The following is a 57,671-nucleotide window of genomic DNA, read 5'->3' on the forward strand; positions in this document are numbered from 1 at the left end:
TTCGATATCGTCTTGCGAGTGCCCACACAGATTGTCTGATAAATTGTTAAAGAGCGTTCGTTACCTGTTTGCCTTTCGGCGAATCTTACGGTAACGCGGGAGGCAGATAATACGCTTTCCCGCTGAAGAGTCAAGGTGTTATTTGATTTCTTTCGAACTCAAACGCGTTCTTTTCTCTTCCTGACCCGGCGAAGTTTGTTTCGTTGTTCCCGGTCAGTGGAGGCGCATTATAGGGAGTTCCTGACAGGCTGCAACCCCTAATGTGAAAAAACTTTTCAACCGTGTTTTTTTTCAGCAAATATGGGGTAATAGCCGGGTTTTTAAACAATTATTAAGCTAAACATTCAATCCCAGAGTGAATCTGTAGAGTAAAATAGAAAGATAAGAAGATAGATAGGACAAATCACCATGCAACTAAATACCCAACAACAGGCCGCCCAACGCAATCTTTCATATCTATTGGCCGAAAAAATTGGTCAGCGCATTCTCGCAGGTGAATATGTCGCCGGTAGCATACTACCTGGCGAGATAGAGTTGGGTGAGCAATTTGGTGTTAGTCGTACTGCCGTTCGTGAGGCAGTGAAAATGCTCGCAGCAAAAGGGATGTTATTACCGCGCCCACGTATTGGCACTCGAGTTATGCCGCAAGCAAATTGGAACTACCTTGATCAGGAGTTACTGACATGGTGGATGAATCGAGAAAACTTTGATCAAGTGATGCAGCACTTCCTTATATTAAGGACATCACTCGAGCCTCAAGCTTGTGCACTGGCGGCGGTGAATGCCAATGATAAGCAGCGGGCGCTGTTAGTCTCATTAATCGCAGAGATGCGCGCACTGCATGCTCACTTTAATCGTGAACAATGGATTGGGGTGGATGCCCAGTTTCATCAATTAATCTATGAAGCCAGCGGTAATCCATTTTTAACTTCGTTCGCCAACTTATTTAGCTCGGTTTATCACAGTTATTTTCGCGCCATTACCGATGATGAAGTGATTAAGCTGCAACAACATCAGGATATTGTCGATGCGATTTTGGCAAATGATAGCCAAGGCGCTTTATTGGCCTGTCAGGTGTTATTAGACAGGAAAGAGTAGCAGCGAGATGTTATTTATCTATATGTAGAAAGATAGAGGGTACTCACACCCACTCAATTTAATCAGGACGGACAATGATAAAATCTGCGCGCAGCATGGCGGGTCTTCCTTGGATAGCCGCCATGGCTTTCTTTATGCAGGCTTTGGATGCCACCATACTGAATACGGCACTGCCATCAATCGCCGAAAGCCTTCATCGGTCGCCGCTGACCATGCAATCCGCGATTATCAGCTATACCCTGACAGTCGCCATGCTGATCCCGGTAAGTGGTTGGCTAGCAGACCGTTTTGGCACCCGAAGAGTTTTCATTTTGGCGGTATCTCTCTTTACGCTGGGGTCATTACTGTGTGCACTTTCAGGTTCACTGCCATTTCTGGTCGCCTCCCGCGTGATCCAAGGTGTCGGCGGGGCGATGATGATGCCCGTCGCCAGACTGGCGCTTATTCGAGCTTATCCGCGCAGTGAATTGTTGCCAGTATTAAATTTTGTCACCATTCCCGGATTAATTGGCCCTGTCATGGGGCCACTCTTGGGCGGACTGCTGGTGACCTACGCCACCTGGCACTGGATTTTTATCCTTAATATACCTATCGGCATATTGGGCATTATCTACGCACGTAAATATATGCCCGACTTCACCATGCCCAAACGCGCCTTTGATTTTATCGGTTTCCTGCTATTTGGTAGCAGTTTAGTTTTGATATCCGTGAGTTTGGAAATCATGGGGCGGCCAGACATTGCCAATTATCTGCCCGCCGCGACACTGGTTGGTGGCTTATTGATGTTGCTCTTCTATATATTCCACGCCAAAGGCCATCCAAATCCATTAATTGGTTTGCCGCTATTTAAAACCCGCACATTCTCTGTTGGGATCGCCGGTAACGTGGCCTCACGGTTAGGCACCGGCTGTGTACCATTCTTAATGCCATTGATGTTGCAGGTTGGTTTTGGTTATTCCGCCATTATTGCCGGTTGCATGATGGCGCCGACTGCCATTGGTTCGATGATGGCAAAATCCGCAGTGACGCAGGTATTACGTTCATTGGGTTATCGCACAGTGTTAGTGGGCATTACCGCCATTATCGGCGTGCTGATAGCCTTGTTTGCACTGCAATCACCGGGGATGTCACCCTGGCTGATGATCTTGCCACTCTTTGTATTAGGTATGGCGATGTCAACTCAGTTCACCGCGATGAATACCATCACCTTGGCGGACTTGACCGATAACAATGCCAGCTCGGGTAACAGTGTTCTGGCGGTCACCCAACAGCTGGCGATCAGCTTTGGGGTGGCGATTAGCGCGGTGGTATTGCGGTTTTATGATGGGTTGTCATTTGGTGGCGCTGTCGATCACTTCCACTACACCTTTATTACCATGGGCGTAGTGACACTACTTTCATCAATGGTATTCCTATTACTCAAACCCAAAGATGGCGACAATTTAATTCAAGGCCGCAATGTGAAAAAAGTCTCACGCCCGGCAGAGAGTGAAGTTTAACGGATAGCGACCGACCCACGTTCGATTAGCTCGGGAGTGAGGACCAGCACTTGTGGTTCCGCTTCCGGGTGATTCAACCGATGAATCAGCGTATCAATTGCCAGTTCGCCAAGGTCATCTTTTGGCTGATGGATGGTCGTCAGTGGCGGAGTCATATATTGTGCAATTTCAATATCATCGTAACCAATTACCGCCATATCTTGCGGGATCGATAATCCAGCCTGATGTAACGCCTGATAAACCCCCACCGCCATGGCATCATTGCTGGTAAAAACAGCATCGGGTGGTTCCGGCAGGGCAAGTAACTGCTTCATCGCCGTCAACCCGCCACCAAATTCAAAATCACTGGCGACTTCATAACCGGCAAGTACCGGCAAATCCGCGCGGCTCATAGCCTGACGGTATCCTTCCAAACGTTCTTTAGCCGGAGTTTTGTCTTGCGGACCCGCAATGCAGGCGATTCGGGTATATCCCCTGGCAATCAAATATGAAGTTGCCATTTCACCACCAAATAACGAGTTATCCTGAATCACATCGTTCACCCCTTCAAACGGGGCCCAGTCCATCATAATGATCGGCAATGAGGGGTAACAACGCAGAATATCTTGGGAGGGGCGGTGGCTTTCGGTGCACATCAGCAGCAAACCATCGACACGTTTTTGCATCAGGGTTTCAATGCTACGACTCATGCGATCAGTATCGCCTTCGGTATTACACAGAATCAAACTATAACCGCGCTCATAACAACTGCGCTCCACGCCACGGACTACTTCGGCATAGAACGGGTTGCTACTGGCGGTGACCAGCATACCAATGGTGCGGGTTTGTTTGAGTTTCAAGCTGCGGGCCAGCGCAGAAGGGGCGTAGTTGAGCTGCTTGATTGCAGACTGCACCTTTTCGCGGATGGGGTCGCTAACAAAGCGATTTTTATTAATTACATGCGAGACAGTTGAGGTTGATACGCCCGCTAAACGGGCGACATCTTTCATGGTGGCCAAAGTTATACCTGGCCTTGTAAGAAGCTATCGATCTCGGCACGCCATGGAATGGATGGTTGTGCGCCAGGGCGAGTCACGGCAATTGCGGCTGCGGCATGAGCAAAGCGCACGGCTAAGCCCATTGATTGACCTTCCAATAGCGCTGTCAGTAATGCGCCATTGAATGTATCACCAGCAGCAATAGTATCCACCGCATCAACTTTGAACCCAGCGACCAATTTACCGTCTCCCTGTTCGCTGAGCCAGACACCACGGCTGCCCAAGGTAATGATCACGGTAGCGATACCTTTATCATGCAGAATTTGTGCTGCTTTCGCCGCGTCATCATCCTGCTCAATATGAATGCCCGTTAAGCGCTCAGCTTCAGTCTCATTCGGGGTGATCATATCCACCAGCGCTAACAGCTCGTCGGGGAGTCCACGGGCAGGTGCTGGATTGAGAATAACCTGAGTTTGATGCTGTTTTGCCAGTTTAGCGGCGGCAATCACGGTATCGAGCGGAGATTCCAGTTGCATAAGTAGTGCATCAGCATCAATAACCTGCTGCTGATAGCGGCTAAGATATTCAGGTGTCACCGCCGAGTTGGCCCCAGCATTGATACCAATGACGTTTTCGCCCTCACCATTGACGAAAATCAGCGCTACACCGGTGGTCGTTCCCGCAACAGCCTCAATAGGGGCAGTATCAATATTATCGCTGGCTAACTGCCGACGCACCCGTTCACCAATATCATCTTCACCCACACAGGCAATAAACGCGATATTCGCCCCACTACGGCCAGCGGCAACAGCCTGATTTGCGCCTTTGCCACCGAAAGCAACATTATACTGCTTCCCGATCACCGTTTCACCCGGACGCGGAAACTGCTCAATATTCAGAATATGGTCGGCATTGATGCTTCCCAAAACCACCAGCTTACCCATCGTATTTATTCCTTTGTGAATGACGCCACCGCCCAGATTACCGCGACGGTGACGTAATGCCCTGCTTTTCTTCTTTTATTATTTGGTGACTAATTTCAAGTCAACGGGGATAACAGCCGGCACTTTTTCGCCTTTCAATACCTTATCTGCAGTTTGGATGCCAATGACACCAATTTGGTCCGGACGTTGAGCGATGGTTGCGCCCAATTTGCCACTTTCAACCGCTTTGATACCATCGTCAGTGCCATCAAAACCGACCACTAGCACATCTGTTTTGCCCGCAGTTTGCAAGGCGCGCAGCGCACCAAGCGCCATTTCATCGTTCTGAGCAAACACCGCCTGCACCGTTGGATGAGCGGTCAGCAAGTTCTGCATGACGTTCAAGCCCTTGGTGCGGTCAAAGTCAGCAGGCTGGCTGGCCAGCAACTGGAATTTGTTTTTTTCCATCGACTGTTTAAAGCCTTCGCCACGTTCACGAGCCGCAGAAGCTCCCGCAATCCCTTCCAGCTGAATAACTTTGGCATCGCTACCCAATTTTTTGGCAATGAAGTCACCGGCCATTTTGCCGCCGAAACGGTTATCAGATGCCACGTGGCTAACCACGGTGCCGGCGTTAGCCAGACGGTCAAGGGTGATGACCGGGATCTTCGCCTGATTAGCCATTTTCACCGCATTACCCACCGCATCAGAGTCAGTTGGGTTAATCAGCAGCAATTTCGTGCCACGAACCGTTAAGTCCTGCACGTTCGCCAGCTCTTTAGCCGGGTTGTTTTGTGAATCCAATACCACCAGGTTGTAACCCAGCTTATCAGCTTCTTTTTGCGCGCCCTCTTTCATTGAAACAAAGAACGGGTTATTCAGCGTGGAAACGACCAAGGCGATAGTGTCTTTTGCCAGCGCGTTAGCACTCACAGTCGCGCTCAATGCAACAACAGAGATCAAGGTAGCCAGTTTCTTCATTTTCATGGTCACAATTCCTGTAGGGAGAGAGGTTATTTGCTGCTTTTGTTATCTACCAGCACCGCAAGCAGGATAACCACTGCTTTCACGATCATCTGGTAGTAAGAGGAGACACCCAATAAATTCAAACCGTTATTTAAGAAGCCGAGGATTAACGCGCCGATCAGGGTGCCGACGATCCGCCCTTTCCCCCCGGCAAGACTGGTTCCGCCCAGAACCACCGCGGCTATTGCGTCCAGCTCATAGCCAGTACCAGCAGTGGGTTGTGCTGATGACAAGCGGGCCACTTCGATAATCCCCGCCAGTGCCGCTAACAATCCACATAGTGAATAAACAATAATTTTAACTTTATCGACGCTGATACCAGAGAGCCGTGTGGCTGACTCATTACCGCCCAAGGCATAGATATAGCGGCCCAAACGGGTGTGGTGCAACATATACCAGGCGGCAATAAAGACGATAGCCATCAACCAGATAGGAGTGGGTATACCTAAGGGACGACCAATACCGAACCAACCAAAGGTGTCTGCCACATCAGTAAAACCGGTATTAACTGGGCTACCATTGGTGTAAACCATGGTCACACCGCGCAATAACAGCATCATGACCAGAGTGGCGATAAACGCCTGCACTTTACCTTTGGCGACAATCACCCCGGTGATGCCGCCAATAAACGCCCCCAATGCCAATGCCGCAGCCACCGCCACCATGGCATTCACTTCTAACCCCACAATTGAGGCCGCCACCGCGCCAGTCAGCGCCAGTAATGATCCCACCGACAGATCAATGCCGGAAGTCAGGATAACCAGTGTCATCCCTACCGCCATAATGGCATTGACGGAGGTCTGCTGAAGAATGTTGAACAGATTATTAAGGGTAAAAAAGTTTGGGCTTAGTGACGAAACCACAGCAATCAGCACCAGCAGCGCAATCAGTGATTTTTGTTCTAATAGCCACTCTTTACTGAACCAGCGTTTTGTCTGGATCGTCTGGGAACTCATATCTGATTACTCCTGCTCACTAAGCTTTTGCTTATCAAAAGATTGCTTGCCGACGGCAGCTGCCATCAACACTTCTTGGGTCGCCTGTTCAATCGAGAACTCGCCGCTTAGTTGGCCTTCATGCATCACGAGAATTCGGTCACTCATGCCGAGCACTTCCGGCATTTCTGATGAGACCAGAATGATGCTCAGCCCTTCTTGCTTGAATTGGTTGATTAGCTGGTAAATCTCTTTTTTAGCCCCAACATCTACCCCACGAGTGGGTTCATCAAGGATCAGCACTTTCGGACGGGTCATCAAGCCGCGCGCAATCGCCACTTTCTGTTGATTGCCGCCGGATAACAAACCAATCGGCTGCTCCATCGAAGGCGTTTTGATATTAAATAAGCGAATGAAATCCGCGACCGCCAGTTGTTCATCTGCGTGCTTGAGCGAACCGCCCGCACGGCTGAAATAACGTAATGCCGTCAAAGACATATTCTCTTTCACTGACATGCCCAGCACTAAGCCATCTCGTTTACGATCTTCAGAAATATAGACGATGCCATTTGCCAAACCATCCTGCGGTGAATGGGTCACCACTTCGCGACCATCCAGCATAATAAAACCAGACTTACGCGGCAGCGCACCGTAGATGATTTTCATCAGCTCAGTGCGGCCTGCGCCCATCAAACCCGCCACGCCGAGGATCTCGCCGCGAAACAGAGTAAAGCTGACACTCTTCACCCCAGGTCCGCATAGCTGTTTGACCTGTAAGCGTTTTTCGCCACGGGGCAAATTCAGACGCGGATATTGCTCTTCTAGCTTGCGGCCAACCATCATCTCAATCAGTGAGTTTTCCGTCAGCTCGCTCACCGGTTTTTCCGCGATAAACTGCCCATCACGGAAGACGGTGACGTCGTCGCAAATCTCAAAAATCTCTTTTAGCCGATGAGAGATATAAACGATGCCGCGACCTTCCGCTTTCAACTCGTTAATAACGTTAAATAAAGAGGCGGTTTCAGTATCGGTCAGGGCGTCGGTTGGCTCATCCATGATGATGACTTTGGATTCAAAGCTCAGCACTTTGGCGATTTCTACCATCTGCTGATCACCAATGGAAAGCTCACCCACCAACCGGTGGCTGCTGTAATGAATATTCAGGCGCGCCAGCAGCAAATCCGCTTCGGCATACATCTTTTTCCAGTCGATGCCGCCAAAACGATTAACAAACTCACGACCTAAAAAGATATTTTCTGCGATGGTTAACTGCGGGATCAGGTTAAGTTCCTGATGAATAATGCCTATGCCCGCTTCCTGCGACGCTTTGGGGCCATTAAACACCACTTCTTGCCCCATGAAATGCTGACTGCCGGCATCCTTACTGTAGATGCCGGTCAGCACTTTCATCATGGTCGATTTTCCGGCCCCATTTTCGCCAACCAGTGCCATCACCCTACCAGGATAGACACTGAGCGCCGCACCGGAGAGTGCTTTGACGCCGGGAAAGGCTTTATCAATCCCTTTCAGTTGCAGCAAAGGTTGCATAAATGCCTCAGAAGGTTACGCCGGAGCAGAGAATGATGTTAGCAAAGGGGGAACACTCCCCGCTACGAATCACTGCCCGGCTTTGTTTGGTTTGCTCTTTAAAAGCTTCGTGGCTGATATAGCGCAAAACAATTTGGTTTCCCTGGTGTTGCTCAAGTTGTGTTAACTGGGCGAGTAACGCTTCATGGAGTTGCGGATTATTTTTAACTATCTCCTCCGCAAGGTACGCACTCTCAACCTGCATCTCTTGCGTGACCACCTCAAGAACCTGGAGGAAACCAGGGACGCCTCGTGTCAGTGCCAGATCGATACGTGTGGTGGTTGCCGGTATTGGCAGCCCCGCATCACCTATCACAACCTGATCAGTATGACCCAGGCGGGAGATAACAGCGGAAATATCAGAATTCAGTAATGCGCCTTTTTTCATTTTCTACTCCAACAGCGAAACGTTTCGCTGATACTGAGTTTAGAAAAATAAGCGCAGAAGGCAAACCCAATTTGATGAAATTGTGATCACCATCGAAACGTTTCGCTGAACAAAAGAAAAGTGGCAATTATAGCGGTGAAAAAGGGAGGTTATGATTAACGGCCTCAGACTGCTGACAAACCCCGACGACTCAATCGATAACGGAGAGGGTAGGCAGAAGAGTAAAGCGTCCGCGCCAGGGAAGGCGCGGCTCGAGCCATCAGGGATGATTTTACGGCGTCTTTACGATCTGCCTGTTCTCTCCGCTCAGGCTACTTTGTCAATAACCTCAGGCCGTTATGATTAACAGCCTTTCAGGTTAAATCTCTACCTGCGTTCCTAGCTCAATGACCCGATTAGGGGGGATCTCAAACTGATCCGCGGCGCGTAGCGCATTACGGCTGAGGGCAATAAACAGTTTGCCGCGCAGGAACAGATACCATGGCCGCCTTGTTAGGATGAGCGACTCGTGGGACATAAAGAATGAGGTTTCCATCATCTGGCACGGCAAACCTTCCAGACCACAGCGGTGGAAGATCTCCTCCACATTCGGCGTTTCGCGCCAACCATAACTCGCCACCACCCGCCAGAAGGTCGGCGAGAGCTGCTCGATGGTCACCCGCTTCACGTTGTGGACATAAGGGGCGTCCTCAGTTCGCAATGTCAGTAACACCACACGCTCATGTAGCACTTTGTTATGTTTGAGGTTATGCAGTAGCGCGAACGGGATCACATTCATGGCCCGCGACATATACACCGCCGTCCCAGTGACCCGCACTGGCGGTGATTTCTCCAATGACGCAATCATCGCTTCCAGGGAATTACCGTGTTCATGCATACGGCGCAACAGACCGAAACGCTCGCTTTTCCAGGTGGTCATGATGATAAACATCACCAGACCCAGCGAGATAGGCAACCAACCGCCAGAGAACAATTTCAATGCGTTAGCTGAAAACATCGGAATATCGATTATCAGTAACACCACCAGCAGGCACCCCACAAAGAGGCGGTTCCAGTGCCAGTTTTTCAGTGCCACAGTGCAGAACAGAATGCTGGTTATCACCATGGTTCCGGTCACCGCGATGCCATAAGCGGCCGCCAGATTACTGGAGCGCTCAAAGCCGACAATCACCAAAACCACCGCCAGATAGAGTGTCCAGTTAATAACCGGAATATAGATCTGGCCGGACTCCATTTCAGAGGTGTGGATGATGCGCATCGGCGGCAAGTAACCTAACCGCACCGCTTGTCGAGTCAGTGAGAAGACGCCAGAAATAACCGCCTGCGAGGCAATCACTGTCGCCAATGTCGCCAAAATTAGCAGTGGAATCAGCGCCCAGTCAGGGGCTAACAAGAAGAAGGGGTTTTTGATGGCTTCAGGGTTTTTCAGCAGTAGTGCGCCCTGGCCAAAATAGTTCAGCACCAATGAAGGTAACACCACGGTAAACCACGCCAGCCGGATAGGGAATTTACCAAAATGACCCATATCAGCATACAGCGCTTCCACCCCAGTTATCGCCAGCACCACCGCGCCAAGGGCATAAAACGATACCGCTTTATATTCTGCAAAGAAGCCGATAGCCCATTTGGGATTCAGCGCAGACAGAACTTCTGGATTTGCAATAATGCTGCGTAGACCCAGCAGGGCGATGGTTAGAAACCACACCAGCATCACTGGGGCGAATAATTTACCGACACTGCCGGTGCCGTGTTTTTGAATAACAAACAGCAGGGTTAGCACCGCAATAGAGCAGGGGACGATATAGGGATCAAGCGCAGGTGCTGCGATTTCCAGCCCTTCGATGGCTGACATAACTGATATTGCCGGGGTGATGACCACCTCGCCATAAAAGAAGCTGCCGCCAATCAAACCAAGGATGACCAGTATTGAGGTGGCTCGGGAGGAGGTATTGCGCCCGGCCAAAGACATTAAGGTTAAAATGCCCCCTTCACCGGCGTTATCCGCGCGCATGACATAGGTCAGATATTTAACCGAGACTATCAGGATGAGCATCCAGAAAATCAGCGATAAAAAGCCAAACACCACATCCGGGCGGACATCAAAACCATAATGACCAGAAAAGCACTCTCTCAAGGTATAGAGCGGGCTGGTACCAATATCACCGTAAACCACCCCTATTGCTGCCAGGGTTACCGCCGATAAAGACTGTTTATGTTCTGTGCTCATAATTGATTTCTTTTTGCTAGAACATCCATAAGCTGATGCGGGGGTTAAATAACTGCATTAGCCGACTCTGTATTCTTTATATGCCCATCAAAAGGCGCACAGTATGCACGATTTCAATGGATTGCCTACTCTTAAATAAGGCGACTAAAATAACCCAAAAGGGCCGGCCACAAATCACTGATGATATAAAAATTCTACTAATCAACGATCTATCTCATTAAGAAAAACAAGCTATCCCACTAAGAAAAAGAGGATTTATTCCCTCTTATCAGGTAAAAATCAATCAACTAACGGAACATGTAGAGCAATTATGGCGCAATCATCGCAATTAGCAGAAAGAATCTCCCGCTTGAGCAGTGCCCTTGAAAGTGGTCTGTATGAAAGACAGGAAGCTATCCGCTTGTGTTTGCTGGCTGCGCTCAGTGGTGAGAGTGTATTCCTGCTCGGCCCGCCGGGTATTGCTAAAAGCTTGATTGCTCGCCGCTTGAAATTTGCCTTCCGTAATGCCAGAGCATTTGAGTACCTGATGACCCGTTTTTCCACGCCAGAAGAGGTGTTTGGCCCGCTCTCCATTCAAGCATTGAAAGAGGAGGGGCGCTACCAGCGCATGACTGCCGGTTACCTGCCTGAAGCTGAAATCGTCTTTCTTGATGAGATCTGGAAAGCCGGCCCCGCCATCCTGAATACCTTGCTGACCGCCATTAATGAACGGCGTTTTCGCAATGGTGATCGGGAAGACAGCATCCCGATGCGCTTGCTAGTGACCGCCTCCAATGAGCTACCGGATGCGGATAGCAGCCTGGAAGCACTGTATGACCGTATGCTGATCCGCCTCTGGCTGGATCGCGTGCAAGAGAAGCAAAACTTTCGCTCACTGCTGCTCAGCCGTCAGGATGAAAATCATAATCCAGTGGCCGAAAATCTTAGCATCAGTGATGACGAGTTTTATCAGTGGCAGCCATTAATTGATAAAATCGCCTTACCAGATCACTGTTTTGAGCTTATTTTTCAGCTACGGCAACGGCTCAGTGCACAAGAGCAAGCGCCTTATGTCTCTGATCGTCGGTGGAAAAAGGCACTGCGCCTGCTGCAAGCCAGCGCCTTTTTCAGTGGTCGAAATGAAGTGACCCCCATTGACTTAATTTTACTGAAAGATTGCCTGTGGCATGACCTCAGCTCCCTGAAGCTGCTACAACAACAGCTTGAGCAGCTGTTAACTGAGCAGGGATATCAGCAGCAAAACCTATCAATGAAACTACAACATATTCAAGGCCAATGGTTACAGTACCAGCAGCAACAAAGTGATCATCAGGCGCTAACCGTGACGAAACAAAGCGGCATGTTCAGCCGTAAACCACAATATGTGCTGCCCGATTCGCTAACCGATAACACATTGACACTTTTGCTGCAAAAGCCCCTTAATTTGCATGACATTCAGGTCAATCATCTGCAAATAGATAAAGATGCTCTCGCCCAATGGTTAAGCAAAGGGGGCATATTGCGGGCGAAATTAAATGGGGTTGGTTATGCCCAATCTATTGATGCAGAAATTGATGAGCAGCTGCATATCACGGTGCTGGATGTCAGTCGCCAGTCATCGATACTGTCACAGCCCGGTTCGGCGACCGCCAGTGTGCCGCCAGAATTGCTGGTGGCGTTAACAGAACTGGAAAATAGCCTGACCGAGCAACGGCGGTTATTCAGTCAGCATCAGCCCTGCTTGTTCACGCCATCCGCCTGGCTGGCCAAAATAGAAGCCAGCCTGTTGCAGGTTGCGGAGCAACTGAAGCTGCAACAACAAAAACTGCGCGGGCATTGATCGATGCTCAGCCTGGCAACACTGGATCTGCTGCTATCAATAAGTGAAGGCGAGCTTATTGAAGAGATGGTGGTGGGATTACTGGCATCACCGCAACTGGCGCTATTCTTTGAGAAATTCCCGCGCATTAAGCGGGCATTAATGAAGGATATCCCCGGTTGGAAGCAAAACTTGCAGCAGCGTATCCGTGAGGCAAAAGCGCCCCCAAGTCTGGCGAATGAATTTGCTTTATACCAGCAGAACCAGTTGGAGAGTAGCCCGCTATTTTATGTCCACTTGCCGGATATCGTGGCACAGCTACAGCAGATGCATTCGCCCTTTGCGGCACAAGCGGACACATTGCTACAAAGCGCTGATTTAACGCGAAATCCCCAAACTGGCGATAGCCTGCAAACCCTATTTTTACAGCGCTGGCGTGTCAGTCTGACCCTACAAACCATCACCATTCACCACCAATTGCTGGAGCAAGAGCGGGAGCAACTGCTGGCTGAGTTACAGCAGCGATTGGCGCTCAGTGGTGCATTGGAACCCATATTGGCAACCAATGATGGAGCTGCTGGGCGGCTTTGGGATATGAGTCATAGCCATTTACAGCGCGGTGATTATCAATTGTTGCTGCAATACGGCGATTTTCTGCAACAACAGCCAGAATTGCAGCAATTAGCGGATCAGTTGGGCCGCAGCCGCAGCGCCAAAGCACAACCCACACCAGATGCCCGCTACGAGCCTTACACCGTGATGGTGCGCCAGCCCGACACCGTGCCAGAAGAGGTCAGTGGTATTCATCAGAGCAATGATATTTTGCGATTGCTGCCCACTGAGCTGGTGATGTTGGGGATGAGTGAATTGGAATTTGAGTTTTATCGCCGCTTACTGGAACGGCGCTTGCTCACCTACCGCTTGCAGGGGGACAACTGGCAGGAAAAAACCTTACAGCGGCCCGTCAGCCTTAAAAACAACGACGAACAACCCCGTGGCCCATTTATCATTTGCGTTGATACCTCAGGTTCCATGGGGGGATTTAACGAGCAGTGCGCCAAGGCATTTTGTCTGGCACTACTGCGTATTGCGCTGGCGGATAACCGCCGCTGCTACATCATGCTATTTGCCACAGAAATCATTCACTACGAGTTATCGTCAGCCAGTGGTATCGAACAGGCAATTCGTTTTCTTAGCCAACATTTTAGTGGCGGTACTGATCTGGCCGCTTGCTTAGCCAGCACCCTCAGTAAAATGGAGGAGCGAGAGTGGTATGACGCTGATGCGGTGATCATTTCAGATTTCATTGCCCAACGCCTGCCTGACGAATTGATCCGCAAGATAAAAATTCAGCAACAAGCCCACCAGCATCGCTTCCATGCAGTGGCGATGTCAGCCTATGGCAAGCCCGGTATCATGCGTATTTTTGATCATATATGGCGTTTTGATACCGGCTTAAAGAGCCGCTTAATGCGCCGCTGGAAGCGCTAATTCAGCAAACCAGCACCAACGTTAATCGACAATCCCAAGATCGTCATATTAAAAACGAAGGATAATACGGATTGTAATAATACAACGCGGCGGATATCTGACGTACCGGTGGAAACATCAGCTGTTTGCGAAGCCACACCAATGGTGAATGAGAAATAAAGAAAATCCCAATAGGAAGGCGTTGTGATCTCTTTGGGGAAAAGCAGGGGGAGGATAGTCTCCGACTTATCCCGAGGCAGATAAAATAAATGGGCATAATGCATGGTAAAAGCGGTCGGTAATAATAGCCACGACACTAACAGCGTCATCCCCGTCAGTATTAAGTGAAACGCCTTGGCTGAACCTGACAACTGATTTGCAGTGCTCAATTCAAATAAAATCACCAGAATACTGGCCAGACACGCCATACTGACAATACTCAGCACCATACTAGCACTTTCATCCTGCACCTTGGCTATCTTGCTGATTTTCGCTGGATTAGTCCGTAGAAGTTGCAGCCATAAAAAGAGTAAATAGAGCCAGGCTGAGACATTCCAGCTCACCATCAGACGCAGTAATAAGGTGTAATGAGTTGGCAGCAGGAAATAAGTGACAATCCCCGCACTAACGGAGAACAATAGTCTTGGGCGGGCATGCAAATAGTGTCTAATAGGATGAATTAGAGGCATAACGTTAGCGACCTTGCATGTAGTGATATAAAAGAAACCATTATATGAGGCATATCATTATGCCACCTACAGCATAGAGTAAAAGTGGGCTTACGTTAAAAACCCGCTATGGCTTATGCAGCAATAGCGGGCTGAGGATAATATATCTACCCAAAATAATAGGCGTTGCAGAAGTATTAGAGTAAGCCAGCCACTCTCTCGCTAATCTCAGGCCCCCACACACCACATTGAACCTGACCAATATGTTGCTGTTGCAGCAGTAACATCACTAAGCGAGATTGGCCGATACCGCCCCCGATAGTTTGCGGCATTTCGCCATTCAGCAGTGATTGGTGCCACTCCAGTTTCAGACGATCTTCATCAGCAGTCAGAGCCAACTGACGTTTCAGCGCCTCAGCATCGACACGAATTCCCATGGATGAAATCTCAAAAGCGTCTTCCAGTACCGGGTTCCAGACAATAATGTCGCCATTCAGCCCAGTAAAACCTTCCGCGCATGGCGACGTCCAGTCATCATAATCCGGAGCACGTACATCGTGAGATTGACCATCAGCCAATTTACCACCGATACCAATCAGGAATACTGCACCCAACTCTTTGGCGATAGCACTTTCGCGGCCTTTGGCATCCAAATCAGGGAAGCGAGAACGCAGGGCTTCGCTATGCACAAAGTGGATCTGTTCTGGCAAGAAAGGTTTGATGCCAAATTCAGCGCTAACAGCGGCTTCCGTCTCTTTTATGGCGGCGTAAATTTTGTTAACCGTGGACTTCAGGTAAGCCAGATTACGTTCGCCATCGCCCATCACGCGCTCCCAGTCCCACTGATCAACATATACAGAGTGAATAGCACTCAGCCGATCTTCGTCAGGACGTAATGCTTTCATATGGGTGTACAGACCTTGGTCAGCGCCAAAATCAAAGCGACCCAAGGTTTTACGTTTCCATTTAGCCAATGAATGTACAACTTCAAAAGTTGCATCTGACAAGGTTTTCACTTTTACCTGAACCGCTTTTTCTGAACCAGAAAGGTTATCTTGGGTGCCATCACCCACGCGGCTCAGAATCGGTGCCTGAACCTCAATCAGACCCAGTTGTTGTTCCAACTGGCGAGAAAAGAAGGATTTTACGAAGCTAATTTGTTGTTGTTTTTGGATAAACTGTTTTTTCATTGCCGTTATCTCTATTCGTAATTGTTTATTATGCTAATTAGGTTGTGCCGTTTGGCTTGTCATCGATTAAGCAACAGAATGAGCACTAAACTCAATATCCAATAACAAATATTGCCTTTTCACTTTTAATCATTCATTTTTATGGTGCTTTAATTAGATAATTGACAAAAAAAGGGAGCTAATATGGGTGAAATTTATCAAATCGATAATCTCGATCGCGGCATCCTAAACGCATTAATGGAAAATGCGCGCACACCTTACGCTGAATTGGCGAAAAACTTTGGTGTCAGCCCAGGCACCATACATGTGCGGGTGGAGAAAATGCGTCAGGCAGGAATCATCACTGCGGCTTGTGTTCACGTTAATCCAAAACAGCTGGGTTATGACGTGTGCTGCTTTATCGGCATTATCTTGAAAAGTGCAAAGGACTACCCGTCAGCGCTGAAAAAATTGGAAGGTTTAGAAGAAGTTGTCGAAGCCTATTACACGACAGGCCATTACAGCATCTTTATTAAGGTGATGTGTAAATCGATAGATGCGCTCCAACAAGTACTTATCAACAAGATCCAGACTATCGATGAGATCCAATCAACCGAGACACTAATCTCCCTGCAAAACCCCATCATGCGTACCATTGTGCCTTAAACCTTAAATAACTATACCCACATTATCCACAGGTAGATCCCAGCTGATTCACAGCGTACAATACCAGTTCATTACTTCGGTTGGGTTCTTTATGGCTGACATTACCTTGATCAGTGGCAGTACGCTCGGCAGTGCTGAATACGTTGCTGAACATTTAGCTGAAAAATTAGAAGAAGCGGGTTTCACCACAGAAACGCTTCATGGTCCTGAATTAGACGAACTAACGCTTGATGGCATGTGGTTAATCGTCACATCGACCCATGGCGCAGGCGATCTCCCGGATAACCTTCAACCATTATTAGAACAGATCGAAGAACAGAAGCCGGATCTCTCTCAGGTACGCTTTGGCGCAGTTGGTTTGGGTAGTTCTGAATATGACACTTTTTGCGGTGCCGTAAGACGGTTAGATCAACAGTTGATCGTTCAGGGAGCAAAAAGGTTGGGTGACATTTTAGAAATTGACGTCATTCAACATGAAATTCCGGAGGATCCAGCAGAGGTTTGGGTTAAAAATTGGATTAATTTACTCTAACTTGCTTAAAGATCACGCGATCGAATGTGTATAAGTATGCTTAAAAGCAGGGTAAAACCAGTACATATCCACATAGCAACCTTGTGACCTCCAAGTGCCTGTGCATAACATGCCATTTAGATCCCAGCTTATACGCAATAGGATCACCGATCATTCACAGCAATCGATCGTCCTTAATCCTATGATCTATCATGTGAATAATCACTTATCCACAGAGGATCACGATCCTAATAAGAGATCTAATAAAGAGATCTTTAAATAAAAAGATCTTCTTTTAATTAAGGGCGATCCTAAGCTGCTTGGTCGATCGTCTAAACTTGAGTAGAATCCCCCACCCCAGGGCAAACACAGAAATTCGCATAATGGCGAGGTGCAGTACCATGTTTTATCCAGATCAATTTGACGTCATCATCATTGGTGGTGGCCATGCCGGCACGGAAGCTGCAATGGCAGCGGCACGCATGGGACGTCAGACCTTATTGCTGACGCATAACATCGACACACTGGGGCAGATGTCTTGTAACCCAGCGATTGGCGGTATCGGTAAGGGACATTTGGTCAAAGAGATCGATGCTCTGGGCGGCCTGATGGCGAAAGCAACCGACCTCGCCGGGATTCAGTTTAGGATACTAAACGCCAGCAAAGGCCCCGCGGTAAGAGCAACTCGTGCTCAGGCTGACCGCGTTCTGTATCGCCAGGCGGTGCGTACTGCACTTGAAAATCAGCCTAACTTGATGATCTTCCAACAACCGGTAGAAGATCTGATTGTTGAAAATGATCGCGTTGTCGGTGCGGTCACTAAAATGGGCCTGAAATTTCGTGCTAAAGCGGTGGTACTCACCGTCGGTACTTTCCTTGATGGCAAAATTCATATTGGGCTGGAAAATTACAGCGGTGGTCGAGCGGGTGATCCGCCGTCAATCTCATTGTCACAGCGTCTGCGAGAATTACCTTTACGGGTCAATCGCTTGAAGACCGGTACACCACCGCGTATTGATGCACGAACAATCGATTTTAGCCAGTTAGCCCCTCAGTTGGGTGATACGCCAATTCCGGTATTTTCCTTCCTTGGCAATGCTGAGCAGCATCCTGAACAGATGGCGTGTCACATCACCTACACCAATGAAAAAACGCATGAAGTGATCCGCAACAATCTGGATCGTAGCCCAATGTATGCCGGGATCATTGAAGGGATCGGGCCACGTTACTGCCCATCGATCGAAGATAAAGTGATGCGTTTTGCCGATCGTAATTCACATCAAATCTTCCTTGAACCAGAAGGTTTGACCAGTAACGAGATCTACCCGAACGGTATTTCGACCAGTTTGCCTTTCGATGTTCAGATGCAAATAGTCCGCTCGATGAAAGGGCTGGAAAATGCGCGTATTGTTCGACCTGGCTATGCCATTGAGTATGATTTCTTCGATCCACGAGATTTGAAACCGACACTGGAAAGCAAATATATCCATGGTCTATTCTTTGCTGGGCAAATCAATGGGACTACCGGCTATGAAGAAGCAGCGGCTCAAGGGCTGCTTGCGGGGCTTAATGCGGGCCGTTTCGCTAATGATGAAGATGGATGGTCACCTCGTCGCGATGAAGCTTACCTTGGCGTGCTGGTGGACGATTTAAGCACCCTGGGAACAAAAGAACCCTATCGTATGTTTACCTCACGGGCTGAGTATCGCTTGATGCTACGTGAAGATAACGCTGATTTACGCCTGACTGAGATGGGCCGCAAATTAGGGCTGGTTGATGATGAACGTTGGGCACATTTCAGCAAAAAAATTGAGAAAATCGAAAAAGAACGCCAGCGTCTGCGTGATATCTGGGTACATCCTCTCTCCGAGAACGTATCTGAGATCAATACGTTACTGAAAGCACCCTTGTCAAAAGAAGCTAATGGTGAAGAGTTGCTGCGCCGCCCTGAAATTGACTACCGCCTGTTGATGACATTGCCCTCTTTTGGCCCGGCATTAACGGATCCGCAAGCTGCGGATCAAGTTGAAATTCAGGTCAAATATGAAGGTTATATTGCCCGTCAGCAGGAAGAAATTGAAAAACAGCTACGCAATGAGAACACGCTATTGCCAGCGGATCTTGATTATCAACAAGTATCTGGCTTATCAAATGAAGTCATTGCTAAGCTGAATGATCATAAACCTAACTCGATCGGGCAAGCTTCACGCATTTCAGGGATTACCCCAGCGGCTATCTCTATTTTGTTAGTTTGGCTGAAAAAACAGGGGTTGTTACGCCGTAGTGCATAACAATCAATATTTGGCTGTATAGCGAATAGTTAGCGGTACAGCCAAGTTATGCTCTATTTTCAGACCACAACTAACGATTCAAACAGCTGCTAAGCTAGATTATCATCCCTTGTATCGGCCCTTTACATACTGACTAAACATTTTTTGGTCAGGGGAAATTGTTGTGTTAATAAAATTAAATTATCTGCTCAACGCCGCAGACATTGAGTTACCCGATCAGCAAAAATTACAGCTTATAGGCTATGTCGAGCTGCTGCATAAGTGGAACAAAGCCTATAATCTGACTTCTGTTCGTGACCCACAGCAAATGCTGGTCCGCCATATTCTAGACAGCATCGTGGTTAATCCACACTTGCAAGGCAGCCGATTTATAGATGTTGGCACCGGTCCTGGGCTTCCAGGCATACCACTGGCCATTGTGCGTCCTGATGCACACTTTACGCTGCTCGATAGTCTGGGTAAGCGCGTGCGCTTTCTCCGGCAGGTACAACACGAATTAGGGTTAAGTAATATTGAGCCGGTACAAAGCCGGGTTGAGGAGTTCACCGCAAAACCACCATTTGATGGTGTAATAAGCCGTGCATTTGCATCGCTACAAGATATGCTGTCTTGGTGCCACCATCTGCCAGCCAAACCTGAGGGGCGTTTTTATGCGCTTAAAGGGGTAAGGCCCGATGATGAATTAGCGACACTGCCCGCAGGAATAACCCTTGAGTCGGTTGTGCGGTTGCAGGTGCCTGAATTGGAAGGTGAGCGCCATCTGGTCATTCTTAAGTCAAACTAACTTTGCTATTTATCAAAAAAATGTAATAAATCCTTAGTGGGCTACCGTAAAATTATCTGATTTATTGTTTTCAATGTTGATGAGTATTTATTCTCTTACTCTCGTTTGAATCGATTATATTTCACGTTTTGTTTACAAAATAAGCAGTAACATGTGTCATGACTATATTAAAAGCGGTCGAATAATAACGTTAGTCATTACTTTTCTCACAATATGGCTCTTTTTATGTATCCGAACTGTTACAAGAATATAATCTTAAATGTCAATGGGTAGTTTTTACTAAGTAGATAAGTTGTACGATAATGTTTTAATTTTAACATTATGATTTATAAAGTTTTTAATGGCTCTTTTCGTTAAAGACAAAGTAAAGCGTTATGCGATATAACTCAGTTTGTTTTAAGTTATGTGATCCGTTACACGCTTTATTGATAATGATTGGAATCGTCAGACAAATTAATGAGAGATTTATTCCGAGGCTTTTCTTGTCAAAATAGCCGTAAAGAATAAAATTTAAATAATTGTTCACCTTTTCGCTACTTATCGATTGAATTCGTTTGAGTGGCCCGTATAATTTGCTCGTTTTTTGCTGCTTGACTCAGTGGGGTAAAAAGCAGTTTTATACCTCACTCAGCATACCCTTAGTGTGGTTCAGAGAGAACAAACGTCATGCCTGTGTCCCTTTACAGTGGGAAAATTGCACGAAAGTTGCTGTTATTGCAGTTAATGACTTTTGTTGTTCTCAGTGCTGCTTTTGGCTTTAAAAGCCTGGAATGGAGTGCTTCTGCTCTGGCAGGAGGGCTGGCAGCCTGGTTGCCCAGCGCCATGTTTATGTTGTTTGCTTGTCGCCATCAAGCAGACACCGCTGCTCCGGGTCGTGTTGCGTGGTCGTTTGCCATTGGCGAAGGGTTAAAAGTTATCGTGACGATAATTTTGCTGATTGTGGCGTTAGGGCTGTTTAAAGCCGCATTTGCCCCACTTGGCTTAACCTATTTAGCGGTGCTAATTGTGCAGATATTGGCACCGGCCGTGATTAGCGGCTACCGTACTTAACAGTTATCGTATTTAGCGGTTATCGCATTTAACTACAAAAGGGTAAGAGGCATCATGTCTGCATCAGGAGAAATCTCTACTCCAAGGGACTACATAGGACACCACCTGAATAACCTTCAGTTGGACCTACGTACCTTTGAGTTGGTCAATCCCCACTCACCTGGCCCTGCAACGTTCTGGACGTTGAACATTGACTCTTTGTTCTTCTCTGTCGTGCTGGGGTTAGCTTTTCTGTTTGTATTCCGCAAAGTTGCGGCGGGTGCCACCAGTGGCGTGCCTGGCAAATTGCAGACAGCTGTTGAGCTAATTATCGGTTTTGTTGATAACAGCGTTCGGGATATGTACCACGGCAAAAGTAAAGTCATCGCACCATTAGCCCTGACCGTGTTTGTTTGGGTTTTATTGATGAACATGATGGACTTACTGCCAATCGATTTACTGCCTTACATCGGCGAGCATGTTTTTGGATTACCAGCACTTCGTGTGGTTCCTACTGCTGACGTGAGCATTACCTTGTCCATGGCATTAGGTGTATTCATCCTGATCCTGTTCTATAGCATTAAAATGAAAGGTGTAGGCGGCTTCGTAAAAGAATTAACGATGCAGCCGTTCAATCACCCGATATTTATTCCAGTTAACTTAATTCTGGAAGGTGTCAGCCTGCTGTCCAAACCGGTTTCACTGGGTCTGCGACTGTTCGGCAACATGTATGCGGGTGAGTTGATCTTCATCCTGATTGCTGGCCTGTTGCCGTGGTGGTCACAGTGGATGCTCAGTTTACCTTGGGCTATCTTCCACATACTGATTATTACGTTACAAGCCTTTATCTTCATGGTTCTGACGATTGTCTATCTGTCGATGGCGTCCGAAGAGCACTGATTTTCTTATAACATTACTGCGTTTTAACTGAAATAACTGGAGACTGTCATGGAAAACCTGAATATGGATCTGCTGTACATGGCTGCCGCTATAATGATGGGTTTAGCGGCAATCGGTGCTGCGATCGGTATCGGCATCCTGGGTGGTAAATTTTTGGAAGGCGCTGCACGTCAGCCTGACCTGATTCCTCTGCTGCGTACACAGTTCTTTATCGTCATGGGTCTGGTTGACGCCATCCCTATGATCGCTGTTGGTCTGGGTCTGTACGTGATGTTTGCTGTCGCGTAAGTAGAGTTTTCTCTACTGTGAAACTACACCAAACTATTAACTTTGAAAGAGGCATTGTGCTGTGAATCTTAACGCAACAATCCTCGGCCAGGCCATCGCGTTTGTCCTGTTTGTCCTGTTTTGTATGAAGTATATATGGCCGCCAATTATGGCTGCCATCGAGAAGCGTCAAAAAGAAATTGCTGACGGTCTCTCTTCTGCAGAGCGTGCCAAAAAAGATTTGGACTTAGCGCAAGCCAATGCGACCGACCAACTGAAGAAAGCTAAAGCAGAAGCACAGGTGATCATTGAGCAGGCAAGTAAACGCAAAGCTCAGATCCTTGATGAAGCTAAAGCTGAAGCTGAACAGGAACGTAACAAAATCGTGGCGCAAGCGCAGGCAGAGATCGACGCCGAACGTAAGCGCGCTCGTGAAGAGTTGCGTAAGCAAGTCGCGATGTTGGCTATAGCTGGCGCCGAGAAGATCATCGAACGTTCCGTGGATGAAGCTGCTAACAGCGACATCGTTGATAAACTGGTCGCTGAACTGTAAGGAGGGAGGGGCTGATGTCTGAATTTGTAACTGTAGCTCGCCCCTACGCCAAAGCAGCTTTTGACTTTGCTGTTGAGCACCAGGCGGTTGAGCGTTGGCAGAATATGCTAGCGTTTACTGCCCAAGTGACTCGCAATGAACAAATCGCTGAATTGCTTTCCGGTGCAGTCGCACCAGAAACAATGTCTAAGACGTTTATTGCAGTCTGTGGTGATCAGCTCGATGAACCCGCACAGAACTTCATTCGAGTTATGGCGGAGAATGGCCGTTTACTGGTTCTTCCTGAGGTGTTGGAGCAGTTTATTCAACTGCGTGCCTCACTGGAGTCAACCGTCGACGTCGAAGTGAGCTCAGCGAGTCCACTGAATGACGAACAGCTGGCTAAAATTGCCGCTGCGATGGAAAAACGTCTGTCACGCAAAGTTAAGCTGAATTGCAAAATCGATAAGTCTGTAATGGCCGGCGTAGTAATACGTGCGGGCGATATGGTGATAGATGGCAGCGTTCGCGGTCGTCTAGAACGCCTGGCGGACGTCTTGCAGTCTTAAGGGGACTGGAGCATATGCAACTGAATTCCACCGAAATCAGCGAACTGATCAAGCAGCGCATTGCTCAGTTCAATGTAGTGAGCGAAGCTCACAATGAAGGTACTATTGTTTCCGTCAGTGACGGGATCATCCGTGTACACGGTCTGGCCGATGTCATGCAGGGCGAGATGATCGCACTGCCAGGCAACCGTTACGCAATCGCACTGAACTTGGAGCGCGACTCCGTAGGTGCTGTAGTTATGGGTCCGTACGCCGATCTTGCCGAAGGCATGAAGGTTAAATGTACTGGCCGTATCCTGGAAGTTCCAGTCGGTCGTGGTCTGTTGGGTCGCGTCGTCAATACTCTGGGTGAACCTATCGATGGTAAAGGTCCGGTAGAAAACGACGGCTTCTCAGCTGTTGAAGCTATCGCACCTGGCGTTATCGAACGTCAATCCGTTGATGAACCTGTTCAGACTGGCTATAAGTCAGTCGATGCCATGATCCCAATCGGTCGTGGTCAGCGTGAATTGATCATCGGTGACCGTCAGACAGGTAAAACTGCCTTGGCGATTGATGCGATCATCAACCAGCGCGATTCCGGCATCAAGTGTGTGTATGTTGCTATCGGCCAGAAAGCCTCTACTGTTTCTAACGTAGTGCGTAAACTGGAAGAGCATGGCGCATTGGCTAACACCATTGTGGTTGTCGCTACTGCCTCAGAATCTGCAGCATTACAATACCTGGCACCGTACTCCGGTTGTGCCATGGGTGAATATTTCCGCGACCGCGGTGAAGATGCGCTGATTATTTATGATGACCTGTCCAAACAGGCTGTTGCATATCGTCAAATCTCCTTGCTGCTTCGTCGTCCACCAGGTCGTGAAGCTTATCCTGGCGACGTATTCTACCTTCACTCCCGTTTGCTGGAACGTGCTGCGCGTGTTAACGCTGACTACGTTGAAGCCTTTACCAAGGGTGAAGTGAAAGGTAAGACTGGTTCTTTGACCGCTCTGCCAATCATCGAAACTCAAGCAGGGGATGTTTCCGCGTTCGTTCCGACTAACGTAATTTCGATTACCGATGGTCAGATCTTCCTGGAATCCAGCCTGTTTAACGCCGGTATTCGTCCTGCGGTTAACCCAGGTATCTCCGTATCCCGTGTGGGTGGTGCAGCGCAAACCAAGATCATGAAAAAACTGTCCGGTGGTATCCGTACCGCGCTGGCACAGTATCGTGAACTTGCTGCGTTCTCCCAGTTCGCATCCGATTTGGATGATGCAACACGTAAACAGCTGAGCCATGGTCAGAAAGTGACCGAGCTTCTGAAACAGAAACAGTATGCGCCGATGTCGGTTGCGCAACAGTCTCTGGTTCTGTTCGCAGCTGAACGTGGTTATCTGGGCGATATCGAGTTGGCGAAGGTAGGTAGCTTCGAAGCTGCGCTGTTGGCGTTTGCTGACCGTGAGCACGCCGAACTTCTGCAACAAATCAACCAAACTGGCGCGTATAACGATGAGATCGAGGCCAAGCTGAAAGGCATCCTTGATACATTTAAGGCAACCCAGTCCTGGTAACGCTATGCGGCCCTGCTTTTCATTAGGAAAGCAGGCCGTCTGGCAATGAGGAGAAGCAGAAATGGCCGGCGCAAAAGAGATACGTTCCAAGATCGCTAGCGTGCAAAACACGCAAAAGATCACCAAAGCCATGGAGATGGTCGCCGCCTCCAAAATGCGTAAATCGCAAGAACGCATGGCGGCTAGCCGTCCTTATGCAGAAACAATGCGTAGTGTGATTGGTCACCTCGCGTTAGGTAATCTGGAATATAAGCATCCGTACCTGGAAGAGCGCGACGTTAAGCGTGTCGGGTATCTGGTGGTTTCTACAGACCGTGGCTTGTGCGGTGGTTTGAACATTAACCTGTTCAAAAAACTGTTGTCTGAGATGAAAGGTTGGTCTGAAAAAGGCGTTGAATGTGATTTAGCGCTGATCGGGTCAAAAGCGGCTTCTTTCTTTGGTTCCGTGGGCGGCAAGATTGTTGCTCAGGTAACTGGCATGGGGGATAACCCTTCTCTGTCAGAACTTATCGGGCCGGTTAAAGTCATGCTGCAAGCCTATGATGAAGGTCGTCTGGATAAACTGTATATCGTGAATAACAAGTTTATCAATACGATGTCTCAGGAACCACGGATCATGCAGCTACTCCCTCTTCCGCCAGCGGAAGACGGTGAGCTGAAGAAGAAATCCTGGGATTACCTGTATGAACCCGATCCTAAAGCACTGCTGGATACCCTCCTGCGCCGCTATGTGGAATCGCAAGTTTATCAGGGCGTCGTTGAAAACCTGGCCAGCGAACAGGCCGCGCGAATGGTAGCGATGAAAGCCGCCACCGATAACGGCGGTAGTCTGATCAAAGAGCTGCAGTTGGTTTACAACAAGGCTCGTCAGGCCAGCATCACTCAGGAACTCACCGAGATCGTCGGGGGAGCCTCCGCGGTTTAACCAGGTTATTACCCTAAATAGTTCAGATTGCAGGAAGGCAGCCATTGCATCAGCAACTTGAAATATGGCGGGTAAACGTATTACGTAGAGGATTCAAGATGGCTACTGGAAAGATTATCCAGGTAATCGGCGCCGTAGTGGACGTCGAATTCCCCCAAGACGCTGTACCAAAAGTGTACAACGCCCTTGAGGTTGAAGGCGCAGCTCAGAAGCTGGTGCTGGAAGTTCAGCAACAGCTGGGCGGTGGTGTTGTTCGTTGTATCGCAATGGGCTCTTCTGATGGTCTGAGCCGCGGGTTGAAAGTCATCAACCTGGAACACCCAATTGAAGTGCCAGTGGGTAAATCAACTCTGGGCCGTATCATGAACGTATTGGGTGACCCAATCGACATGAAAGGTCCTATCGGTGAAGAAGAGCGTTGGGCAATCCACCGCGAAGCGCCTTCTTACGAAGAGCTTGCCAGCTCGCAAGATCTGTTAGAAACCGGCATTAAGGTAATGGATCTGATTTGTCCGTTCGCTAAGGGCGGTAAAGTCGGTCTGTTCGGTGGTGCGGGTGTGGGTAAAACAGTCAACATGATGGAGCTGATTCGTAACATTGCGATTGAGCACTCAGGTTATTCTGTATTTGCCGGTGTGGGCGAGCGTACTCGTGAGGGTAACGACTTCTACCACGAGATGACTGACTCCAACGTTCTGGACAAAGTATCCTTGGTTTATGGCCAGATGAATGAGCCACCAGGTAACCGTCTGCGCGTTGCACTGACCGGCTTGACCATGGCGGAGAAATTCCGTGATGAAGGTCGTGACGTACTGTTATTCATCGATAACATCTATCGTTATACCCTGGCCGGTACAGAGGTATCTGCACTGCTGGGTCGTATGCCATCAGCGGTAGGCTATCAGCCAACGCTGGCAGAAGAGATGGGTGTGTTGCAGGAACGTATTACTTCCACCAAGACGGGTTCAATCACCTCCGTACAGGCCGTTTACGTACCTGCGGATGACTTGACTGACCCATCACCAGCAACCACCTTTGCTCACTTGGATGCAACCGTCGTTCTGAGTCGTCAAATCGCCTCTTTGGGTATTTACCCAGCGGTTGACCCACTTGACTCCACCAGCCGTCAGCTCGATCCGCTGGTTGTTGGTCAGGAGCACTACGATGTAGCGCGTGGCGTGCAGTCTATTCTGCAACGTTACCAGGAGCTGAAAGATATCATCGCTATCTTGGGTATGGACGAGTTGTCAGAAGATGACAAACTGGTTGTATCCCGTGCGCGTAAAATCCAGCGCTTCCTGTCTCAACCGTTCTTCGTGGCAGAAGTCTTTACCGGTTCTCCGGGCAAGTTCGTGTCGCTGAAAGATACCATTCGTGGTTTCAAAGGCATCATGAACGGCGACTACGACCACCTGCCGGAACAGGCGTTCTACATGGTTGGCACCATTGAAGAAGCAGTGGAAAAAGCCAAGAAACTGTAACGCTGTTGACTGGAGGGTGACATGGCTGCAATGACTTACCATCTGGATGTTGTGAGCGCAGAGAAAAAGATGTTCTCTGGCGTGGTGCAAAAGATTCAGGTGACGGGTAGTGAAGGTGAACTGGGGATTTTCCCTGGCCATGCCCCACTGCTCACTGCCATTAAGCCTGGCATGATACGTATCGTTAAGCAGTTCGGTGAGGAAGAGTTTATCTATCTTTCTGGCGGCATCCTTGAGGTGCAACCGAGTGTTGTGATCGTATTGGCTGACACTGCTATTCGTGGGCAGGATCTGGACGAAGCTAAGGCGCTGGAATCTAAGCGCAAAGCAGAAGCCCATATCAATAACTCCCATGGTGATGTCGACTATGCTCAGGCATCCGCTGAATTGGCGAAAGCGATTGCGAAATTACGCGTAATCGAATTGACCAGGAAAGCGATGTAATTTTATATCATGTGGCTTTTTAGATTTTCCCTTATGGATATCTGATTGGCAACGCACTGATTTATAAATTATTGTCTATAGAATGCCAGTCAGTAAGCTGATTGGCATTTTTTTCATCCCCACTTTGCATCGCCGCGACGAATCCCCCAACCTATAATTTGAAGCTCCCCTCCCAATTGCCTATTCTGTGCTTAATTAATCCTAAGCTAAACTAAAAGAGTTTCTTTCTGAAAACTCTTGTTTCTTGACGTAAAATAAGTGGTTAATAGCCTGAATGAGTGAATGTATTTTGATAAAAAGATGGCAGAAAACGTCGCTGATCGCAGACACTTTTCGCTACATTTTTTCGTTACATGGTCAGTCGCTACAACCCTTTAACCATGCGGGTTGAGTCCATTTTTCGCTGAGAAATATGTAGTAATTATTTCGCCAAACAGGTTTACTTCCGTCTATTAAATTGGAGTTATCAGGTTGCTTATGTCTAACAGCTCAATGAGTGTAGTCATCCTTGCCGCAGGTAAGGGAACTCGCATGTATTCCGACCTTCCTAAGGTGTTACACCCATTGGCAGGTAAGCCGATGGTTCAGCATGTTATTGATGCGGCCATGAAGCTGGGCGCACAAAATGTCCATTTGGTATACGGACACGGTGGCGAGTTGCTGAAAAAGAGGCTGTCTGATCCCTCATTGAACTGGGTATTGCAGGCGGAACAGCTTGGTACAGGGCATGCAATGCAGCAAGCCGCACCACATTTTTCTGATGATGAAGATGTGTTGATGCTATACGGCGATGTGCCGTTGATCTCTGTTGATACCCTGCAACGCCTGTTGGCCGCTAAGCCGCAAGGTGGCATTGGCTTGTTGACGGTGAAGCTGGATGACCCAAGTGGCTATGGCCGCATTGTGCGTGAAAATGGTGATGTGGTGGGGATCGTTGAGCATAAAGATGCCAGCGATGCGCAGCGCGAGATAAGTGAAATCAACACCGGAATACTGGTGGCGAACGGACGTGACTTAAAACGTTGGCTATCGCGGTTAGATAATAACAATGCTCAGGGTGAGTTTTATATCACCGATATTATTGCTATGGCCCATGCTGATGGACAGAAGATTGCTACCGTCCATCCTACTCGCCTGAGTGAGGTTGAAGGTGTCAATAACCGCCTGCAATTGGCGACTCTTGAGCGGGTATTCCAGTGCGAACAAGCAGAAAAACTGTTGTTAGCGGGGGTTATGTTACTGGACCCTGCGCGCTTTGATTTGCGCGGAGAATTAACACATGGGCGCGATATCACTATCGACACCAATGTCATCATTGAAGGTCATGTGACTTTAGGTGATCGGGTTCGTATTGGTACTGGATGTGTGCTGAAAAATTGTGTTATTGGCGATGATTCAGAAATCAGCCCTTACACGGTTTTGGAGGACTCTCGTCTGGATGCCGGCTGTACTGTTGGCCCATTTGCCCGCTTGCGCCCAGGGGCTGAGTTAGCGGAAGGCGCACACGTCGGTAACTTTGTTGAAATCAAGAAAACCCGCCTGGGCAAAGGCTCGAAAGCGGGTCATCTCTCCTATTTAGGTGATGCTGAAATTGGTTCTGGCGTAAATATCGGCGCAGGGACCATAACTTGCAACTATGATGGAGCTAATAAGTTTAAAACGATTATTGGCGATAATGTCTTTGTTGGCTCTGATACTCAGCTGGTGGCTCCCGTTACTGTCGCTAATGGTGTCACCATCGCTGCGGGGACGACCGTGACCCGTGATATCGCTGAAAATGAGCTAGTCCTCAGCCGTGTTAAGCAGGTGCATGTTCAGGGCTGGCAACGTCCGGTGAAGAAAAAATAACTATTTAAAACAGCCCCTTTAAGGTGAAGTCTTCTGCTTTGAAGGGGTGTTTTGCCCTGTATTTTTGGCCAATGTATTCAAGCTGAGAATACAGAACAAAACATAATAATCCCCAACTCTACAGGCTCGGGGAACCCGGAAAATCCGGAAAATCAGGTCACTGACATCGACAAGGTTCTAACAGAACCTTACATAGGAAGAAAACAGATGTGTGGAATAGTTGGCGCAGTAGCGCAACGTGATATCGCTGAGATTCTGATCGAAGGTTTACGTCGTCTTGAATACCGTGGCTATGACTCTGCGGGTTTAGCCGTGGTTGATGCTGAAGGTCACATGACCCGTTTACGTCGGGTGGGTAAAGTTCAGGCACTGTCTGACGCGGCCGAGAATCAGGAGCTGCATGGTGGTACTGGGATTGCACATACCCGCTGGGCTACCCATGGTGAGCCATCAGAGGCGAATGCGCACCCTCATGTTTCTGACTATATCTCCGTGGTTCACAACGGCATTATTGAAAACCACGAACCTTTACGTGAATTATTGATTGGCCGTGGTTATCGTTTCAGTTCTGAAACTGATACTGAAGTTATTGCTCACTTGGTGCATTGGGAGCAAAAACAGGGTGGTTCGTTGCTGGAAGTGGTTAAGCGCGTCATCCCGCAATTGCGTGGCGCTTACGGCGCTGTGGTGATGGATAGTCGTGATCCAAGCCGGCTGGTCGCTGCTCGCTCAGGTAGCCCATTGGTGATCGGTTGTGGCGTTGGCGAAAACTTTATCGCCTCAGACCAGTTGGCCCTGCTGCCAGTAACTCGCCGCTTTATCTTCCTGGAAGAGGGGGATGTCGTTGAGGTCACTCGTCGCAGCATCGAGATTTTTGATAAGCAGGGCAATGCGATTGAGCGCCCTGAAATCGAATCTCAAGTGCAATACGATGCCGGTGATAAAGGTGTGTACCGCCACTACATGCAGAAAGAGATTTATGAGCAGCCAATGGCGATTAAAAATACGCTGGAAGGCCGCTTAAATCATGGTGCGATTGATCTCTCTGAGCTTGGTCCAAAAGCTGATGCTCTGCTGGCTAATGTGCAGCATATTCAAATCATTGCCTGTGGGACGTCTTACAACTCCGGCATGGTTTCGCGTTATTGGTTCGAGTCATTGGCTGGTGTGCCTTGCGACGTGGAAATCGCGTCGGAATTCCGTTACCGCAAATCAGCTGTGCGCCCTAACAGCCTGTTGATCACTCTGTCTCAATCGGGTGAAACCGCCGATACATTGGCTGCTCTGCGCTTATCAAAAGAGTTGGGGTATTTAGGTTCATTGGCAATTTGTAACGTAGCCGGCTCCTCACTGGTGCGTGAATCAGATTTAGCGTTAATGACTAAAGCGGGCACTGAGATTGGCGTAGCTTCAACCAAAGCCTTCACCACTCAATTGACAGTTTTACTGATGCTGGTGGGTCGTATTGGTAAGCTGAAAGGCGCTGATGCCAGCCTGGAACAGAATATTGTTCATGCGCTACAGGCACTGCCTGCCCGTATTGAGCAAATGCTGTCTCTGGATAAAACCATTGAAGCGCTGGCTGAAGGTTTCTCCGATAAGCACAATGCATTGTTCCTTGGCCGTGGTGATCAATACCCGATCGCGATGGAAGGTGCATTGAAACTGAAAGAGATCTCCTATATTCATGCGGAAGCTTATGCGGCCGGTGAATTGAAACATGGGCCATTGGCATTGATTGATGCTGATATGCCGGTCATTGTGGTCGCACCAAACAATGAATTGTTGGAAAAACTGAAATCCAACATTGAGGAAGTGCGCGCACGTGGTGGCCTGCTGTATGTGTTTGCTGATCAAGATGCCGGTTTCACTGATAGCGAAGGGATGAAAATCATTCAGTTGCCTCACGTGGAAGAGATTATTGCCCCTATCTTCTACACTGTGCCGCTACAGCTATTGTCCTATCACGTCGCCTTAATTAAAGGCACTGATGTGGATCAGCCACGTAACCTGGCAAAATCAGTCACGGTTGAATAATTCGCGATAACTATTCCACAGGTTTTGTGGGATAACAAAAGAGTTATCGATCTTAAAACCCGGTCTGTTGGTTAAAAAACAGACCGGGTTTTTATGGTTAATTTAAATTGCCTGTCAACCGCCGATGAAAATCGCTGCTGCGCATATCCAGCCCTTCAATAGTTACCCTGGCCCCATAACGTTGATAGCGATACTCAATGCCATCTAAAGCGGCAACAGTAGAAGCATCCCAAATCTGCGCATGTGTAAGATCAATGATGACTTTTTTAGGATCATGGGCATAATCGAAATGCTCGAACAGGTCATTGCTACTGGCAAAAAATAGTGGGCCGCGCACGGTATAGCGCACACTTTCGCCATCATCACTTATTGTCCGCTCGGCGTGGATCACATGGGCGATACGGCGGGCAAATAGCATTATCGCAACGATAACCCCAGCAAATACCCCCAGCGCGAGGTTACTGGTCCATACTGTCACCACCACAGTGAGCACCATCACCCATGTTTCTGACCAGGGCATCCGTTTTAGAGTCACCGGTTGCAGGCTGTGCCAGTTAACGGTTTTCACCGCGACCACCATCATGATACCGGCGAGCACCACCATCGGGATCTGTGCCAGCAGATTGCTCAGGCCAGTGACGAGCAGCAGTAAGACGATAGCTGCTGCGACAGTTGAAACGCGACTCCGGGCTTTGCCCAATTCAACATTGACAATGGTTTGACCAATCATCGCACAGCCGGCAATACCACCATAAAAACCAGCAAGAATATTACCGATCCCGAGACCCCAAGACTCTCGACGCTTACTTGATGGCGTATCAGTGATGTCATCGACCAGTTTCGCCGTTAACAGTGACTCCATCAGCCCGACAAAAGCGATACTTAAGGCTGTTGGCCATATGATTTGCAGTGTTTGCCAGTTCAGCGGAACCAAAAGTTGGGTGAGTCCGGGTAAACCGGGAGTCATTGGCCCCTCATCACCCACATTAGGTAGTCGGTAACCCATCAGCAAAGCAACAGCAGTGACGACCATAATAGCGATAAGTGGCGAAGGTACAGTTTTGAGAATGCGCGGGAGTAGCAAAACAATGAGTAGAGTAATAATAAGCATCCCCCACACCATCCCTGATTGCCCCCAGACGTGCGGCACCTGAGCAAAAAATATCAGGATACCCAGCGCATTCACAAAACCAATCATCACCGAGCGTGGGATATAGCGCATCATGCGAGACAGTCCCGTGATACCGAACAGGATTTGAATGACACCTCCGATCACGACAGCAGGCAGAATGTATTCGACGCCATGCGCATGGACCATTGGGCCGATGACCAGTGCGACTGAACCGGCGGCGGCGGTGACCATTGCAGGGCGGCCACCCAAAATAGAGAGTGTCAGACATAATACAATCGACGCGATCAGACTCACTTTCGGATCGACACCGGCAATGACAGAGAATGAGATCACTTCAGGAATGAGTGCGAGCGCTGTCACAATCCCGGCCAGGCACTCACGTGTCATTAATTTGGGTGATTTCAACACCTGCACTACGCGCAACGTATCGCCCGACTCTTCAGCGCTAGTGAGGTTGTTATTGTTACTCATGGTTTTTCAGTCTCTTGTCATTATTTATCAGGTAAATCTCACCGAGCATTGGCAGAAGTTATCAGCAGTTAAAACCCAGACAGGTCGCCATAGCTGTCACACCATTTGCGACTGTGATCCATAAAATAGCAAAATACGCATAATACTCGTATTTCGTTTCATTGCTGCTATCCGTGTGACGGCCATACTATCTTTCATTGAATAAGGTAATTATCGTGTTAGATATTTAAGTTGAGCTGGTATAAAAATAGATTTTAATCAAATAGTTAGTTATACCACTGCTGATTGTCATATAACTGTAATATTTCGTACATTTTTCTGTCATTAAACTGTCCTATTTTCCCTCCTGCACCATACTTAATCTGATGAAAACAATTTAGAGTTAATTCTAATATCCCATTAGGAGGGATTATGAAACTGATGCGTACCACCGTAGCCAGCATTGTGGCAGCGACTTTATCTATGACAACCCTGTCCGCGTTCGCTGCTGCAAGCCTGACAGGTGCAGGTGCGACATTCCCCGCGCCGGTGTATGCCAAGTGGGCAGATTCTTATCAGAAAGAAACAGGTAACAAAGTTAACTATCAGGGGATCGGCTCTTCAGGTGGCGTGAAACAGATTATCGCCAACACGGTTGATTTCGGTGCCTCTGATGCGCCATTAACAGACGATAAACTGGCTGCTGAAGGTTTGTTCCAATTCCCAACAGTGATTGGCGGTGTGGTACTGGCCGTGAATATCCCTGGCATTAAATCCGGTGAACTGACATTAGACGGTAAAACACTGGGTGATATTTATCTGGGCAATGTTAAAAAATGGAATGACCCGGCAATCGTTAAATTGAACCCAGGTGTTAAATTACCTGATCAAAATATCGCTGTGGTGCGTCGTGCTGACGGTTCTGGCACCTCATTCGTTTTCACCAGCTATCTGGCGAAAGTGAATGCAGATTGGAAAGAGAAAGTGGGTGCAGGCTCTACAGTTAACTGGCCAACCGGTTTGGGTGGCAAAGGTAACGACGGCATCGCCGCATTTGTTCAGCGCCTTCCAGGTGCCATTGGTTATGTTGAATACGCTTACGCCAAACAGAATAACCTGGCTTACACCAAACTGGTTTCTGCTGATGGAAAACCGGTTAGCCCGACTGAGCAGAGCTTTAGTGCAGCGGCTAAAGGCGTAGACTGGAGCAAAACATTCGCTCAAGATTTAACCAATCAGAAAGGTGATAATGTCTGGCCAATTACCTCAACAACCTTCATTTTGGTGCACAAAGAGCAGAAAAATGCGGCTAACGGCACTGAAGTTCTGAAGTTCTTTGATTGGGGTTACACGCACGGTGCTAAACAAGCTAACGCGCTGGATTACGCTACATTACCAGCCGAAGTTGTTGAGCAAGTCCGTGCTGCCTGGAAGACTCAGATTAAAGATAGCAGCGGTAAGCCAATCTTCTGATTGAAGCCAGTTTTACCTGCAAATTGATTTATAAAATACCTTAAGCCCAAAGTAATTGGAGTTGCAGGTAGGTGGCAAGCCAACACCCCTGCAGCTTCAAGTACGACGGGTAGGATGAGAAGAGAGTCTATGGCTGCGAATAAGCCGACTATCAAAGCACCGAGTCGATACGGTGACATCATTTTCAGTGCACTGGTTAAACTGGCTGCGCTGATTACCCTATTTCTGCTGGGCGGCATCATCATTTCACTGATTGTTGCCTCCTGGCCTAGTATCGAGAAATTTGGTTGGGCCTTCCTGTGGACCAAAGAGTGGGATGCCCCGGCGGAGCAGTTTGGTGCCTTAGTGCCAATTTATGGCACTGTCGTCACCTCGGTGATTGCCCTGATCATTGCAGTTCCGGTCAGTTTTGGTATCGCCTTGTTCTTAACTGAACTGGCTCCGAACTGGTTAAAACGCCCGCTAGGTATCGCAATCGAACTGTTAGCGGCGATCCCCAGTATTGTTTACGGCATGTGGGGCCTGTTTGTCTTCGCACCCCTCTTTGCCCGCTATTTCCAGGAACCAGTCGGCAACGTAATGTCCGGCATCCCGATTGTGGGTGTACTGTTCTCTGGTCCGGCATTCGGCATCGGCATTCTGGCCGCGGGTGTCATCTTAGCTATCATGATTATTCCTTACATTGCCGCAGTCATGCGCGATGTGTTTGAACAAACGCCGGTGATGATGAAAGAGTCCGCTTACGGCATTGGCTGCACCACCTGGGAAGTTATCTGGCGCATTGTGCTGCCTTATACCAAAAACGGGGTTATTGGTGGCGTGATGTTGGGGCTGGGCCGTGCATTAGGGGAAACCATGGCGGTGACCTTTATTATCGGCAACACCTATCAGCTCGACAGCTTCTCGCTGTTTATGCCAGGCAATAGTATTACCTCGGCGTTGGCGAATGAGTTTGCCGAAGCTGAATCTGGTCTGCACACCGCAGCATTGATGGAGTTGGGCCTGATCTTGTTCGTCATTACCTTTATCGTGCTGGCTTTATCTAAGCTAATGATCCTGCGTCTGGCTAAGAAAGAGGGGCGTTAAGATGGCGACGATGGATATGCAAAGTGATGCGACGCTGATGGAAACCCGCCGTAAAAAGCAGGCATGGCGTCGTCAAAAGAACCGAATCGCCTTATTGCTTTCAATGGCGACGATGGCGTTTGGCCTGTTTTGGTTAGTGTGGATTTTGTTCTCGACGGTCACCAAAGGTATTGATGGCATGTCGCTGGCGCTGTTTACCGAAATGACACCGCCACCGAATACTGCTGGCGGCGGTTTGGCGAATGCGATTGCCGGTAGTGGGTTGTTAATTCTATGGGCGACAGTGATTGGTACGCCACTGGGTATCATGGCGGGGATCTATCTGGCCGAATATGGGCGTAAATCCTGGCTGGCGGAGATCACCCGCTTTATCAATGACATTTTGTTATCAGCCCCCTCTATCGTGGTCGGCCTGTTTGTCTACACCATCGTGGTCGCCAAGATGGAGCACTTCTCCGGTTGGGCGGGGGTGATTGCACTGGCGCTATTACAAGTGCCGATTGTTATCCGTACCACCGAGAATATGTTGAAGCTGGTACCTGACAGCCTGCGTGAAGCCGCGTATGCACTGGGAACACCGAAGTGGCGCATGATTTCGGCCATTACGCTAAAAGCCTCTATCTCCGGTATTTTGACCGGTATCTTATTGGCCGTGGCGCGTATTGCCGGTGAAACTGCACCCTTGTTGTTCACCTCGCTCTCCAACCAGTTCTGGAGTACCGATTTGACTCGGCCAATTGCTAACTTGCCGGTCACCATCTTTAAGTTTGCCATGAGCCCGTTTGCCGAATGGCAACAACTGGCCTGGGCCGGGGTGCTGTTGATTACCCTGTGTGTACTGTTACTGAATATTCTGGCTCGCGTTGTTTTCGCTAAGAAAAAGTATTAATTGGCTGAGAGAACATCAGCTATTAGCAATAGAAAATACCGATTCGCCAATAAATTCCAAAATGCGGCTCCGGCGGCATTGGCTAAAAGAGAGAAGTCTTGATGAGTATGGCTACTGACACCAACAACAGCAAAATTCAGGTTCGCGATCTGAACTTCTACTACGGCAAATTCCATGCGCTGAAGAATATTTCGCTGGATATTGCCAAAAACCAGGTCACAGCATTCATCGGCCCATCAGGTTGCGGCAAGTCGACACTGCTGCGTACCTTCAACAAAATGTATCAGCTCTATCCGGATCAGCGTGCTGAAGGTGACATCTTGCTGGATGGCCAGAATATCCTGACCGATAAACAAGATATTGCGTTATTGCGGGCGAAAGTGGGCATGGTTTTCCAAAAACCGACGCCATTCCCCATGTCGATTTACGATAACATCGCTTTTGGCGTAAAACTGTTTGAAAACCTGTCTCGTGCGGATATGGATGAGCGGGTGCAATGGGCGCTAACCAAAGCGGCACTGTGGAATGAAACCAAAGATAAGCTGCACCAGAGCGGTTATAGCTTGTCGGGTGGACAGCAGCAGCGCCTCTGTATTGCGCGCGGTATCGCAATCCGCCCGGATGTTTTGCTGCTTGATGAGCCTTGCTCGGCGCTTGATCCAATCTCCACTGGCCGAATTGAAGAGCTGATCAGTGAATTGAAGTCTGATTACACGGTGGTGATTGTGACGCACAACATGCAACAAGCGGCTCGTTGTTCAGATCACACGGCATTTATGTATCTGGGCGAGTTAATTGAATTCAGTGATACCGATACCCTGTTTACCGCGCCACAGCAGAAACAGACGGAAGATTATATTACAGGTCGCTATGGCTGATCGGCCTATCCCCGTCATACTTCAAGCTGCATGTGCGTTGGCTGCTTTCGTTCACCCCAGTCACTTACTTGAGTAAGCTCCTGGGGATTCGCTCAATTGCCGCCTTCCTGCAACTCGAATTATTTAGGGTATACATCAATTTCTATTATTTATATGTACGGGAAGTATTATGGATAACTTGAATCTCAATAAACATATTTCCGGCCAGTTCAACGCAGAACTTGAGCATATCCGCACCCAGGTTTTAACTATGGGTGGGCTGGTGGAACAACAATTATCTGACGCCATCACCGCCATGCATAATCAGGACGGTGAGTTAGCCAAGCAGGTCATTGCTGGCGATAAAAAGGTCAACATGATGGAAGTGGCCATTGATGAAGCCTGTGTGCGCATCATTGCCAAACGTCAGCCAACCGCCAGTGATTTGCGGTTAGTGATGGCTATCATCAAGACTATTTCTGAGCTGGAACGTATCGGTGATGTGGCGGATAAAATCTGCCGCACCGCATTGGAAAAATTCTCCCATCAGCACCAACCTTTGTTAGTGAGCCTCGAGTCGCTAGGTCGCCACACGGTGCAGATGTTGCATGATGTGCTGGATGCTTTCGCGCGCATGGATTTGGATGAAGCTATCCGAATTTATCGCGAAGATAGGAAGGTCGATCAGGAGTATGAAGGCATCGTGCGCCAATTGATGACCTATATGATGGAAGATCCGCGCACCATCCCCAGTGTGCTAACCGCGCTATTCTGTGCCCGCTCGATTGAGCGCATCGGCGACCGCTGCCAAAATATTTGTGAATTTATTTTCTACTTTGTCAAAGGGCATGATTTCCGCCACCTGGGTGGTGATGACTTAGAGAAACTGCTCTCCAATAAGAGTGAAAAATAATATATCCCCCAATCAGGCTGTGTATTGATGCTTGATTGGGGGATGACTTTTACTAGACCAGAACACTTCAGTGAATATCGCCCCCACCCTTGCATTATCCTCTAGGCTATTATCCAAAAAACGTTAATTCCATATTGTTTTGTATCTGTTTATATTCCGCCATCAATTGATTGACATAATGCCATAGTCTTATGTTTATTTATGTGGGTGTTATTTTTTTTGAGTGATTACTTTGTGGAAATATAATTTCCGCTGCAGGGGGGATTATTTTCCTGGTTAAGGCTAAAGCTCAACTCAATTTCAGATCACATGAATTCATATCACTATTAATACGTTTTTACACTGGGCGGGATAAGTGAACATGCGTCTGTATATACCAAAAAATGTAGCCCTTAGCCTGTTTTGGGTGCTATGGGGTGCCGCTTTAGTAGGTTATATGGTCTACAATTTATTTTTTTATCTTCTTCTTGCGCCTACTTTATTCCTCATTTTTATTCTGATAACTATTATGTTTAAAAAGAAAGAAAACAGTCATAACACGGTGTCTACAATGGTCAACTCTTCTCTACAATCCAATACGCCACTATCTAACTCACCATCAGACTCCGTGAAGACCAACACTATTATCGCGGCGGGAACAAAAATAAAAGGAGATATTAATCTTGATGGTGATATTCAAATCTACGGTATGGTGAACGGGAATATTACGGTAAATGAAGGCACGATAAGGTTGATGCGTAGTGGTCAGATTGAAGGCAATTTAACGGCCCCCAACATGACGGTTGATGGGCGCATTGATGGTGTTTGTATTTCCGATCATCTGGAAATTTTAGAGAATGGCCGCTTAAACGGCATTGTGAAAGGCAGTAATTTCTCCATCAAAAAAGGCGGCATCTTTATTGGTCAATCAGAGATTACGGAAGAACCAGTTAGTCTGCCTAGGAAAGTCAAATCTGCAATCATGGAGACTCAGGAAAAGCCCAAAGCAGCAGTGGCAAGACCCGATACCCTCGATGACAGTAAATAATTCTGCCTGATGACATTTTTGAAACATATACTAATGACACGATTGGGTCGAAATGTGCGGCTACAATCGTGTTATTAGCCTATGAGAGCAGAATGAATATTCACTGTTTTTATATGGATAAATTGAAGTGGAGGTTTTATGGAGACCCCATCCTCCGGCGTTTCACTTACCATATATCCCACTTTCTTTCTCAATATAATTAGGCTCATTCACTGAGATTAATTAGTTATAAACATATCGTTTTATATTATTTCCTGACCTAACGATGAGTTGCTAGCTTATGCATATCGCAACATCTCAATCATCTTAGGAGCTTTCAATGAAGCAATCTCTGACCACCAAAAAAAGCGCTCTGGCATTAACCTTGCTAGCCGGCCTGGCGACACTTTCTGCTACAGCTCACGCCGATAAGCTGGATGACATCAAGCAAGCGGGTGTGGTGCGGATTGCCGTTTTTGATAGCAACCCCCCTTTTGGCTATATCGATCCGCAGACTAAAAAACTGGTGGGCTATGATGTGGATGTGGCGAACGCGATTGCCAAAGATTTAGGGGTAAAAGTGGAACTGCGGGCAACTAACCCGGCTAACCGTATTCCACTGCTGACGTCGAAGAAAGTCGATCTGATTGCGGCCAACTTTACCATCACTGATGAGCGCGCCAAGGAAGTTAACTTCAGCCTGCCCTATTTTGCCACCGGTCAGAAATTTATCGCCCATAAAGGGGTGCTGAAAACGCCGGAAGATATCCGCAAATTACGTATCGGGGCTGATAAAGGCACGGTACAGGAGATAACTCTGCGTGAGCACTACCCAACGGCAAAAGTGATCTCTTATGATGATACGCCACTGGCATTTACTGCCCTGCGTAATGGTAACGTTCAAGCCATCACTCAGGATGATGCAAAATTAGTGGGTCTGTTGGGTAACCTGCCCGCAGCGCAAAAAGCGGATTTTGAGATTTCACCCTTCAGTATCACCAAAGAGTACCAGGGCGTGGGTATTCCTAAGGGTGAGGAGCGCCTAACAGCCACAGTGAACGAAACATTGGTTAAGCTGGAAAAAGAGGGCGAAGCGGCAAAAATTTATGACCGCTGGTTCGGGCCGGCAACCAATGCCGCTCAGCCACGGGGCGAGTTTAAATTTGCACCTTTAGATCAACAGCCTAAGGCCTGATTTAACGCGTGAAACACCCAAGCCCTGCATCATTATGATGCGGGGCTGTTTGCATTACAGCGGGTATAGGGACATATGAATCTACATCATCTCACTGACTGGCTGCTGGCCCCGCAATATCTCGGCTGGCTGTGGAGCGGTTTTCTGCTCACCTTGTGGATCTCCGCCTGCACGGTGGTGGCCTCGACGCTATTGGGCTTTTTATTGGCAGCGGCCAGAGATAGCGAAAATAGAGCGCTACAGTGGTTTGCCATGGGCTACAGCACCCTATTTCGCAATACGCCACTGCTGATCCAGCTGTTCTTTTGGTACTTTGCTGCCAGCCAACTCCTGCCCGCCGCTTGGATCCCTTGGCTGAACTCTCCCCATGAAATCACCCTGCTCGGGTTAACCCTGAACTGGCCCTCTTTTGAGTTTTTAGCCGGTTTTATCGGGCTGACCCTCTACTCCACGGCGTTTATTGCGGAGGAGCTGCGAGCCGGTATCAGCGGCGTAGCGAAAGGGCAAAAATATGCTGCACATGCGCTGGGATTAACGGGTTGGCAATCGATGCGCCATGTGGTGTTGCCGCAGGCGTTGAAAATCGCGATGCCGCCATTGCTGGGCCAATATATGAATATTATTAAAAACTCCTCTTTGGCGATGGCGATTGGTGTTGCTGAACTCTCCTATGCATCCCGTCAGGTGGAAACCGAGACATTGCGGACATTTCAGGCATTTGGCGTGGCAACGGTGCTGTATATCGCCATTATTGCGCTGATCGAAGCGTGGGGCATGTGGCGTCAACAACGAACTGCCATCAGAGGGCATTAAGATGGATTTTACAATTATTGCCGATAACTGGAGTTATCTGCTGTGGGGCACCTACCCGGATGGTCCGCTGGGCGGGGCGGCATTAACCGTGCTGATCAGTATTATGGCGGGGGTCGCTTCCGCTATTTTAGGCACTATATTGGGGGTGGCGCTGGCGATGTCTCGCGGTGTCTGGGCGGGCATATTAGCGGCTGTTTTAGGTTTTTTCCGCGCTATTCCCGTGATTATGCTGATTTTTTGGACCTATTTCCTGCTACCGATAGTGTTTGGCGTGGATATTCCCGAAATCACCACCGTGGTGTGTGCGCTGGCGTTGATTGCATCCGCCTATCTGGCTCATGCGGTGAAAGCCGGAATTGTGGCGATAGGTGCGGGTCAATGGCAGGCGGGTCTGTCGCTCGGCTTTAACCGCTGGCAGGTTTTAGGGTTTGTGGTGTTGCCGCAAGCACTGCGCATGATGGTGCCATCATTTATTAATCAATGGATCTCATTGATTAAAGATACCTCGCTGGCTTATATCGTCGGGGTGAATGAGCTGACGTTTTTGGCGACTCAGGTCAATAATCGCAGCATGGTTTACCCGATGGAAGTGTTTCTGTTTGTGGCGCTGGTCTACTTTGTTCTCTGTCTGGCGCTGGATCTGCTGGCGAATGGCCTTAACCGCCGCTTCAGCCCACAGCATGTTATTAAGCAGCAAAGCGCCATTAAAGGTTCATGGCGCTGGTGGCGAAATAAAGTGGCACTGCCGTCAACTAGTCGCGGGTGATACGCCAGCCTTTTTCACGCCATAGATCAGGCAGTTGCTGCATATCATCGAACATGGTGACCAGCGGGTGGTGGATCGGCTGATTGTGCGGATCGGCGCAGTAGTAAAAGACAGGAATGCCTGCCGCGATCCCGGCATGTGTTCCGGCAGCGGAGTCTTCCACCAGAATGCAGCGCTCAGCCGCGACCTGCATCTCTTCTGCCGCATGGTAAATCAGCGCCGGATCGGGCTTCCAGCTTTGAATGTCGTAGCCGCTATAGAGCCTATCTTCAAAGAAGGGGCGCAAGCCCGTCAGGCCAAGGGAGTGCTGCATTTTGCTCACCGGCCCGTTGGATACCACACAAACCGGCAGCGTAATTTGCTCTAGCAGCGCCTTTGCACCGGCGATCGGTTGCAATTGGGCATCAAATAAGCGGGCGACTTCTGCGCGATAGAGTTTTTCCAGCGTTTCAATCTGTTGGTTCAGGCCGTTCTCTTTGCTCACCAACGCGACGATCTCATTCAGTTTCACGCCTTTAAAGCGCTTAATCACCTGCTCCAGTGATAAGTGAATGTCGTAATGGGCAAACATCACCACATAAGCCTGGCAGCACAGCACTTCGCTATCCACCAGGGTGCCATCGCAATCGAACATAACGCAATCTATCTGGTTCACTCAATTCCCTTATTTTCGTATCTATTAATCGAGACTTACCCCCTTCTTACTTTAATCATCCTGACTCAGAATGCGATACATAATTACCCTGCTAGCAATATAACGAATACTAAACGAATAAAATTCAATACGTTGAATGACGAGGATTAGCACCATGCCGATGTTGCGCAACAGAGGCGATAAAAAACAGACAAAAAAGAGTGTGATCCCGCTCTTAAGATTGGTTTTTTGTTATAGGATGTTCCCAACTATCACTCCCTTCTTGTGGAACGCCTTATGAGTCAACCAAACCTTGATACTGAGCAGGGGCTGCTCGAACGTGTTTTTAAACTGAAGCAACATGGCACCACGGCACGTACTGAATTGATTGCCGGTATCACCACCTTCCTGACCATGGTCTATATCGTGTTCGTTAACCCGCAGATTTTAGGGGTTGCGGGGATGGATGTGCAGGCAGTATTCGTCACTACCTGCTTGATCGCCGCTTTTGGCAGCATTTTTATGGGCTTATTGGCGAACTTACCCGTAGCACTGGCACCGGCGATGGGGCTGAACGCTTTCTTCGCTTTTGTGGTGGTTGGCGCGATGGGCATTTCATGGCAGGTTGGCATGGGGGCTATTTTCTGGGGCGCAATCGGTTTCCTTTTGCTGACTATTTTCCGCATTCGCTATTGGATGATTGCCAACATCCCGCTGAGCCTGCGCGTGGGGATCACCAGCGGTATCGGCCTGTTTATTGCCATGATGGGGCTGAAAAATGCCGGTATCGTGGTCGCCAACCCGGATACATTGGTAACCGTGGGTAACCTGACCTCTCACAGCGTGCTGCTGGGGGCGCTGGGCTTCTTTATTATCGCGATACTGGCATCACGCAATATCCATGCTGCGGTGCTGGTTTCTATCGTGGTAACTACCCTGATTGGCTGGGCGCTGGGTGATGTGCACTACTCAGGTATTTTCTCCATGCCGCCAAGTGTGACCTCGGTAGTCGGGCAGGTTGATCTGGCTGGGGCGCTGAATATTGGTATGGCGGGGATCATTTTCTCCTTCATGCTGGTTAACCTATTTGATTCATCCGGCACATTGATTGGCGTGACGGATAAAGCGGGCTTAACTGACGATAAAGGCAAGTTTCCGCGCATGAAACAAGCGCTGTACGTCGATAGTATCAGCTCTGTTGCCGGTGCTTTTATCGGTACTTCGTCAGTGACGGCCTATATCGAAAGCTCCTCCGGGGTTTCTGTCGGTGGCCGTACCGGCCTAACTGCCGTGGTGGTGGGGATCTTGTTCCTGCTGGTGATGTTTGTTTCGCCACTGGCGGGTATGGTGCCCGCCTATGCTGCTGCCGGGGCACTGATTTATGTGGGCGTACTGATGACCTCCAGCTTATCCCGCGTGAAGTGGGATGATCTGACCGAGGCGGTTCCGGCGTTTGTCACTGCCGTGATGATGCCATTCAGCTTCTCAATTACCGAAGGTATCGCGCTGGGCTTTATCTCTTATTGCCTGATGAAGTTAGGTACTGGCCGCTGGCGTGAAATCAGCCCATGCGTTGTAGTTGTTGCGCTGCTGTTTGTGCTGAAAATTGCTTTTGTTGACCACTGATCGCCAGTGATTGACCTCTGATCTTAAAAACGCCCCCCTTTCGACACGAGGGAGGGGGCGTCTTATTGATAATCTTATGCTTTCAACTGAGCGCTAATTTGCTCCAGTGCCTTGGTGGCACATTGCGCATCCAGATGCCCACCCGGCGCACCGGCAACACCCACCGCACCCACCACTTCATCACCCGCTTTCACTGGCACACCGCCACCTAACAGCAAGAAGCCCGGAATATCTTTCAGATTATTGGCCGCCGGCGTTTTTTGGCTGTTCTCCATCACTTGCCGGCTTGGCGTTTTAGTCGAGAGCGCAGTAAAGGCTTTCTGTTCACTGGCTTTAACCGTATGTGGCCCTGCATTATCTGCGCGCAGCACGGTTTTGATGATACCGGCACGATCTACCACCGTGACCGCGACGTTATAGCCATCAGCCTGACAAACCGCAAGGGTACGGCTCGCCAAATCAGTCGCCAGCGCCAGAGAGATATTGCGTTCAGTGTTGAGACCCGCCGCAGAGGCTTGTGCTATTAGGCCAATGAATAAGGCAGAGGTGAGGGCAATAGGCTTGATCATATAAAATCCTTATTGTTAGCGACGTGATTTCATCACAGTGCCATCATCCTACGGTGATAAGTGATGAAAAAATATTCGGCTAACTACCCGTTTTGCTACGTACTTTTACGTATTCTTCTTTGGGGGATGGCTGTCCATCAATGGCGCGTAATACTGAATCAGTAGTGCCAGCGAGCTAACCTCCAGTTTTGCAAAGATATTTGCGCGATGAGCCTCCACGGTTCGCGGTGAAAGAGACAAAATATGTGCAATTTGTTTACTGGTCTCCCCCTGAATAATCAGGGCGGCCACTTCTCGCTCGCGGGGCGAGAGTTGGCTGAGCAACTGTTGATAGCCTGCTAACTGGCGATAAGTTGCCAGCGCCTGCTCATGTTGCTCTAGCGCCTGGCTGACGGTTTCAATCAGTACGTCGGCATCAATAGGTTTGGTCAGGAACTCCAATGCGCCGCCCTTAAAGGCGCGGCGGCACAATTCAATGTTACCGTGCCCCGTCATTATGATGACCGGTAGTGAGCTATCACGAGACTGAATGGCTTCCAATACCGCCATCCCACTTTTACCGGGCATTCTGATGTCAACCAGTACACAACTGGGGTGAGTGACCACCAAAGTGTCGAGGAAGGTCTGGCCGTCGCTGAATGCTATGACCTCCCAGCTCATGGTGGCAAGTAGCGCGGCGAGTGCGGCGCGAACCCCTGCGTCGTCATCAATAAGATAAATCTGTTTGGTCATGCTTCCCGCCTGTCGTTATGGGAAAATGTGGTTATGGGGAAAGTCAGGATAAAACAGGCGCCCCCCTGTTCGCTATTTCCTGCTTTTATGTCGCCCCCCATTCGCTGCACCAATGTTTCGCACAGAGTCAGCCCCAATCCCAATCCACTCTCGCGGGTGGTGTAGAAGGGGGTAAACAGGTTGTCCAACTGCTGTTGGCTCAGTCCTGGGCCATTATCTTTGATTTGGATAACCCACTGTTTTGGCTGGTGGTTAACCCGGAAATAGAGTGTCGGCGCGGGGGTATCTTGCAGAGCGTGAATTGCATTGCTAAGCAAATTATGAAAAACCTGCTCCAGCCAGAGCGGATCACTCTGGAGTGGCGGTAAATGGGCCGGGATGTCGCTGTGCACTGTCAGATTGACGGCGCTAATCTCTTGTTTTAACAGCCCGTTAACCCGCTGCCAGACATCGGCCACAATCACCGGTTGTAAGTTGACCTGCCCACGACTGAGTAGTGTGCGTAGGCGGTCAAGCAGCGCGGCGATGCGCTTGATCTGCTCAACCGAGGCCACTAACAATGGCGCGACTTTTTCGTCATGCGGTGGTAACAGTCGCAGCGCGGTCTGGTTATAGCTCAGGGTGGCGGTGAGTGGCTGATTCAACTCATGGGCGATACCGGTCGCAATCTCCCCCATAGCATTGAGTCTGGCCTGATCGGCGAATTTAGCCCGCTGTTCGGCGTGCAAGCGGTGCTGCGCCAACTGTTGCCAGCGGTGCCAACCATACAGGGCGGCGGCGGTGATCAGCGAAAGCAGCAGGGCGGTTAACCAAGGCAAATTACGCCAAACGGGGGTGGCATGGCCGATTAAGGTGAATGATTGCACCCCCTCTCCCAACGGCTTTTGCCACTGCCAGAAACTTTCAGGCGCTGAATGGCCCAGTAGCGCGAGTTGATGCTGCTGATAGCGCAATACCAGGCTGTCAAAGTGAGCGGGCAAACCCACCACTTGCAGCAGTCGCTGGCCGTTAACCTGCAAGCTACTGCCGTTGTATGAGTTAGATAAGCGGTAATCCCCACCCAGAATTTGCAGGCTGAGCTGGCCGGCTTTTGATCTGTCTGCCGCTGTTTGGCTGATGGCCGCCAGTTGCGGTAAGTGGCGCTGTAGCTGCGTCAGTTGGCTCGGCTCCAGCGCTAAAAACAGAATCGCCTGCTGCTGGGCCAGTTGTTGGCTCAGTTCTCGGTGAGTGGTGCGAAAATCCGCCTCACGTTCAGCTTGTTGGGTGTTTAGCCCGTACCAACCCAGCCAAAGTGTGGATATCAGGGTCAGGGTCAACCAGACAGTGATTTTAATGGCCATCGGTCAGCAGCATCCGCAAAAGAGAGTGGCAGGTGTGGGTACAGAGTGGCTCCCCAATGCCCGCAGGTTTGTGGGGAGCTTTGGAATTGTGGGGTAAGGGCTTACTTCTCGCGCACACGATCAATGTAAGTAGCAAAAGCAGCAAGCTGTTTTGTCAGGAAATCCAGTGTCCCTTGCTCGGAAAGCTCTTTGGTTTGTTCATCTACTTTGGTTTGAATCACCCCGCCCATAAATTCAGGCTTATTCATCACCATTGCATCGAGGAAGACCAAAATCTGGCGCAGATGATATTGGCAACGTGCACCGCCAATCGGCCCCATAGAGCTGGTTTGAATCGCCACCGGTTTGCCCGCCAGCGGCTGATTCGGTAAACGGGATAGCCAGTCGATCGCATTCTTCAAGCCGCCGGGGACGGAGTAGTTATACTCAGGTGTCACGATAATCACGCCATCCGCCTGACGAATTTGGTCCGCAATGGCCTGAACTGTGGTTGGGAAGCCATCTTCCTGTTGTACATCAGCATCATAAAGCGGAATGTCGCGAATAGACGGCAGAGCTTCAATGGTGACACCCGCGGGCGCTAATTTAGGCAGCGCGCGGGCGACCATCGCATTGTAAGAACCACTGCGCAGGCTACCCAGCAGGGTAACGATTTTAAGGGGTTGCTGTGACATGACATACTCCCATTCAGTAAATGAGTAACACTGGTTCACCACCAGAGTAGGACAAACTTGCGCGATATAACAATGACTATCTGCCGCTCCCCGGTTGAAAATTTCACTTAACTCTTTGTCATCCGCGGATTAATTACACTGAAATTGTGATCGGCGGATAGAAATGGAAAAATCGTTTCAATCCGTTATCAAGTCTGCGCACGGAGTGCCGTTAATAGATCTGGAGCTATCCAGCTCTCTGACATTGAGCGACACGATAATGCTAAAAACCACTCAAGCCCGATTCACCTTACTCGTTAGTGTGTTTTTCATTCTTTTGCTAGTCATCACTCTGGTGGTGATTCAGCTTTTTATCACACCACAACTCAAACAATCTGAAAGCACTATTGTTGGCAATAGCGTTGACCAAATTGCGACGGCCATCACCGCGCAAATGAATAAAGTGGAAGCCCAGGCCCGCAGTATTACTCAGGCGGTTGCCATTATGGACAGTAGCACCATCGACTCACTATTACCGGGCTTGGTGGATCAATATGGCGACAGCAATGTATTCGGCGGCGGTATTTGGCCTCTGCCCAATAAACGTGAGCAAGGGGTGGCGAAATTCAGCACCTTTTTTGCCCGTAATGGGGAAAATAAGTTAACGGTTAACACCCATTGGAACTCCCCAGAGTCGCAAAATTATTTTGAGCAGTCGTGGTACAAAGATGGCTTAAAAGCACCGAAAGGCTTCTGCGCCTGGGCTAAAGCCTATCAGGATGACGCCAGCCCGCAGCCGAGAACCAACTGTGCGATGGCGATCTATAAAGGCAACGAGGCATATGGTGTTTCAACCATTGACGTCACTTTAGGCTTCTTTAACCGCCTGGTTAAAGAGATGGAGCAGAAAGTGAACGGCACCATTCTGATTGTCGAAGCGGATGGTAAGATTGTGGGTAGCAGCGCCTTGGCTGACGGCAAAGCAGAGCTAAAAAATCTCTCTGATTTTGCCGCTAGTTTGCCGATGGCGGCCGAAACCCAGCAGTTGTTGCCAAAAATGAGAGAGCAAAAATCGCTGGAAAGCGAATTCGATGTCGATGGCACCTCACACACCCTGTTTATTCGTCCGATCGCCAATAGCCCATGGTATTTGGTCACTGACCTGCCAACCAGCTTATTGGTCAAACAGAGTCACAGTATCCTGATGCATCTGGGGCTAGTCCAGATCCCTATCATGCTGTTATTACTGATTTTCTTGGTGTTCTCTATCCGCGTGTTTATGAAGCGCTTAGCGAATTTGAAAGAAAACATCACCGCATTGTCTGCGGGCGGGGCCGATTTAACCCAGCGTTTGCCGGAAAGCAGCAGTCCGGAGTTCAATGCCATTAACCAGAGTTTCAATGCATTTATCGACTATTTGCAGCAAATGATGCGTCAGGTCGGAGAGAGCAGTTTGGCTATTGCGTCGGCATCGCGCGAGATCGCCAGCGGTAATCTGGACTTGTCTGCCCGTACCGAAGATCAGGCCAGTTCAATTGAAGAGACGGCGGCCTCGATGGATCAGTTGACCAGTACCGTGAAGCAAAATGCAGATAACGCCAGCCATGCTAATCAATTGGCGATGGATGCTTCAGCCGTGGCGGTGAAAGGCAGTACGGTAGTGAAAAAAGTGGTGGATACCATGGGTTCCATCAATCATTCATCGAAGAAAATTGTCGATATCATCAGTGTGATTGACAGCATTGCCTTCCAAACCAATATCCTGGCGCTGAATGCGGCAGTGGAGGCCGCCAGAGCGGGTGAGCAGGGGCGTGGTTTTGCGGTAGTGGCATCGGAGGTGCGTAATTTGGCGCAGCGTTCGGCAACTTCCGCCCGCGAGATTAAAAAGCTGATTGAAGATTCGGTGTCTGATATTGCGATTGGTACAGGTCTAGTGGCTGATGCGGGCACCACCATGGATGATTTGATGAGCGGTGTTTCCAATGTGGCGGCATTGATGAATGAGATTATGTCATCCAGCCAGGAGCAGAGTTTGGGTATCGAGCAGGTTAATTTGGCGATTAATCAGTTAGATAACGCGACTCAGCAAAATGCGGCGCTGGTGGAGCAAGTAGCGGCAGCGGCTCAAGCCATGCAGGATCAAACCTTACAGTTAGAAAGTGTGATTAGCGGCTTTAAGGTTTAATTAAGTACGGTATTTTTGCTGAAATTCTTAGTGACTCGATCTTAAGTGGTGAGGATAGGTAGAGGAGTAAAGCGTCCGCGCCAGGGATGGCGCGGCTCGAGCCATCAGGGAGGCGTGTTTTTAAAAAAGAAGTACGGCGTCTTTACGATCTACCTATTCTCTCCGCCGCAGGCACCTTACGTATAAATCTAACTCTAACTCTAACTCTAACTCTAACTCTCTTTGGCTTACTCACGGCGAATTTTACTGGCAAATAAATTGCCCAGTGATTGGATTAACTGCACAGTAATAATTAATACAATGGCGGTAGTGACCGTCACAAAAGTATCAAAACGCTGATAACCATAAGTAATAGCTAAATCCCCGATCCCGCCGCCGCCCACAGTTCCCGCCATTGCCGTTGCACCAATTAAGCCAATGGTGGCGGTGGTTAGGGCCAATATTAACGATGACAAGGCTTCGGGTAACAGAAAATACCAAATCGCCTGCAAAGGGGTCGCGCCCATTGATTTTGCGGCCTCCAGAATACCGGGGTTCACATCCAGTAATGAGTTCTCTACCAGTCGACCAATATAGGGCGCGATAAAAATAATCAGCGGCACAATCGCTCCCGGTGTCCCAATAGTGGTATTCACAATCAGGCGTGTTAGCGGAATAATCGCCACCATCAGAATAATAAAGGGCAGTGATCGGATGATATTGATCACGGGATTGAGAATATTATAAAAGGTACGATTCTTAATTAATCCGCCCGGCCGCGTCACCACCAGTAAAATTCCCAGAGGTATGCCAATAAGAGAACCGATCACCAATGAGATACTGACCATCACCAGTGTGTCGTGCAGCGCTTGAATAAATTGGTCTAGTGTAATGGCGGTTTCGATCATCAACTTATTTCCTGTATATCAATACCGGTTTCCGTCAGATAATTGACGGCATCATCAATGGTGTGATCCTCGCCTGTTAATAACAGCACCATGTGGCCGAGAGTGATGTCCTGTATCTCTGACATGTTGGCAAACAGAATATTAACGCCAATGTCATACTGCTTGATAAGCTGATTGATCACCGGCTGAGTGGCTATTGACCCCATAAAGGCTAATTGGAATTGGCGACCGGCATGGCTATTATCCAACAGCTTTTTCACACTATCGGGTAAACTATCTTTTATTACGGTGCGGACGAAATTAAGAGTGGTGGGATGAGTCGGGTGACCAAACACCGTTAATACTGATCCTTGCTCAATAATTTGGCCGTTCTCCATCACTGCCACCTTATTGCATATTTTTTGAATCACTGACATTTCATGAGTAATCAGCAAAACCGTAATGTTGTATTGCTGGTTGATTTTCTTCAGCAATAATAAAATCTGGGCGGTTGTTTGTGGATCCAGTGAGGACGTGGCCTCATCACATAATAGGATCGACGGATTGGTTGCCAGTGCGCGCGCAATACCTACCCGTTGCTTCTGGCCACCCGATAATTCGTTAGGAAAGCTGTGGCTTTTATCGCCTAAGCCAACAAAATCTAACAGTTCAGCAACTCTCTCCTGAATGAATTTTTTGTTTTTTCCCAATAGAATTAGCGGCATAGCGACATTTTTAAAAACCGTTTTTGATTCCAGTAAATTGAAGTTTTGGAATATCATACCAATATTTTTTTTCAGCAGCCGGAGCTGCTCATGACTAAAGTCATGCAGATTTTTACCATCAATAATTACATTTCCTGATGTCGGGCTCTCCAGCGAGTTGACCATCCGTAATAAGGTGCTTTTCCCTGCACCGCTATAACCGATGATGCCAAATATATCGCCATCTTCGACGGTTAAGCTGACATTATTCAATGCCTGTAGCTTGATACCTTTGCGCTCAAAAGTTTTAGAAACATACTGAAGTTCAATCATCAGGTTATTCCATTAGTTCAGATAATCAGGAAGCATATAACCTGTGTACTTTTCGTTTTCCAGAATATATTTTTTGAATTCAGGCGAGTGATATCCGGAAATAATATCTTTGGCAAACTCAGCGTCTTTATTCTTACCGGCAACGGTAACCACATTAACAAATTGTGTGGTGGGTTTTTCAAGTTGCAGAGCTGAGGTGAGTTTTATTCCGTTAGAGACAGCAAAATTACCCTGAATAGCACCAAAGTCGACATCAGGCAGCGCCCTGACTTGCTGGGCATTATCCATCTCTTTGATCACCAGGTGATACGGATTTTCCGCAATATCTTTCTGCGAGAAGGTCGCAGGATCAATTCTCTCTTTCAGCTTTATCCAGCCAATAGATTGCAGCAAGAGTGCCGCACGGTACTCATTTGAGGGTTGGTTCGGAACTGAAATCCATGCGCCATCTTTGGGCTTATCTTCTTTTTGGTGCTTATTGGAATACAGCCCCATGGGTGGCGTTGGCACCTGAACAATACCTGTATTATCTATGCGCAGCCGGTCATTTATTGCTTGCAGATAAATCGGATGCTGCATGATATTGCCATCAATCTCACCAGTGCTGACAGCATTATTGACCTGAATGCCATCATTGAAATCTTTATATTCGATACTGTAGCCTTTTTTTATCAGATAGGGGGCCACACCCTTTTCGAATTGTTCTTTATAGGGTCCGGGATTAAACCCTAACTTAATCAATTTCTGCTCCTCACTGTGAGCATTCAGTGAAGTTAAAATAATTAAGCTAAGGAGTGGTACTGTCAGTGAAGCTATTTTCATCATCATTTCCCTGTGGAATAAATATTAATTCAGTATCTAAAGGAGAATTTATTCACAAGGTTGCAGGCGATTGCGTTATCCGTAAACGAAGAATATAGACTTAACTTATCCATTATAAAGCTATAGCGATATCAAAGAGAGTATAAGGGAGGGGGAGTTATAAGAAGATTATCAACCCGCTGCGTGCTGATGTTGCCGCAGCGGGTTTTAGTGCAATAAACCTGAGTTTAGCCCTGGATCAGATTCGGGATTTTCACATCAGGATTAACATCGGCGTCATAGTCCACACCGTCGATCGAGAAACCGAACAGATTGAGGAACTCGGTTTTATAGCCAACAAAATCAGTCAGTTGATAGATGTTGTCATTGGTAACTTGATCCCACAACTGCTGCACCTGGCTTTGCACTTCAGGAGCCAGCTCTTTGTAGTCCGCGCGCAGACGGCCCTCTTGATCCATATGTGGCGCGTTGCCACACAGGCTATCTTTATACAGAGAGTAGACCTGCTCGATACAACCTTCGTGAGTGCCTTTCTCTTTCATCACTTTGAATAACAGTGACAAATAGAGTGGCATCATTGGAATGGCAGAGCTGGCTTGAGTAACAACCGCTTTTAGCACTGACACTCGGGCATCGCCGCCGCCGTGGGCTGCCAGGCTATCGCGGATAGCCAGTACCTTTTGGTCCAGATCCTTTTTGGCTGCGCCAATGGAGCCGTTCCAGTAGATATCATGGGTGATCTTCTCGCCCAGGTAGGTGAAGGCGGTGGTTTGCGCACCTTCAGCCAGCACGCCTGCTTCCAACAGTGCATCAATCCACATCTGCCAGTCTTCGCCACCCATGACCGCAACTGTGTTGTCGATCTCTTCCTGGGTTGCCGGTTGCAACACGGCCTCTTTGATCACTTCTTTGTCGGTATCAAGACCACGGAATTTAACTTCATGGCCGATAGGTTTCAGTGTGGAGTTGAACACTTCACCGGTTTTCGGGTGAGTACGGCGTGGCGAGGCCAGGCTGTAGATCACCTGATCAACTTGACCTAAATCTTGTTTGATAGCGTCAATGGTCAGTTGTTTAATCTGATCGGAGAAAGCATCACCATTGATGCTCTTCGCGTACAGACCTTTTTGCTCGGCAAACTTATGGAATGCCGCGCTATTGTACCAACCAGAGGTCGCGGGTTTGCTCTCTTCGCCAGGACGTTCGAAGAAAACACCCAAGGTATCGGCACCACAACCAAATGCTGCTGTGATGCGGGCTGCCAACCCGTATCCTGTTGACGCGCCAATCACTAATACTCGTTTTGGACCGTTAGCGATTGGGCCTGCTGCGGTGACATAGTCGATTTGCTTTTTGACGTTGGCTTCACAGCCCACCGGGTGAGCAGTCACACAGATAAAGCCGCGTACACGTGGTTTTATAATCATGGATACCTCAAATTTAGGGATATAGTTAAGTGTTCGAGCCACTGGCAGTGCTGATTTTGCTCGCTCAAGCCGCTGCACAGTTCAGACACATAGAGCAAGATTATCAAAATTAGCGATAATCTGCTCCCGCGCTAGCACATCACACTCATTTTCCGATACAAAAACTGGAGAAAATGCGCCCCAGTAAGTCATCCGAGCTAAATTCACCGGTAATTTCACTCAATGACTGTTGTGCTAACCGTAACTCTTCAGCCAGTAGTTCACCGGCGTAAGCGCTTACTAACTGTTCATGGCCCTGCAGCAAATGCTGGGCGGCTGTTTCCAGTGCCTGTAAATGGCGGCGGCGAGCCAGAAAACCGCCTTCGGTATTGCTGGTAAAGCCCATACTCTGCTTCAAGTGGTTACGCAGCAGGTCAATGCCTTCGCCTGTTCGGGCGGATAAGCGAATTAGTGAGTGACCATTCACTTCTGTTAGTCCCAGCGTCTCACCGGTGATGTCCGCTTTATTGCGCACCACAGTGATGGGGAGTGTCGAGGGCAAGCGCGCCATAAATTCCGGCCAAATCGCGGCGGGCTCAGTGGCATCCGTGGTGGTGCCATCAACCATAAACAGCACTCGGTCGGCTTGTTCTATCTCATTCCACGCCCGTTCGATACCAATGCGCTCAACTTCGTCACTGGCTTCGCGTAAACCGGCGGTGTCGATGATATGCAGTGGCATCCCATCGATATGAATATGTTCCCGCAATACATCACGAGTGGTTCCTGCAATATCGGTGACAATCGCGGCTTCACGGCCTGCTAACGCATTGAGTAAGCTAGATTTACCGGCATTAGGGCGGCCTGCAATCACCACTTTCATCCCTTCGCGCAGCAGACTGCCTTGGCGGGCTTCAGTGCGTACCTGTTCCAGGTCTGCCATGACGCCGTTCAGTTGACCTTCAATTTTGCCATCGGAAAGGAAGTCAATTTCCTCATCCGGGAAGTCAATGGCAGCCTCGACGTAGATTCGCAGGTGAGTAAGTGCTTCCACCAATTGATGGATGCGAACTGAAAACGCCCCCTGCAATGAGTTCACCGCCGAGCGCGCGGCTTGCTCTGAACTGGCATCAATTAAGTCGGCAATCGCCTCTGCTTGTGCCAAATCCAGCTTGTCGTTGAGGAATGCGCGCTCAGAGAACTCACCCGGACGGGCAATGCGCAGCTCTGGCAGGGCCAGAATGCGTTTTAACAGCAGATCCAGTATCACCGGGCCGCCGTGACCTTGTAGTTCCAGTACGTCCTCGCCAGTGAAGGAGTTCGGGCCGGGGAAGTAGAGAGCAATACCTTGATCCAGCGTACTGCCATCGACATCTTTAAACGGCAGATAATCGGCATAACGTGGTTTGGGCAATTTACCCAAAACCGCCTGCGCGACGGCGGCGGCAGCACGACCTGAAACACGTAAAATACCCACGCCACCACGGCCTGGCGGCGTTGCTTGTGCGACGATAGTATCAGTGGCGCTCATGGTCATTTCTCTCTTTAACTTATTGTTTTTGCACAAGCCTGAATCACGAAAATCAGGCTTCTGTAAAAAGAATAAGGCGGTCATATTGACCGCCTTGATACCCTGCTTACTTGAGGTTACAGCGTTTTGTTAGCTGTTTATCTACTTGGCCCATCCTTGGGCCTCTGCAACGCCAATTAATTTGGGTATCTATCTATTACGACTGTTTTTTCTTATCGCGGCTGTGTAAGCCACGTTTTTCCAGACCACGATAAATCAACTGTTGCTGCAGGATGGTCACCAGGTTACTGACGATATAGTACAGTACCAGACCAGCCGGGAACCACAGGAAGAACACCGTGAAGATGACTGGCATGAAAGTCATGATCTTCTGCTGCATCGGGTCAGTCACGGTGGTCGGTGACATCTTCTGAATGAAGTACATGGTGATACCCATCAGAATTGGCAAGATGTAGTACGGGTCTTGTGCTGACAGGTCATGGATCCACAAGATGAATGGCGCGTGGCGCAATTCAACCGAGCTCATCAACATGTAGTACAACGCCAGGAAGATAGGCATCTGAATGACCAGCGGTAAGCAGCCACCCAGCGGGTTAACCTTCTCAGCTTTGTACAGCGCCATCATCTCCTGACTCATGCGCTGCTTATCGTCGCCGATACGCTCACGCATGGCAGCCAGTTTAGGCTGTAGCAAACGCATTTTCGCCATCGAGGTGTATTGCGCCTTCGTCAGCGGGTACATGATACCGCGCACGATAAAGGTGATGACAATGATGGAGAAGCCCCAGTTACCGACAAAGCTGTGAATGAATTTCAGCAGTTTGAACAGTGGCTGAGAAATAAACCATAACCAACCATAATCAACCGTCAGGTCCAGATGTGGCGCGATGGCCGCCATTTTGTCCTGAATTTCCGGGCCAACCCACAAGGTGGCGCCCAGTTGTTTCTGTTCACCTGGTTGAATCACGACTGGCATACCTTTGAAGCCGATAGCAGCCAGACCGTTACCCAAGTCAGCGGAGTAGAAGGTGTTGGTTTCGTTAGCCGCTGGGATCCACGCAGTAGCGAAATATTGCTGCAACATCGCAACCCAGCCACCTTTGGTGGAGATGTCTAAACTTTTGTCTTCGATATCACTAAAGCTATATTTTTTATATTTAGTGTCATCAGAAGAGTAAGCGGCACCACGATAAGTATGCAGCGCAAAGTTATTGCTGCCAGTATCACGGTGTTTAGGCAAGTTAATGCTCTGCTTCAATTGGCCAAACAGCGTCAGTTCCAATGGGGCATCTGAGGCATTTTTAACGTGATAATCCACGCCAATGGCGTAATCGTTACGTTTTAGCACAAAAGTCTTGGTGAAAACGGAGCCGTCTTTGCCGGTGAAAGTCAATGGAATGCGCAGTTCGTCCTGACCGTCAGCTAATACAAAGCTGGTCTGTGGCGCTTCAAATAGCGGGCGCTCACCGTTAGCTGGATTATCCGGGCCGCTTTTGCCTGTCAGGCCGCTTTGCGCCTGATAAACGAAAGCTGGTGTGGTTTCCAGTAATTCGAAAGTTTTGTCTGAACCCAGAGCATCCGGGTAAGCCAGCAGGTTAGCCTGCTCGATGTCACCGCCACGGGTATTAATGGTCAGAGACAGCACATCAGTTTTTACAGTAATCAGTTGACCCTGACCACTGGCTGGCACGGCCTGACTTGCTTTATCACCGGTAGCAGTATTCGCAGTCTGTTGCGTGGTCTGGGCCGCAGGTTGTGGATTGTTATCCACTTGCCAGGCTTGCCAGATCATGAAAGACACGAACAGCAGAGCGATGAGTAGAAGATTGCGTTGCGAATCCATCGTTAGTGTTCTCTGTTATCGTCGGGTTTCGGCGGCACGGGATCATCGCCACCTGGGTTCAAAGGGTGGCATTTTAATACGCGTTTCAGTGTTAACCAACTGCCTTTTATCATGCCAAACCGGCGCAATGCCTCAATTCCGTAATGAGAGCAGGTCGGATGGAAACGACAACGCGGCCCCAACAGCGGACTTATCACGAGCTGATAGCCCCTGATTAGCCCGATCAGGATGCGGGAGCCTGG

General features: G+C 48.8%; 53 protein-coding genes (2 of these 53 only partly in view). 30 read left to right on the top strand and 23 right to left on the bottom strand.

The genetic code is table 11. The features are described from left to right. Positions 1–408 precede the first annotated feature (408 nt). Together AACW11_RS19185 and mdtD are read left to right on the top strand one after the other, a co-directional pair. On the top strand, positions 409–1,098 hold the full coding sequence (locus AACW11_RS19185; protein ID WP_212585199.1) for a FadR/GntR family transcriptional regulator: 690 nt from the start codon (positions 409–411) through the stop codon (positions 1,096–1,098). Positions 1,099–1,172: 74 nt separating this feature from the next. Next, a complete protein-coding gene (gene mdtD, locus AACW11_RS19190) occupies positions 1,173–2,597 on the top strand; it encodes a multidrug transporter subunit MdtD (protein WP_212585200.1) in 1,425 nt (474 codons plus the stop codon). Here the strand turns inward: mdtD and rbsR are convergent. The 7 genes from rbsR to kup form a co-directional block, all read right to left on the bottom strand. Next, complete coding sequence (gene rbsR / locus AACW11_RS19195) at positions 2,594–3,595, bottom strand: ribose operon transcriptional repressor RbsR (RefSeq protein ID WP_212585201.1); 1,002 nt, start codon at positions 3,593–3,595, stop codon at positions 2,594–2,596. The two genes, mdtD and rbsR, sit on opposite strands and share 4 nt — an antisense overlap. Before the next feature lie 2 nt (positions 3,596–3,597). Then, positions 3,598–4,518 (bottom strand): ribokinase, encoded by a 921-nt coding sequence (gene rbsK, locus AACW11_RS19200; protein ID WP_212585202.1) that lies wholly within the window; start codon positions 4,516–4,518, stop codon positions 3,598–3,600. Between the two features lie 78 nt (positions 4,519–4,596). Continuing rightward, the gene (rbsB, locus tag AACW11_RS19205; protein ID WP_212585203.1) at positions 4,597–5,484 is read right to left on the bottom strand and encodes a ribose ABC transporter substrate-binding protein RbsB; all 888 of its coding nucleotides are present in this window, start codon (positions 5,482–5,484) and stop codon (positions 4,597–4,599) included. A 26-nt stretch (positions 5,485–5,510) separates the two neighbouring features. After that, positions 5,511–6,479, bottom strand: coding sequence for a ribose ABC transporter permease (rbsC, locus tag AACW11_RS19210; protein ID WP_212585204.1), 969 nt, complete (start codon positions 6,477–6,479; stop codon positions 5,511–5,513). 6 nt (positions 6,480–6,485) lie between these two features. Next, positions 6,486–8,006 (bottom strand): ribose ABC transporter ATP-binding protein RbsA, encoded by a 1,521-nt coding sequence (gene rbsA / locus AACW11_RS19215; RefSeq protein ID WP_212585205.1) that lies wholly within the window; start codon positions 8,004–8,006, stop codon positions 6,486–6,488. A gap of 7 nt (positions 8,007–8,013) precedes the next feature. Further along, positions 8,014–8,433: a D-ribose pyranase gene (rbsD, locus tag AACW11_RS19220; RefSeq protein ID WP_004875731.1), complete on the bottom strand. Its 420-nt coding sequence runs from the start codon at positions 8,431–8,433 to the stop codon at positions 8,014–8,016. A 358-nt stretch (positions 8,434–8,791) separates the two neighbouring features. After that, complete coding sequence (kup, locus tag AACW11_RS19225; protein WP_212585206.1) at positions 8,792–10,660, bottom strand: low affinity potassium transporter Kup; 1,869 nt, start codon at positions 10,658–10,660, stop codon at positions 8,792–8,794. Between the two features lie 310 nt (positions 10,661–10,970). Between kup and ravA the strand changes: the two genes are divergently transcribed. Both ravA and viaA read left to right on the top strand, forming a co-directional pair. Beyond that, complete coding sequence (gene ravA / locus AACW11_RS19230; RefSeq protein WP_212585207.1) at positions 10,971–12,479, top strand: ATPase RavA; 1,509 nt, start codon at positions 10,971–10,973, stop codon at positions 12,477–12,479. 3 nt (positions 12,480–12,482) lie between these two features. Then, complete coding sequence (gene viaA / locus AACW11_RS19235) at positions 12,483–13,949, top strand: ATPase RavA stimulator ViaA (protein WP_212585208.1); 1,467 nt, start codon at positions 12,483–12,485, stop codon at positions 13,947–13,949. Here the strand turns inward: viaA and AACW11_RS19240 are convergent. Continuing rightward, positions 13,946–14,617 carry a DUF1345 domain-containing protein gene (locus AACW11_RS19240; protein WP_212585209.1) on the bottom strand — a complete coding sequence of 224 codons (672 nt, stop codon included), beginning with the start codon at positions 14,615–14,617 and terminating at the stop codon, positions 13,946–13,948. The two genes, viaA and AACW11_RS19240, sit on opposite strands and share 4 nt — an antisense overlap. A 176-nt stretch (positions 14,618–14,793) precedes the next feature. Then, positions 14,794–15,786 carry an aspartate--ammonia ligase gene (gene asnA / locus AACW11_RS19245; protein WP_212585210.1) on the bottom strand — a complete coding sequence of 331 codons (993 nt, stop codon included), beginning with the start codon at positions 15,784–15,786 and terminating at the stop codon, positions 14,794–14,796. Between the two features lie 183 nt (positions 15,787–15,969). Between asnA and asnC the strand changes: the two genes are divergently transcribed. The 15 genes from asnC to glmS all read left to right on the top strand — a co-directional run bounded on the left by asnC (position 15,970) and on the right by glmS (position 31,605). After that, complete coding sequence (asnC, locus tag AACW11_RS19250; RefSeq protein ID WP_049601040.1) at positions 15,970–16,431, top strand: transcriptional regulator AsnC; 462 nt, start codon at positions 15,970–15,972, stop codon at positions 16,429–16,431. A gap of 91 nt (positions 16,432–16,522) precedes the next feature. After that, positions 16,523–16,963: an FMN-binding protein MioC gene (gene mioC, locus AACW11_RS19255; RefSeq protein WP_212585211.1), complete on the top strand. Its 441-nt coding sequence runs from the start codon at positions 16,523–16,525 to the stop codon at positions 16,961–16,963. Between the two features lie 380 nt (positions 16,964–17,343). Beyond that, entirely contained in the window at positions 17,344–19,233 is a 1,890-nt protein-coding gene (mnmG, locus tag AACW11_RS19260) for a tRNA uridine-5-carboxymethylaminomethyl(34) synthesis enzyme MnmG (RefSeq protein WP_212585212.1), read from the top strand. A 163-nt stretch (positions 19,234–19,396) separates the two neighbouring features. Next, positions 19,397–20,017, top strand: coding sequence for a 16S rRNA (guanine(527)-N(7))-methyltransferase RsmG (rsmG, locus tag AACW11_RS19265; RefSeq protein WP_212585213.1), 621 nt, complete (start codon positions 19,397–19,399; stop codon positions 20,015–20,017). 666 nt (positions 20,018–20,683) lie between these two features. Then, positions 20,684–21,067, top strand: coding sequence for a F0F1 ATP synthase subunit I (gene atpI, locus AACW11_RS19270; RefSeq protein ID WP_212585214.1), 384 nt, complete (start codon positions 20,684–20,686; stop codon positions 21,065–21,067). A gap of 54 nt (positions 21,068–21,121) precedes the next feature. Beyond that, entirely contained in the window at positions 21,122–21,946 is an 825-nt protein-coding gene (atpB, locus tag AACW11_RS19275) for a F0F1 ATP synthase subunit A (protein WP_005161179.1), read from the top strand. Positions 21,947–21,994: 48 nt separating this feature from the next. Then, positions 21,995–22,234: a F0F1 ATP synthase subunit C gene (gene atpE, locus AACW11_RS19280; RefSeq protein ID WP_004393045.1), complete on the top strand. Its 240-nt coding sequence runs from the start codon at positions 21,995–21,997 to the stop codon at positions 22,232–22,234. Positions 22,235–22,295: 61 nt separating this feature from the next. Beyond that, positions 22,296–22,766 (top strand): F0F1 ATP synthase subunit B, encoded by a 471-nt coding sequence (atpF, locus tag AACW11_RS19285; protein ID WP_004393038.1) that lies wholly within the window; start codon positions 22,296–22,298, stop codon positions 22,764–22,766. A 14-nt stretch (positions 22,767–22,780) separates the two neighbouring features. Beyond that, the gene (atpH, locus tag AACW11_RS19290; protein WP_212585215.1) at positions 22,781–23,314 is read left to right on the top strand and encodes a F0F1 ATP synthase subunit delta; all 534 of its coding nucleotides are present in this window, start codon (positions 22,781–22,783) and stop codon (positions 23,312–23,314) included. 14 nt (positions 23,315–23,328) lie between these two features. Next, a complete protein-coding gene (gene atpA / locus AACW11_RS19295; protein ID WP_004707324.1) occupies positions 23,329–24,870 on the top strand; it encodes a F0F1 ATP synthase subunit alpha in 1,542 nt (513 codons plus the stop codon). A gap of 61 nt (positions 24,871–24,931) precedes the next feature. Then, positions 24,932–25,795, top strand: coding sequence for a F0F1 ATP synthase subunit gamma (gene atpG / locus AACW11_RS19300; RefSeq protein WP_019212629.1), 864 nt, complete (start codon positions 24,932–24,934; stop codon positions 25,793–25,795). A 98-nt stretch (positions 25,796–25,893) separates the two neighbouring features. Beyond that, positions 25,894–27,276, top strand: coding sequence for a F0F1 ATP synthase subunit beta (gene atpD, locus AACW11_RS19305; RefSeq protein WP_032814812.1), 1,383 nt, complete (start codon positions 25,894–25,896; stop codon positions 27,274–27,276). Between the two features lie 21 nt (positions 27,277–27,297). Next, positions 27,298–27,720, top strand: a complete 423-nt coding sequence (locus AACW11_RS19310; protein ID WP_004875717.1) for a F0F1 ATP synthase subunit epsilon — start codon at positions 27,298–27,300, stop codon at positions 27,718–27,720. Between the two features lie 477 nt (positions 27,721–28,197). Further along, entirely contained in the window at positions 28,198–29,568 is a 1,371-nt protein-coding gene (glmU, locus tag AACW11_RS19315; RefSeq protein WP_212585216.1) for a bifunctional UDP-N-acetylglucosamine diphosphorylase/glucosamine-1-phosphate N-acetyltransferase GlmU, read from the top strand. A 207-nt stretch (positions 29,569–29,775) separates the two neighbouring features. Beyond that, the gene (gene glmS, locus AACW11_RS19320; RefSeq protein WP_212585217.1) at positions 29,776–31,605 is read left to right on the top strand and encodes a glutamine--fructose-6-phosphate transaminase (isomerizing); all 1,830 of its coding nucleotides are present in this window, start codon (positions 29,776–29,778) and stop codon (positions 31,603–31,605) included. A gap of 97 nt (positions 31,606–31,702) precedes the next feature. On the opposite strand, the gene AACW11_RS19325 is transcribed toward glmS, so the two are convergent. Continuing rightward, entirely contained in the window at positions 31,703–33,208 is a 1,506-nt protein-coding gene (locus AACW11_RS19325) for a SulP family inorganic anion transporter (RefSeq protein ID WP_212585218.1), read from the bottom strand. Between the two features lie 411 nt (positions 33,209–33,619). Between AACW11_RS19325 and pstS the strand changes: the two genes are divergently transcribed. The 9 genes from pstS to AACW11_RS19370 all read left to right on the top strand — a co-directional run bounded on the left by pstS (position 33,620) and on the right by AACW11_RS19370 (position 42,185). Continuing rightward, the gene (gene pstS / locus AACW11_RS19330; RefSeq protein WP_212585219.1) at positions 33,620–34,660 is read left to right on the top strand and encodes a phosphate ABC transporter substrate-binding protein PstS; all 1,041 of its coding nucleotides are present in this window, start codon (positions 33,620–33,622) and stop codon (positions 34,658–34,660) included. 129 nt (positions 34,661–34,789) lie between these two features. Further along, entirely contained in the window at positions 34,790–35,746 is a 957-nt protein-coding gene (pstC, locus tag AACW11_RS19335; RefSeq protein WP_212585220.1) for a phosphate ABC transporter permease PstC, read from the top strand. Position 35,747: 1 nt separating this feature from the next. Next, entirely contained in the window at positions 35,748–36,635 is an 888-nt protein-coding gene (gene pstA, locus AACW11_RS19340; protein ID WP_005271516.1) for a phosphate ABC transporter permease PstA, read from the top strand. A 101-nt stretch (positions 36,636–36,736) separates the two neighbouring features. Beyond that, positions 36,737–37,513 carry a phosphate ABC transporter ATP-binding protein PstB gene (gene pstB, locus AACW11_RS19345; RefSeq protein ID WP_032814808.1) on the top strand — a complete coding sequence of 259 codons (777 nt, stop codon included), beginning with the start codon at positions 36,737–36,739 and terminating at the stop codon, positions 37,511–37,513. A 169-nt stretch (positions 37,514–37,682) separates the two neighbouring features. Next, the gene (phoU, locus tag AACW11_RS19350; RefSeq protein ID WP_005271518.1) at positions 37,683–38,405 is read left to right on the top strand and encodes a phosphate signaling complex protein PhoU; all 723 of its coding nucleotides are present in this window, start codon (positions 37,683–37,685) and stop codon (positions 38,403–38,405) included. A 361-nt stretch (positions 38,406–38,766) separates the two neighbouring features. After that, positions 38,767–39,432: a bactofilin family protein gene (locus tag AACW11_RS19355; RefSeq protein WP_212585221.1), complete on the top strand. Its 666-nt coding sequence runs from the start codon at positions 38,767–38,769 to the stop codon at positions 39,430–39,432. Positions 39,433–39,751: 319 nt separating this feature from the next. Continuing rightward, a complete protein-coding gene (locus tag AACW11_RS19360) occupies positions 39,752–40,606 on the top strand; it encodes an ABC transporter substrate-binding protein (protein WP_212585222.1) in 855 nt (284 codons plus the stop codon). 75 nt (positions 40,607–40,681) lie between these two features. Then, positions 40,682–41,419 (top strand): amino acid ABC transporter permease, encoded by a 738-nt coding sequence (locus AACW11_RS19365; protein ID WP_212585223.1) that lies wholly within the window; start codon positions 40,682–40,684, stop codon positions 41,417–41,419. A gap of 1 nt (position 41,420) precedes the next feature. Next, positions 41,421–42,185: an amino acid ABC transporter permease gene (locus tag AACW11_RS19370; RefSeq protein WP_212585224.1), complete on the top strand. Its 765-nt coding sequence runs from the start codon at positions 41,421–41,423 to the stop codon at positions 42,183–42,185. Here the strand turns inward: AACW11_RS19370 and yieH are convergent. Beyond that, positions 42,172–42,840, bottom strand: a complete 669-nt coding sequence (yieH, locus tag AACW11_RS19375; protein WP_212585225.1) for a 6-phosphogluconate phosphatase — start codon at positions 42,838–42,840, stop codon at positions 42,172–42,174. The genes AACW11_RS19370 and yieH overlap by 14 nt on opposite strands. A 276-nt stretch (positions 42,841–43,116) precedes the next feature. Between yieH and AACW11_RS19380 the strand changes: the two genes are divergently transcribed. Continuing rightward, positions 43,117–44,445, top strand: coding sequence for an NCS2 family permease (locus tag AACW11_RS19380; RefSeq protein WP_212585226.1), 1,329 nt, complete (start codon positions 43,117–43,119; stop codon positions 44,443–44,445). A gap of 74 nt (positions 44,446–44,519) precedes the next feature. Here AACW11_RS19380 and AACW11_RS19385 read toward each other — a convergent pair whose 3' ends face one another. The 4 genes from AACW11_RS19385 to AACW11_RS19400 all read right to left on the bottom strand — a co-directional run bounded on the left by AACW11_RS19385 (position 44,520) and on the right by AACW11_RS19400 (position 47,760). Continuing rightward, positions 44,520–45,014, bottom strand: coding sequence for a GlcG/HbpS family heme-binding protein (locus tag AACW11_RS19385; protein WP_212585227.1), 495 nt, complete (start codon positions 45,012–45,014; stop codon positions 44,520–44,522). A 105-nt stretch (positions 45,015–45,119) separates the two neighbouring features. Beyond that, entirely contained in the window at positions 45,120–45,746 is a 627-nt protein-coding gene (locus AACW11_RS19390) for a response regulator transcription factor (protein ID WP_212585228.1), read from the bottom strand. After that, a complete protein-coding gene (locus tag AACW11_RS19395; protein ID WP_212585229.1) occupies positions 45,743–47,086 on the bottom strand; it encodes a sensor histidine kinase in 1,344 nt (447 codons plus the stop codon). The genes AACW11_RS19390 and AACW11_RS19395 overlap by 4 nt, the downstream gene beginning before the upstream one ends. 101 nt (positions 47,087–47,187) lie before the next feature. Further along, entirely contained in the window at positions 47,188–47,760 is a 573-nt protein-coding gene (locus AACW11_RS19400; protein ID WP_212585230.1) for an NADPH-dependent FMN reductase, read from the bottom strand. A gap of 259 nt (positions 47,761–48,019) precedes the next feature. Here AACW11_RS19400 and AACW11_RS19405 point away from each other — a divergent pair, with 259 nt between their 5' ends. Further along, positions 48,020–49,924 carry a methyl-accepting chemotaxis protein gene (locus tag AACW11_RS19405; protein ID WP_212585298.1) on the top strand — a complete coding sequence of 635 codons (1,905 nt, stop codon included), beginning with the start codon at positions 48,020–48,022 and terminating at the stop codon, positions 49,922–49,924. 227 nt (positions 49,925–50,151) lie between these two features. Here AACW11_RS19405 and AACW11_RS19410 read toward each other — a convergent pair whose 3' ends face one another. Further along, on the bottom strand, positions 50,152–50,811 hold the full coding sequence (locus tag AACW11_RS19410) for a methionine ABC transporter permease (protein ID WP_050113356.1): 660 nt from the start codon (positions 50,809–50,811) through the stop codon (positions 50,152–50,154). Beyond that, positions 50,811–51,827, bottom strand: a complete 1,017-nt coding sequence (locus AACW11_RS19415; protein WP_212585231.1) for a methionine ABC transporter ATP-binding protein — start codon at positions 51,825–51,827, stop codon at positions 50,811–50,813. The genes AACW11_RS19410 and AACW11_RS19415 overlap by 1 nt, the downstream gene beginning before the upstream one ends. Positions 51,828–51,839: 12 nt before the next feature. Continuing rightward, positions 51,840–52,655 carry a MetQ/NlpA family ABC transporter substrate-binding protein gene (locus tag AACW11_RS19420; RefSeq protein ID WP_445285834.1) on the bottom strand — a complete coding sequence of 272 codons (816 nt, stop codon included), beginning with the start codon at positions 52,653–52,655 and terminating at the stop codon, positions 51,840–51,842. Positions 52,656–52,876: 221 nt separating this feature from the next. After that, positions 52,877–54,076 carry an enoyl-ACP reductase FabV gene (fabV, locus tag AACW11_RS19425; RefSeq protein ID WP_212585233.1) on the bottom strand — a complete coding sequence of 400 codons (1,200 nt, stop codon included), beginning with the start codon at positions 54,074–54,076 and terminating at the stop codon, positions 52,877–52,879. Positions 54,077–54,221: 145 nt separating this feature from the next. Then, positions 54,222–55,586, bottom strand: a complete 1,365-nt coding sequence (gene mnmE, locus AACW11_RS19430; RefSeq protein WP_212585299.1) for a tRNA uridine-5-carboxymethylaminomethyl(34) synthesis GTPase MnmE — start codon at positions 55,584–55,586, stop codon at positions 54,222–54,224. Between the two features lie 196 nt (positions 55,587–55,782). Beyond that, positions 55,783–57,429: a membrane protein insertase YidC gene (gene yidC / locus AACW11_RS19435; protein WP_212585234.1), complete on the bottom strand. Its 1,647-nt coding sequence runs from the start codon at positions 57,427–57,429 to the stop codon at positions 55,783–55,785. A 2-nt stretch (positions 57,430–57,431) separates the two neighbouring features. Beyond that, on the bottom strand, positions 57,432–57,671 hold the 3' portion of the coding sequence (yidD, locus tag AACW11_RS19440; RefSeq protein ID WP_032906726.1) for a membrane protein insertion efficiency factor YidD. Its footprint extends 18 nt past the window's final position; the window shows 240 of its 258 coding nt (coding positions 19–258); its start codon lies off the right edge, out of view; it ends in the stop codon at positions 57,432–57,434. Further along, positions 57,653–57,671, bottom strand: partial view of a ribonuclease P protein component gene (gene rnpA, locus AACW11_RS19445; protein WP_032814795.1) — the 3' portion only. Its footprint extends 341 nt past the window's final position; the window shows 19 of its 360 coding nt (coding positions 342–360); its start codon lies off the right edge, out of view; it ends in the stop codon at positions 57,653–57,655. The genes yidD and rnpA overlap by 37 nt, the downstream gene beginning before the upstream one ends.

It is taken from the genome of Yersinia sp. Marseille-Q3913, from assembly GCF_963892745.1.
Classification (GTDB): domain Bacteria; phylum Pseudomonadota; class Gammaproteobacteria; order Enterobacterales; family Enterobacteriaceae; genus Yersinia; species Yersinia bercovieri.

Coding starts and splice junctions, on each gene's coding strand:
- AACW11_RS19185 (WP_212585199.1), top strand. CDS start 409: ATGCAACTAAATACCCAACAACAGGCCGCCCAACGCAATCTTTCATAT.
- mdtD (WP_212585200.1), top strand. CDS start 1,173: ATGATAAAATCTGCGCGCAGCATGGCGGGTCTTCCTTGGATAGCCGCC.
- rbsK (WP_212585202.1), bottom strand. CDS start 4,518: ATGGGTAAGCTGGTGGTTTTGGGAAGCATCAATGCCGACCATATTCTG.
- rbsB (WP_212585203.1), bottom strand. CDS start 5,484: ATGAAAATGAAGAAACTGGCTACCTTGATCTCTGTTGTTGCATTGAGC.
- rbsC (WP_212585204.1), bottom strand. CDS start 6,479: ATGAGTTCCCAGACGATCCAGACAAAACGCTGGTTCAGTAAAGAGTGG.
- rbsA (WP_212585205.1), bottom strand. CDS start 8,006: ATGCAACCTTTGCTGCAACTGAAAGGGATTGATAAAGCCTTTCCCGGC.
- rbsD (WP_004875731.1), bottom strand. CDS start 8,433: ATGAAAAAAGGCGCATTACTGAATTCTGATATTTCCGCTGTTATCTCC.
- kup (WP_212585206.1), bottom strand. CDS start 10,660: ATGAGCACAGAACATAAACAGTCTTTATCGGCGGTAACCCTGGCAGCA.
- ravA (WP_212585207.1), top strand. CDS start 10,971: ATGGCGCAATCATCGCAATTAGCAGAAAGAATCTCCCGCTTGAGCAGT.
- viaA (WP_212585208.1), top strand. CDS start 12,483: ATGCTCAGCCTGGCAACACTGGATCTGCTGCTATCAATAAGTGAAGGC.
- AACW11_RS19240 (WP_212585209.1), bottom strand. CDS start 14,617: ATGCCTCTAATTCATCCTATTAGACACTATTTGCATGCCCGCCCAAGA.
- asnA (WP_212585210.1), bottom strand. CDS start 15,786: ATGAAAAAACAGTTTATCCAAAAACAACAACAAATTAGCTTCGTAAAA.
- asnC (WP_049601040.1), top strand. CDS start 15,970: ATGGGTGAAATTTATCAAATCGATAATCTCGATCGCGGCATCCTAAAC.
- mioC (WP_212585211.1), top strand. CDS start 16,523: ATGGCTGACATTACCTTGATCAGTGGCAGTACGCTCGGCAGTGCTGAA.
- mnmG (WP_212585212.1), top strand. CDS start 17,344: ATGTTTTATCCAGATCAATTTGACGTCATCATCATTGGTGGTGGCCAT.
- atpI (WP_212585214.1), top strand. CDS start 20,684: ATGCCTGTGTCCCTTTACAGTGGGAAAATTGCACGAAAGTTGCTGTTA.
- atpB (WP_005161179.1), top strand. CDS start 21,122: ATGTCTGCATCAGGAGAAATCTCTACTCCAAGGGACTACATAGGACAC.
- atpE (WP_004393045.1), top strand. CDS start 21,995: ATGGAAAACCTGAATATGGATCTGCTGTACATGGCTGCCGCTATAATG.
- atpH (WP_212585215.1), top strand. CDS start 22,781: ATGTCTGAATTTGTAACTGTAGCTCGCCCCTACGCCAAAGCAGCTTTT.
- atpA (WP_004707324.1), top strand. CDS start 23,329: ATGCAACTGAATTCCACCGAAATCAGCGAACTGATCAAGCAGCGCATT.
- atpG (WP_019212629.1), top strand. CDS start 24,932: ATGGCCGGCGCAAAAGAGATACGTTCCAAGATCGCTAGCGTGCAAAAC.
- atpD (WP_032814812.1), top strand. CDS start 25,894: ATGGCTACTGGAAAGATTATCCAGGTAATCGGCGCCGTAGTGGACGTC.
- AACW11_RS19310 (WP_004875717.1), top strand. CDS start 27,298: ATGGCTGCAATGACTTACCATCTGGATGTTGTGAGCGCAGAGAAAAAG.
- glmU (WP_212585216.1), top strand. CDS start 28,198: ATGTCTAACAGCTCAATGAGTGTAGTCATCCTTGCCGCAGGTAAGGGA.
- glmS (WP_212585217.1), top strand. CDS start 29,776: ATGTGTGGAATAGTTGGCGCAGTAGCGCAACGTGATATCGCTGAGATT.
- AACW11_RS19325 (WP_212585218.1), bottom strand. CDS start 33,208: ATGAGTAACAATAACAACCTCACTAGCGCTGAAGAGTCGGGCGATACG.
- pstS (WP_212585219.1), top strand. CDS start 33,620: ATGAAACTGATGCGTACCACCGTAGCCAGCATTGTGGCAGCGACTTTA.
- pstC (WP_212585220.1), top strand. CDS start 34,790: ATGGCTGCGAATAAGCCGACTATCAAAGCACCGAGTCGATACGGTGAC.
- pstA (WP_005271516.1), top strand. CDS start 35,748: ATGGCGACGATGGATATGCAAAGTGATGCGACGCTGATGGAAACCCGC.
- pstB (WP_032814808.1), top strand. CDS start 36,737: ATGAGTATGGCTACTGACACCAACAACAGCAAAATTCAGGTTCGCGAT.
- phoU (WP_005271518.1), top strand. CDS start 37,683: ATGGATAACTTGAATCTCAATAAACATATTTCCGGCCAGTTCAACGCA.
- AACW11_RS19355 (WP_212585221.1), top strand. CDS start 38,767: ATGCGTCTGTATATACCAAAAAATGTAGCCCTTAGCCTGTTTTGGGTG.
- AACW11_RS19360 (WP_212585222.1), top strand. CDS start 39,752: ATGAAGCAATCTCTGACCACCAAAAAAAGCGCTCTGGCATTAACCTTG.
- AACW11_RS19365 (WP_212585223.1), top strand. CDS start 40,682: ATGAATCTACATCATCTCACTGACTGGCTGCTGGCCCCGCAATATCTC.
- AACW11_RS19370 (WP_212585224.1), top strand. CDS start 41,421: ATGGATTTTACAATTATTGCCGATAACTGGAGTTATCTGCTGTGGGGC.
- AACW11_RS19380 (WP_212585226.1), top strand. CDS start 43,117: ATGAGTCAACCAAACCTTGATACTGAGCAGGGGCTGCTCGAACGTGTT.
- AACW11_RS19385 (WP_212585227.1), bottom strand. CDS start 45,014: ATGATCAAGCCTATTGCCCTCACCTCTGCCTTATTCATTGGCCTAATA.
- AACW11_RS19390 (WP_212585228.1), bottom strand. CDS start 45,746: ATGACCAAACAGATTTATCTTATTGATGACGACGCAGGGGTTCGCGCC.
- AACW11_RS19395 (WP_212585229.1), bottom strand. CDS start 47,086: ATGGCCATTAAAATCACTGTCTGGTTGACCCTGACCCTGATATCCACA.
- AACW11_RS19400 (WP_212585230.1), bottom strand. CDS start 47,760: ATGTCACAGCAACCCCTTAAAATCGTTACCCTGCTGGGTAGCCTGCGC.
- AACW11_RS19405 (WP_212585298.1), top strand. CDS start 48,020: ATGCTAAAAACCACTCAAGCCCGATTCACCTTACTCGTTAGTGTGTTT.
- AACW11_RS19410 (WP_050113356.1), bottom strand. CDS start 50,811: ATGATCGAAACCGCCATTACACTAGACCAATTTATTCAAGCGCTGCAC.
- AACW11_RS19415 (WP_212585231.1), bottom strand. CDS start 51,827: ATGATTGAACTTCAGTATGTTTCTAAAACTTTTGAGCGCAAAGGTATC.
- AACW11_RS19420 (WP_445285834.1), bottom strand. CDS start 52,655: ATGATGATGAAAATAGCTTCACTGACAGTACCACTCCTTAGCTTAATT.
- fabV (WP_212585233.1), bottom strand. CDS start 54,076: ATGATTATAAAACCACGTGTACGCGGCTTTATCTGTGTGACTGCTCAC.
- mnmE (WP_212585299.1), bottom strand. CDS start 55,586: ATGAGCGCCACTGATACTATCGTCGCACAAGCAACGCCGCCAGGCCGT.
- yidC (WP_212585234.1), bottom strand. CDS start 57,429: ATGGATTCGCAACGCAATCTTCTACTCATCGCTCTGCTGTTCGTGTCT.